This window comes from Allomuricauda sp. TY007, assembly GCF_010468565.1.
Taxonomy (GTDB): domain Bacteria; phylum Bacteroidota; class Bacteroidia; order Flavobacteriales; family Flavobacteriaceae; genus Flagellimonas.
Window position 1 is genome coordinate 1 of the sequence record NZ_WUEG01000003.1, and the last position, 57,671, is coordinate 57,671.

Annotated in this window: 54 protein-coding genes, 1 tRNA gene and 1 pseudogene (1 of these 56 running past the window's edge); 37 read left to right on the forward strand and 19 right to left on the reverse strand. The window is 40.3% G+C overall.

What is annotated here, in order from left to right:
• Nucleotides 1-134: 134 nt before the first annotated feature.
• The 6 genes and pseudogenes from GO009_RS03410 to GO009_RS03435 all read left to right on the forward strand — a co-directional run.
• Nucleotides 135-362 (forward strand): annotated as a pseudogene (locus GO009_RS03410) (subclass B1 metallo-beta-lactamase); the annotation flags it as partial.
• A gap of 333 nt (nt 363-695) precedes the next feature.
• A complete protein-coding gene (locus GO009_RS03415) occupies nt 696-1,205 on the forward strand; it encodes an AraC family transcriptional regulator (protein ID WP_163624819.1) in 510 nt (169 codons plus the stop codon).
• 440 nt (nt 1,206-1,645) lie between these two features.
• Nucleotides 1,646-4,819, forward strand: a complete 3,174-nt coding sequence (locus GO009_RS03420; RefSeq protein WP_163624820.1) for a SusC/RagA family TonB-linked outer membrane protein — start codon at nt 1,646-1,648, stop codon at nt 4,817-4,819.
• A 12-nt stretch (nt 4,820-4,831) separates the two neighbouring features.
• Nucleotides 4,832-6,259: a SusD/RagB family nutrient-binding outer membrane lipoprotein gene (locus GO009_RS03425; RefSeq protein WP_163624821.1), complete on the forward strand. Its 1,428-nt coding sequence runs from the start codon at nt 4,832-4,834 to the stop codon at nt 6,257-6,259.
• Nucleotides 6,260-6,285: 26 nt separating this feature from the next.
• Nucleotides 6,286-7,128, forward strand: coding sequence for a hypothetical protein (locus GO009_RS03430; protein ID WP_163624822.1), 843 nt, complete (start codon nt 6,286-6,288; stop codon nt 7,126-7,128).
• A 177-nt stretch (nt 7,129-7,305) separates the two neighbouring features.
• A complete protein-coding gene (locus tag GO009_RS03435; RefSeq protein ID WP_163624823.1) occupies nt 7,306-7,887 on the forward strand; it encodes a hypothetical protein in 582 nt (193 codons plus the stop codon).
• 66 nt (nt 7,888-7,953) lie between these two features.
• On the opposite strand, the gene GO009_RS03440 is transcribed toward GO009_RS03435, so the two are convergent.
• The 7 genes from GO009_RS03440 to GO009_RS03470 all read right to left on the reverse strand — a co-directional run bounded on the left by GO009_RS03440 (nt 7,954) and on the right by GO009_RS03470 (nt 15,728).
• Nucleotides 7,954-10,074 (reverse strand): SurA N-terminal domain-containing protein, encoded by a 2,121-nt coding sequence (locus GO009_RS03440; RefSeq protein WP_163624824.1) that lies wholly within the window; start codon nt 10,072-10,074, stop codon nt 7,954-7,956.
• Between the two features lie 84 nt (nt 10,075-10,158).
• Nucleotides 10,159-11,448 carry a hemolysin family protein gene (locus GO009_RS03445; protein ID WP_163624825.1) on the reverse strand — a complete coding sequence of 430 codons (1,290 nt, stop codon included), beginning with the start codon at nt 11,446-11,448 and terminating at the stop codon, nt 10,159-10,161.
• 2 nt (nt 11,449-11,450) lie between these two features.
• On the reverse strand, nt 11,451-11,654 hold the full coding sequence (locus tag GO009_RS03450; RefSeq protein ID WP_163624826.1) for a hypothetical protein: 204 nt from the start codon (nt 11,652-11,654) through the stop codon (nt 11,451-11,453).
• A 1-nt stretch (nt 11,655) separates the two neighbouring features.
• Nucleotides 11,656-12,258, reverse strand: coding sequence for an LPS export ABC transporter periplasmic protein LptC (lptC, locus tag GO009_RS03455; RefSeq protein ID WP_163624827.1), 603 nt, complete (start codon nt 12,256-12,258; stop codon nt 11,656-11,658).
• 1 nt (nt 12,259) lies between these two features.
• Nucleotides 12,260-13,630: a tetratricopeptide repeat protein gene (locus GO009_RS03460; protein WP_163624828.1), complete on the reverse strand. Its 1,371-nt coding sequence runs from the start codon at nt 13,628-13,630 to the stop codon at nt 12,260-12,262.
• 103 nt (nt 13,631-13,733) lie between these two features.
• The gene (locus tag GO009_RS03465) at nt 13,734-14,999 is read right to left on the reverse strand and encodes a hypothetical protein (RefSeq protein ID WP_163624829.1); all 1,266 of its coding nucleotides are present in this window, start codon (nt 14,997-14,999) and stop codon (nt 13,734-13,736) included.
• Nucleotides 15,000-15,728 carry a type III pantothenate kinase gene (locus tag GO009_RS03470; protein WP_163624830.1) on the reverse strand — a complete coding sequence of 243 codons (729 nt, stop codon included), beginning with the start codon at nt 15,726-15,728 and terminating at the stop codon, nt 15,000-15,002.
• 102 nt (nt 15,729-15,830) lie between these two features.
• On the opposite strand from GO009_RS03470, the gene GO009_RS03475 reads away from it, so the two are divergent.
• Nucleotides 15,831-15,903: transfer RNA gene (locus GO009_RS03475), tRNA-Phe, on the forward strand.
• Between the two features lie 44 nt (nt 15,904-15,947).
• Here GO009_RS03475 and GO009_RS03480 read toward each other — a convergent pair.
• From GO009_RS03480 to GO009_RS03495, 4 genes are all read right to left on the reverse strand, one after another.
• Nucleotides 15,948-16,250, reverse strand: coding sequence for a type II toxin-antitoxin system RelE/ParE family toxin (locus tag GO009_RS03480; protein WP_163624831.1), 303 nt, complete (start codon nt 16,248-16,250; stop codon nt 15,948-15,950).
• A complete protein-coding gene (locus tag GO009_RS03485) occupies nt 16,247-16,489 on the reverse strand; it encodes a type II toxin-antitoxin system ParD family antitoxin (protein ID WP_163624832.1) in 243 nt (80 codons plus the stop codon). Before GO009_RS03485 ends, GO009_RS03480 begins: the two co-directional genes overlap by 4 nt.
• 221 nt (nt 16,490-16,710) lie before the next feature.
• On the reverse strand, nt 16,711-16,944 hold the full coding sequence (locus tag GO009_RS03490; RefSeq protein WP_239057375.1) for a helix-turn-helix domain-containing protein: 234 nt from the start codon (nt 16,942-16,944) through the stop codon (nt 16,711-16,713).
• Between the two features lie 46 nt (nt 16,945-16,990).
• Nucleotides 16,991-17,233, reverse strand: a complete 243-nt coding sequence (locus GO009_RS03495; protein ID WP_163624833.1) for a helix-turn-helix domain-containing protein — start codon at nt 17,231-17,233, stop codon at nt 16,991-16,993.
• Between the two features lie 79 nt (nt 17,234-17,312).
• Between GO009_RS03495 and GO009_RS03500 the strand changes: the two genes are divergently transcribed.
• Nucleotides 17,313-17,783, forward strand: a complete 471-nt coding sequence (locus GO009_RS03500; protein ID WP_163624834.1) for a hypothetical protein — start codon at nt 17,313-17,315, stop codon at nt 17,781-17,783.
• Nucleotides 17,784-17,797: 14 nt separating this feature from the next.
• On the opposite strand, the gene GO009_RS03505 is transcribed toward GO009_RS03500, so the two are convergent.
• Complete coding sequence (locus GO009_RS03505; protein ID WP_163624835.1) at nt 17,798-18,835, reverse strand: AraC family transcriptional regulator; 1,038 nt, start codon at nt 18,833-18,835, stop codon at nt 17,798-17,800.
• 198 nt (nt 18,836-19,033) lie between these two features.
• Between GO009_RS03505 and GO009_RS03510 the strand changes: the two genes are divergently transcribed.
• From GO009_RS03510 to GO009_RS03535, 6 genes are all read left to right on the forward strand, one after another.
• Entirely contained in the window at nt 19,034-19,729 is a 696-nt protein-coding gene (locus GO009_RS03510; RefSeq protein WP_163624836.1) for an SOS response-associated peptidase, read from the forward strand.
• Nucleotides 19,730-19,899: 170 nt separating this feature from the next.
• Nucleotides 19,900-20,061 (forward strand): DUF1328 family protein, encoded by a 162-nt coding sequence (locus tag GO009_RS03515; RefSeq protein ID WP_014032233.1) that lies wholly within the window; start codon nt 19,900-19,902, stop codon nt 20,059-20,061.
• Between the two features lie 44 nt (nt 20,062-20,105).
• Complete coding sequence (locus GO009_RS03520; RefSeq protein ID WP_163624837.1) at nt 20,106-20,348, forward strand: hypothetical protein; 243 nt, start codon at nt 20,106-20,108, stop codon at nt 20,346-20,348.
• A 138-nt stretch (nt 20,349-20,486) separates the two neighbouring features.
• On the forward strand, nt 20,487-21,908 hold the full coding sequence (gene cls, locus GO009_RS03525; protein ID WP_163624838.1) for a cardiolipin synthase: 1,422 nt from the start codon (nt 20,487-20,489) through the stop codon (nt 21,906-21,908).
• 93 nt (nt 21,909-22,001) lie between these two features.
• Nucleotides 22,002-22,466 carry a hypothetical protein gene (locus GO009_RS03530; protein WP_163624839.1) on the forward strand — a complete coding sequence of 155 codons (465 nt, stop codon included), beginning with the start codon at nt 22,002-22,004 and terminating at the stop codon, nt 22,464-22,466.
• A gap of 62 nt (nt 22,467-22,528) precedes the next feature.
• Entirely contained in the window at nt 22,529-23,161 is a 633-nt protein-coding gene (locus GO009_RS03535; protein WP_163624840.1) for a hypothetical protein, read from the forward strand.
• On the opposite strand, the gene GO009_RS03540 is transcribed toward GO009_RS03535, so the two are convergent.
• Both GO009_RS03540 and GO009_RS03545 read right to left on the reverse strand, forming a co-directional pair.
• Nucleotides 23,156-24,679 (reverse strand): GH3 auxin-responsive promoter family protein, encoded by a 1,524-nt coding sequence (locus tag GO009_RS03540; protein ID WP_163624841.1) that lies wholly within the window; start codon nt 24,677-24,679, stop codon nt 23,156-23,158. The genes GO009_RS03535 and GO009_RS03540 overlap by 6 nt on opposite strands.
• A gap of 83 nt (nt 24,680-24,762) precedes the next feature.
• Nucleotides 24,763-25,059 carry a hypothetical protein gene (locus GO009_RS03545; protein ID WP_163624842.1) on the reverse strand — a complete coding sequence of 99 codons (297 nt, stop codon included), beginning with the start codon at nt 25,057-25,059 and terminating at the stop codon, nt 24,763-24,765.
• A 295-nt stretch (nt 25,060-25,354) separates the two neighbouring features.
• Between GO009_RS03545 and GO009_RS03550 the strand changes: the two genes are divergently transcribed.
• The 5 genes from GO009_RS03550 (at nt 25,355) to arsM (ending at nt 30,991) form a co-directional block, all read left to right on the forward strand.
• Nucleotides 25,355-25,582, forward strand: a complete 228-nt coding sequence (locus GO009_RS03550) for a hypothetical protein (protein WP_014032240.1) — start codon at nt 25,355-25,357, stop codon at nt 25,580-25,582.
• An 804-nt stretch (nt 25,583-26,386) separates the two neighbouring features.
• On the forward strand, nt 26,387-28,405 hold the full coding sequence (locus tag GO009_RS03555) for a response regulator (RefSeq protein ID WP_163624843.1): 2,019 nt from the start codon (nt 26,387-26,389) through the stop codon (nt 28,403-28,405).
• 197 nt (nt 28,406-28,602) lie between these two features.
• A complete protein-coding gene (locus GO009_RS03560) occupies nt 28,603-29,217 on the forward strand; it encodes a TIGR04282 family arsenosugar biosynthesis glycosyltransferase (protein WP_163624844.1) in 615 nt (204 codons plus the stop codon).
• Nucleotides 29,214-30,029 carry a purine-nucleoside phosphorylase gene (locus tag GO009_RS03565; RefSeq protein WP_163624845.1) on the forward strand — a complete coding sequence of 272 codons (816 nt, stop codon included), beginning with the start codon at nt 29,214-29,216 and terminating at the stop codon, nt 30,027-30,029. The genes GO009_RS03560 and GO009_RS03565 overlap by 4 nt, the downstream gene beginning before the upstream one ends.
• Nucleotides 30,026-30,991 carry an arsenosugar biosynthesis arsenite methyltransferase ArsM gene (gene arsM / locus GO009_RS03570; protein ID WP_163624846.1) on the forward strand — a complete coding sequence of 322 codons (966 nt, stop codon included), beginning with the start codon at nt 30,026-30,028 and terminating at the stop codon, nt 30,989-30,991. Before GO009_RS03565 ends, arsM begins: the two co-directional genes overlap by 4 nt.
• A gap of 153 nt (nt 30,992-31,144) precedes the next feature.
• On the opposite strand, the gene GO009_RS03575 is transcribed toward arsM, so the two are convergent.
• The 3 genes from GO009_RS03575 to GO009_RS03585 form a co-directional block, all read right to left on the reverse strand.
• Nucleotides 31,145-32,161 carry an N-acetylmuramoyl-L-alanine amidase gene (locus GO009_RS03575; RefSeq protein ID WP_163624847.1) on the reverse strand — a complete coding sequence of 339 codons (1,017 nt, stop codon included), beginning with the start codon at nt 32,159-32,161 and terminating at the stop codon, nt 31,145-31,147.
• A 1-nt stretch (nt 32,162) separates the two neighbouring features.
• A complete protein-coding gene (locus tag GO009_RS03580) occupies nt 32,163-33,095 on the reverse strand; it encodes an N-acetylmuramoyl-L-alanine amidase (protein WP_163624848.1) in 933 nt (310 codons plus the stop codon).
• Nucleotides 33,096-33,194: 99 nt separating this feature from the next.
• Nucleotides 33,195-34,208, reverse strand: a complete 1,014-nt coding sequence (locus GO009_RS03585; RefSeq protein WP_163624849.1) for a glycoside hydrolase — start codon at nt 34,206-34,208, stop codon at nt 33,195-33,197.
• A 128-nt stretch (nt 34,209-34,336) separates the two neighbouring features.
• On the opposite strand from GO009_RS03585, the gene GO009_RS03590 reads away from it, so the two are divergent.
• The 18 genes from GO009_RS03590 to GO009_RS03675 all read left to right on the forward strand — a co-directional run bounded on the left by GO009_RS03590 (nt 34,337) and on the right by GO009_RS03675 (nt 55,887).
• Nucleotides 34,337-35,686, forward strand: a complete 1,350-nt coding sequence (locus GO009_RS03590; RefSeq protein WP_163624850.1) for an NAD(P)/FAD-dependent oxidoreductase — start codon at nt 34,337-34,339, stop codon at nt 35,684-35,686.
• A 9-nt stretch (nt 35,687-35,695) separates the two neighbouring features.
• The gene (locus GO009_RS03595; RefSeq protein WP_163624851.1) at nt 35,696-37,300 is read left to right on the forward strand and encodes a 4Fe-4S dicluster domain-containing protein; all 1,605 of its coding nucleotides are present in this window, start codon (nt 35,696-35,698) and stop codon (nt 37,298-37,300) included.
• A gap of 78 nt (nt 37,301-37,378) precedes the next feature.
• A complete protein-coding gene (locus GO009_RS03600) occupies nt 37,379-38,068 on the forward strand; it encodes a glycosyltransferase family 2 protein (RefSeq protein WP_163624852.1) in 690 nt (229 codons plus the stop codon).
• The gene (locus tag GO009_RS03605; RefSeq protein WP_163624853.1) at nt 38,068-39,552 is read left to right on the forward strand and encodes a cellulose synthase family protein; all 1,485 of its coding nucleotides are present in this window, start codon (nt 38,068-38,070) and stop codon (nt 39,550-39,552) included. The genes GO009_RS03600 and GO009_RS03605 overlap by 1 nt, the downstream gene beginning before the upstream one ends.
• 9 nt (nt 39,553-39,561) lie before the next feature.
• Nucleotides 39,562-40,914: a polyprenol phosphomannose-dependent alpha 1,6 mannosyltransferase MptB gene (gene mptB / locus GO009_RS03610; protein ID WP_163624854.1), complete on the forward strand. Its 1,353-nt coding sequence runs from the start codon at nt 39,562-39,564 to the stop codon at nt 40,912-40,914.
• A gap of 220 nt (nt 40,915-41,134) precedes the next feature.
• A complete protein-coding gene (locus tag GO009_RS03615; RefSeq protein WP_163624855.1) occupies nt 41,135-41,749 on the forward strand; it encodes a GNAT family N-acetyltransferase in 615 nt (204 codons plus the stop codon).
• Nucleotides 41,750-41,823: 74 nt separating this feature from the next.
• Nucleotides 41,824-43,011 carry an argininosuccinate synthase gene (gene argG / locus GO009_RS03620; protein WP_163624856.1) on the forward strand — a complete coding sequence of 396 codons (1,188 nt, stop codon included), beginning with the start codon at nt 41,824-41,826 and terminating at the stop codon, nt 43,009-43,011.
• Nucleotides 43,008-43,982, forward strand: coding sequence for an N-acetyl-gamma-glutamyl-phosphate reductase (argC, locus tag GO009_RS03625; RefSeq protein WP_163624857.1), 975 nt, complete (start codon nt 43,008-43,010; stop codon nt 43,980-43,982). Before argG ends, argC begins: the two co-directional genes overlap by 4 nt.
• Nucleotides 43,983-44,091: 109 nt before the next feature.
• Nucleotides 44,092-44,886, forward strand: coding sequence for a pyrroline-5-carboxylate reductase (proC, locus tag GO009_RS03630; RefSeq protein WP_163624858.1), 795 nt, complete (start codon nt 44,092-44,094; stop codon nt 44,884-44,886).
• A 2-nt stretch (nt 44,887-44,888) separates the two neighbouring features.
• Entirely contained in the window at nt 44,889-46,016 is a 1,128-nt protein-coding gene (locus GO009_RS03635; protein WP_163624859.1) for an aspartate aminotransferase family protein, read from the forward strand.
• On the forward strand, nt 46,013-46,951 hold the full coding sequence (locus GO009_RS03640; protein WP_163624860.1) for an acetylornithine carbamoyltransferase: 939 nt from the start codon (nt 46,013-46,015) through the stop codon (nt 46,949-46,951). The genes GO009_RS03635 and GO009_RS03640 overlap by 4 nt, the downstream gene beginning before the upstream one ends.
• On the forward strand, nt 46,948-47,694 hold the full coding sequence (locus GO009_RS03645) for an SDR family NAD(P)-dependent oxidoreductase (RefSeq protein WP_163624861.1): 747 nt from the start codon (nt 46,948-46,950) through the stop codon (nt 47,692-47,694). The genes GO009_RS03640 and GO009_RS03645 overlap by 4 nt, the downstream gene beginning before the upstream one ends.
• Nucleotide 47,695: 1 nt before the next feature.
• Nucleotides 47,696-48,475 carry an acetylglutamate kinase gene (gene argB / locus GO009_RS03650; RefSeq protein WP_163624862.1) on the forward strand — a complete coding sequence of 260 codons (780 nt, stop codon included), beginning with the start codon at nt 47,696-47,698 and terminating at the stop codon, nt 48,473-48,475.
• Nucleotides 48,472-49,542, forward strand: coding sequence for a M20 family metallo-hydrolase (locus GO009_RS03655; RefSeq protein ID WP_203532310.1), 1,071 nt, complete (start codon nt 48,472-48,474; stop codon nt 49,540-49,542). The genes argB and GO009_RS03655 overlap by 4 nt, the downstream gene beginning before the upstream one ends.
• A 94-nt stretch (nt 49,543-49,636) precedes the next feature.
• Nucleotides 49,637-50,923 (forward strand): argininosuccinate lyase, encoded by a 1,287-nt coding sequence (gene argH, locus GO009_RS03660; protein WP_163624863.1) that lies wholly within the window; start codon nt 49,637-49,639, stop codon nt 50,921-50,923.
• 151 nt (nt 50,924-51,074) lie between these two features.
• Nucleotides 51,075-52,565, forward strand: coding sequence for a hypothetical protein (locus GO009_RS03665; protein ID WP_163624864.1), 1,491 nt, complete (start codon nt 51,075-51,077; stop codon nt 52,563-52,565).
• 210 nt (nt 52,566-52,775) lie between these two features.
• Entirely contained in the window at nt 52,776-53,513 is a 738-nt protein-coding gene (locus GO009_RS03670; protein WP_163624865.1) for a hypothetical protein, read from the forward strand.
• Nucleotides 53,514-53,697: 184 nt separating this feature from the next.
• Nucleotides 53,698-55,887 (forward strand): DUF5916 domain-containing protein, encoded by a 2,190-nt coding sequence (locus GO009_RS03675; protein ID WP_163624866.1) that lies wholly within the window; start codon nt 53,698-53,700, stop codon nt 55,885-55,887.
• Between the two features lie 141 nt (nt 55,888-56,028).
• Here the strand turns inward: GO009_RS03675 and GO009_RS03680 are convergent, their stop codons facing one another.
• Nucleotides 56,029-56,868 carry a pseudouridine synthase gene (locus GO009_RS03680; protein WP_203532312.1) on the reverse strand — a complete coding sequence of 280 codons (840 nt, stop codon included), beginning with the start codon at nt 56,866-56,868 and terminating at the stop codon, nt 56,029-56,031.
• Nucleotides 56,869-56,928: 60 nt separating this feature from the next.
• On the reverse strand, nt 56,929-57,671 hold the 3' portion of the coding sequence (locus GO009_RS03685; RefSeq protein ID WP_163624868.1) for a geranylgeranylglycerol-phosphate geranylgeranyltransferase. It continues 163 nt past the right edge of the window; the window shows 743 of its 906 coding nt (coding positions 164-906); the start codon falls outside the window, past its right edge — the gene reads right to left on this strand; it ends in the stop codon at nt 56,929-56,931.

A 57,671-nucleotide genomic window follows, 5' to 3' on the forward strand; every position in this document is an offset into this window, starting at 1 on the left:
AGGGAGGCCACAAAGAAGTGGTCCATGCCCATCAGGAACTGGGGCATCATTTTAAACCAGTTCCTAACGATCTATGAAAAAAGGGTCAGACTCTAATAAAGTCCAACCCCCGTTATTTTCAACTTACACACTTATTGGGATAGTGTCACTTCCCTAGTGAAAAGATTATGTTTGGTGGCTGCCTGATTAAATCCATTGGTGCCGGAAAAGGTAATTTGGAAGATGCCAATGTTATGGAGTGGCCCAAAACAGTTTCCAAAATAAAGTCCAAATATCCCAATACCTCCATCATTGTTCCCGGTCATGGAAATTATGGGGATGGCGGTCTTCTTGATTATACAATTGCATTATTTAAGGATTGATCAGATGTAGCACAATCCATGAAAACTACCCATTGATGAATCCAGATGGGGCATTCATCAATTACACCATCAATATATCTTTCTTTTTTCGCACCTTGCAGAAAGAAGACTTAGGCTAGCTTAAAAAATCTTCCCAAAAAGAAAGGTATTATGTCACTTTTTTGGGAAAATGTATTATTATTTTTTGTTGTTTCTGGACTCCTAATGTCATTTGTTTTACTATCTAAAAAGAGAATTTATTTTAATAAGAACAACCTATTGATACTTTTTTTGTTCTTATTCTCCTATAACACTGTCTTATCCTTATATAGTTGGATACAACCAGATTACAAATTGAACGACTTACTCTTATATGCCCTATTCATCCCTTTGCTTCTATATGGCATTCTAATCTATCTGCTCATTATGTGTCCAGATATTTTAAAAGGACAAAAGCAGTCCAACATTTCTCAAGACCAAAAAAACGTAAAATATGAAAAAACAGGGCTTTCCGAGACATTTTCTTTAGAATTGAAGAGCAAATTGGAACATTTAATGGATACTGAAAAGCTCTATCTACAACACGAAATTAAGCTGGACACTATAGCGGACCTACTTAACATATCAAGACATCATGCCTCGCAAGTCATCAATGAAAATTTTAACATGAGCTTCTATGATTTTATAAATGCCTATAGAATTGAAGAAGCCAAAAATAAACTATGCTCTGGTTTTGAAAATTCATCCGAATCCATTTCGGATATCGCATACCAATGTGGCTTTAACAATCGGGTTTCATTTTACAAAGCCTTTAAAAAGATAACCCATATCACCCCAAAAGAATTTATCCAAAAGGCTGCATAATCAAATGAACTACCTCAGCGCAGAAGCTAGCTTTGTCGACGTACCAGATATCGGAAGCCCACCTGCGACCGACAGGTAAGACCCCTTCGCCACAAAAACCAATACTGGAGTCTATTGATATTCCTTTGCAGTATACCGTGACCATATCTGTACGCTACACTCGGGGCTGAGACTCAGATGAATTTTAATGGTTAAAAACCTTCAACTGTTAATGTTAATCTTCTTCGGCAAATGCGTAAAGGTTAATAAGCGCTTACAATCTGCACGATCACTTTCATTTTTTTTGTGCTGCATTCCACAAGGTGGAGGCTCTAAGTCTTACTTCTTACCGAATTTTTAGTTTTCATTGTTTCGGAAGATTTTTTGAATTAGCCTACAAACAAGATTTACCCTCCCCTTGCCTGGATGCAATAACTAACTCTAAATTAATTTTTATGATAATGAAAAATTATTGGATGATGCTAGTGTTTTTTCTCTCTGTTTTTACAGGAGCACTCGCACAAGAAAAGAATGTTTCTGGTACCGTTACCGGCCAAGACGGATTACCTCTTCCAGGCGTGTCGATAATAGTTGTTGGCACAACTAATGGCACACAAACAGATTTTGATGGAAATTATTCCATTACGGCAAATACGGGGCAGGTGCTTCGTTTTAGCTACATTGGTCAAAAAACAGTGGAAAGAACCATAGGAGCTTCTTCCACCATCAATGTACAAATGGAAGAAGATGCCCAGGCCTTGGAAGAGGTGGTTGTTACGGCGTTGGGGATTGCTAGGGAGGAGAAAGCACTTGGATATGCTTCGCAACAACTTGATACCGAAAAGATAGCGGATGTTCCTACCACCAATGTGGTCAATGCACTAAGTGGTAAGGTTTCTGGGGTAAACATCACTCAATCTTCGGGTGACATCGGTGCTTCCTCTCGTATAACCATTCGCGGTATTTCCACCATTTTTGGAAACTCTCAACCATTGATTGTAGTCGATGGAGCTGTTATTGACAACAACACTTATACGGGAGGTAACTCAGGCACGGACGTTCCCAATGGTCTCGCCGACATTAATCCTCAAGATATTGAAACCATCAATGTGTTAAAAGGAGGGGCTGCCACAGCACTTTATGGAATGAGGGGTACCAATGGCGTAGTAGTGGTCACGACTAAATCTGGTAAAAAAGGAAAAGCATTAGGTATAAGTATTCATAGTTCAGTAACATTTTCGAAACCATACATCTTCCCTGATTACCAAAACAAATATGGACAGGGACACAGTTCTTCTTACTTTGAATTCGTCGATGGTTTCGGTTATGATCAAGGAGCAAATGGCGGTGATGGTGGTACAGATGAAAGTTGGGGACCTGCACTTGATTCAGGTTTTGAATTTATCCAATACGCCTCAATCATAGAAAACCCCAACAATCCACAACCTAAACCTTGGGTTTCCAATCCTGACAGCGTTATCGACGATTTCTATGAAACAGGTATGATGACCGACAATACCGTATCTCTTTCAGGAGGTTCCGAGAATGCCTCTTATAGGTTGTCTTTAGGTTTAGTAGATGGCACTGGCATCATATACAATACTGATCTTAGAAAATATAATATTTCTGGTAGTGTCGACTTTGACTTGAGTGATAAATGGTCTGCTGGTTTTAGCGCTAGGTATATCAAAAGCACTTCTGAAAACCGTAATGCAGTTGGTTATGGGGAAGTCGACAATCAAATAGGGCAATTAGTTTGGGGAGCACGTCAAGTGGATTGGTCGGAATTAAAGGATTGGAGAAACCTGCCCATGATAGAGACCAATGTTCCCAATAGACCAACACCTCTAAACTGGAATTTGAGATATAACAACAACCCATTTTGGGCCTTGGATAACAATCTACACCCTTGGGAAAGAAACAGATGGATTGGAACAGCAAAAGTCGCATACCGTTTTACAGAAGGGCTAACCCTTAATATGACCACGGGAATTGATTTGTTCAATGATATAAGAGAAACTCAACGCTTGTTTGGTACTGTTGACTTCAGAAATGGATACTATCAAATAACCGAAAGAAACAGGTACGAGGTAAATAGTCAAGCGTTGTTATCCTATAACACTGCTCTTGACACAAAAGAAAAACTCAAACTATCAATGAGTTTGGGAAGCAGTGTAATGTTAAACAACTACAGGTTGTTTAGAGGTACTGCTGAAAATCTGGTGATTGACAAATTATTCAATCTTTCGAATTCGGCCGCCCCACCAGAACTTATAGACGACAGTGAAGTCCAAAAAATAAACAGTGTTTTTGGCACAACAGACATAAGCTATAACGATTATTTATTTTTAAGCTTTACTGGACGTAACGATTGGGCCAGTGTTCTACCCATTAAAAACAACAGTATTTTTTATCCTTCGGCATCCTTGAGTGCCTTGGTGCATAGCATGGGTAACTTTAACCCTTCCGGTATATCTTTCTTGAAACTAAGGGGATCATGGGCACAAACTGGAAGTGCGGGCCCTCTGAACCCATACAGCGTAAGCCCTACTTATGGCTTATCGGCAAACCCGCTAAATGGTCAAACACCAACAGCCTTCCTGCCCAACACTCTATGGAATCCTAACATTACTGCTCAAACAGAAACAGCTATAGAAGCTGGTATAGATGCACGTTTCTTCAACAATAGACTTCGGTTGGATGTTACCTATTATGACAAGAAAAATGAAGATGTCATCATGCCCTTGTCTATTTCCAGTTCATCAGGATATTCAAGCGTATGGAAAAATGCAGCGACAATTACAAATAAAGGTATAGAAGTAGTTTTCGGCGCAGACATAATACAGAATTCCAATGATGGCTTTAATTTAGGTATAGACATAAACTACGCTAAAAACGACAACTTGGTAACCGATATTGAGGGTGAGGGCGTTATAAATCTAGACTATGGAAATATTTGGAATGTCTATACCCAAGCAAGAAATGACAAACCCATTGGTACCATTTACGGGCCCTCATTCGAAAGAGCACCCAATGGAGATATTTTATATAGTGATGGTCTACCAGTTCAAGGAGACTCCAAAGTATTAGGAAATTCACAGCCCGATTGGGTTGGGGGTCTAGGAATAAACGCTTCCTTTAAAGGCTTTAGACTGCGTACTCTTTTTGATATGAAGTATGGTGGTGAAGTTTACTCACAAACCAATACATGGGGGATGCTTTCCGGTGTTTTGGAAGAAACCCTTGTAGGTAGAGAGACTGGTGTTATAGGACAAGGTAGTATGGAAGACGGAAATGGCAACTATGTACCCAACAATGTGGTAGTAAATGCCCAAAACTACTACAGTACCGCTTTCAGTCAGAATATTGCAGAATCTTCTGTTTTCGATGCTTCTTTCGTAAAATGGAGAGAATTGTCCTTAAGTTATGCACTTCCTTCCAGACTGTTCAAAAATATGGCGGTACAATCTATAGACATTGGAGTGACCGCAAGAAACTTAGCATTATTATACAGAAAAGCACCACATATTGATCCAGAAACAGCATTTGGTGTAAATGTGGGACAACAAGGTTTGGAGTATGCTCAAACCCCTTCTGCACGTACCATTGGTATGACTCTTAATGTAAAATTCTAATTTAAAAAGACCATGAAAAATATATATAATTCTTTCGCTTTTCTTTTCACCCTAAGTCTTGGGTTAGCTCTTATAGGTTGTGATAGAGATTTCGAGGAAATCAATACAGATCCAGACGAGCCCACTGTGATTTCGGTAGATTTACAACTGGGCTTCATAGAGAGAGCTCTTATCAATGAACTTTATGATATTTTTACCGCTGGCGAATGCGCTTCAACTTGGCCTCAGCATATTTCCAAACCCATATATAATGATGCCGATAGATATTTTCCAAGACTAGGGGCCATTAACACTTTTTGGAACACACTCTACTTGAATGTAATTTCCGAAGCAGATGAAATGTACCTTTTGGCAGAAGAAGCAAACAACCAAGCGGTTCAAGGTACCGCCTTGACCCTAAAAGCCATTGCACTTCAAACCCTGACTGATGCATTCGGTAATATTCCGGCTAGTGAAGCGAATTTAGCAACCAATGGAAATTACAATCCTAAATATGATACCCAACAAGAGGTTTACACCCAAATATTTGAACTACTGGATGAGGCTATTGCCAAATTTAAATCTGGTGAAGGGGCTATCAACTCTGATCAGGATTTAATTTATGGAGGAGATGTATCTAAGTGGGTGAAATTTGCAACTTCAGTTAAATTCAGAGCCTTAATGAGGGTCTCTGAAACATCTCTTTTCAGTACAGCCGAATTACAATCTTTAATAGACTCCGGGGATTTGATTACCAATTCGTCCGACAATGCCTTTATCCAATTTTCCAGTATAACAGCACCCAACATAAATCCACATTATGGTACAGTCTTAAATGGGCGCGAAGCAGAATGGTGCATGGGAGAGGCTTTGGTTGATTTTATGTTGGCAGAAAATGACCCTCGTTTGGCAGTATATGCCAATCCAAATGATGCCAATGAATATAGAGGTAAACCGGCAGGGTATATAAATCCCGGACTAAATGGTTATGGAGCTGGAACGGTTTCAGAAATCGGTGATGCATTCATGGCTGCGGATGCACCTTTGTACTTCATCACTGCTGCTCAAGTAAACCTTTTACTTGCTGAAGTTGCAGAAGTACATGGTATGGGTGGTGATCCAGAAGCGTATTTTAATGCTGGAGTTGCCGCTTCATTGGAACAAAATGGTTTAGATCCAGCAAGTTATACTCCCGCATACAATGGGTATCAATCAATTGCTGAACAATTATGGGTGGGAACTTTTTTACAAGGATATGAGACATGGGCCGAATGGAGAAGATCTGACATTCCTTCAAACCTAACTTTGGCGGTAGATCCTCAACCAGGCGTAAACAGTATTCCTACGAGATACACTTACACTAACGATGAAGTAGCGTTGAACGGATCCAATGTCAGCGAAGCAGTTGCAGATCAAGGAAGCGATGCCCTTACCACCAAGGTTTGGTGGGATGTAAACTAATCATTTAAACTTAAAGACAAAATATTATGAAACGTATAAAACTTTTATGGTTAGCTCTTATACTTGTTAGTATATTATCTGGGTGTGACTCAGAAGAAGAAGCTCAAGTATTACAAGAAAGAGATACTGCTGGTGTTATTATAGACATTAGTGGATCGGGAAGCGTACAAGGAATTCCATTAACCCCTGAGAATTTGGAAAACTCCATAGTAGACTTTAGTGTAAATACTATTGAAATGAACGTGGAGAAAGTTTCTGGTATTGAAACAGATATATCCAAGTTCGAAATTGTCAAGCGATTTAATGGCGGAGCTGAAATAAGTGTGGGCTCATTTGAATCGGTTCCATTTACTTTCAGTTTAACATCATTAAATGAATTTATAGAAGAAACAGGAGTTTCTGCCGAAGAATTAAGGATAGGAGACGTATTTACCTTTACTGTTAAAGTTCATCAAAATGATGGCGATATTTACCAATATTCTAATCAAAGTTTTAATTTGACAGTAAATTGTTTTGCCGATTTATCTGGTGCGTACACGGTTAGCAACTCCGTTTGTGGAGCTGGGTCCACTGGTACCATTCCAACAATTAACATATCTCAAACACCTGATGGAAATTGGTATTTAGAAACAGCTGATGGAGGGTTACTGCAATATTGTACCAGCAACACTGCTTTGGTGAACGATGGTACCATATCTGTAGTTTGCGGCGAAGTGTTGCCAACAAGTAACCTAGCTTTTTGTCCTGATTATGGCATCGGTTGTATTACAGGAGGCACTTGGGACCAAGAAAACGGTATCTTGGAACTTAAACTCAATGATGATTTTTTTGAAAATGGTGAATATACCGCCACGTATATAAGACAGTAAAATAATTGATAAATTAATGAAGAGGGGCTTAATATTAAGCTCCTCTTTCGTTTCACATATCTATTTATCACTCTTTAAAGGGCATCCATCCATCCAAACTGGCCATCCGTCAATTGGGACCCAAAAAATCCATCCATAGCCTTTAAGTTTGAACATATTCATCAAACTTAAGGAAAGATGTCCCGAATTTGTAAAAACATAGTTAGCAAGTTCTTGGTTGCGATTTTTCTTCTATCTGTCTCTTCTTCATTCTGCCAAGATGATATAAAAGCAACCCTTAGGTTAGACAATTTTTTAAATGAAAGTTGTAAAACCAATTATACCGAAATTACTTCAGAGGCGGTTAAAAATATCCTGAAATATAATGTGTTCTACATCACTCAAGAGACCAAAAATATTTATGGTGAAAAGGAAAAGCAGGTCAATGAGTTTATTGTAATAGACAATGGAAATCAAGTAAAACCTTTTGAACGTATTAAAACCAATACCGACCTACCTGAGCTCACAAGCTATATTCGAGAAGATTTTATCCTTAACAAAGAATCTGCGCTGCATTTCCAAACACTTTTGGATTACATCTACCCTATTGCAGAATGGAAACCCGATAAAAGAGAGTTCTTTTTCAAAAATGGCAAATGGTATTTTCTCCGTGATGCCTACTTCCGCACCAAACAAGGTTTTGAAATTACAGTTGATTCCAAAGGAAAAATCACCCATATCTGCTATAAGATGAAATGGGATGAAGCTGAAAGCAAATAATAATGTAATCAACAAAAAACGCCTCCCGTTCGGGAGGCGTTTTTTATTATCTCATATCGCTAAATCCTAGTAGAACGTAGCTCTTTTATCTTCAATCTCAGCTTTATCCTTTAAAGCGTTGTAAACGGCACCATTGACCCTTGCGGCTGCACTTGTCTGTAGGTTTTGGGCATATGTGCTGTAGTTTTCTACATCTGGAGCTTCAGTTTTGTTGGTAACCTTGATCATGTACACTCCTGTGTTTCCTTCAATCAAATCGGAAGTCTGGTCTTTATCCATGGCAAACGCTGTTCCGACCACTAAAGGCTCCCTACCAGCTCCAGGCAAGGTTGGTGACGACAATGTTACGGCAGAGGCTGTACTTTGGCTTACATTGTTGTCCGAAGCAATGGCATCCATGGTTTTTCCTTTGTTTGCTGCTATGATTTGTTTTGCCTTTAGTTCTTTTCTAATAGCTGGCAATGCTGTTGCTGAGGCATCCTCGGGGGCCATAAGTCCTTTTTTGTACATTTTGGTCAACTGTACCACGGCATAACCGTTGTTTACATTAAATCGTTTAATATCCCCTACACTGGTATCCTCGTTAAAGGCCCATTGTACAATGCTTCGCTGTGAACCAAGACCTGGAAGGTTCTCTTCCATTTCCTTGATTTTGTTTACTGGACGAACTGTATAGCTGCTCTCTTTAGCAATATCGCCAAAGTTTTCCGGTTCTGCATCCATAACGGCCATTTCGTACTTGGTCGCATCGGTAAACAAAGTGTTGATGGTCGCTTCTGACGGTTCAATTTCTCTTGCCAAAGTAGCTACTTGAACCACATCTTGTTTGTCATCCACCTTAATGATATGGTATCCGAATTGTGTTTCGACCAAACCTATGGTTCCTGTTGGATTTCCAAAGCAGAAATCGTTGAACTCATCTGCCATTACTCCTTCTTGGAAATACCCTAGATCTCCTCCACGTGGCGCAGAAGGGCCATCTGAGTTGTCTCTCGCCAAAGCAGTAAATACAGCGTCTTCCTTTCTGGCCTCTGCCAATAATCTTTTTGCTTCGGCCTCTGCTTCTTCTTTGGTTCTTGTAATGGATGGGTTCGCGCGCTCGGCTCCTTCCCATGTTATAAGAATATGGCTTGCTTTTACGGTTCCATTTTCTTTTCTGTCCATTACCTTGGATACTTTGTAAAAATCCCCATCCTTGTATGGTCCGTATACTTCTCCAACACTCATCGCCATCAATGTATCGGCCACTACAGATGGAAGGTCCTTTTTAGCTTTGTAAATGGTATCGAATTTGGCATCGGAATGTCTGTCCAGAAACGCGGCCATATCATTGGTATTTCTAAAACCAAGTATGGTATCGTTGGTATCCGTTGCCTCTGAATATTCCACAGAATTATCAAGCAAAGCGGTAATCTCTTCTTTTACATTATTTTCATCTTCTGCAGATGGTTTTTCTTCAAAATACACAAATCGGATATCACGTGCCTTATCTTGCTCGAACATTGCTTTGTGGTCGTTGATATAGGATTGGATATCACTTTTGGAAATTTCGATTGTACTATCAGCAATGGAAGTGTAAGGAATACGAACGTATTGCAAATCCACTTTATCGTTGGCCATATCATAGTTCATCTCTCCTTCGGCAAGTGTAGCAGTAACCCCTCCTTTTACCAAGTTGAAGTACATACGTTCCTTGGCCGCTTGTATTATGGATTCCTCGTCTTGCAACCAGGCATCATAACGCAAAGGGTCGTTTGCTTTCCAATCGGCAATGGCACTTTTAAAGACTTGTTCGTTAAATACTCCGTTTTCGTCTTGAAAATCTGGAATTTGGGCGTAACCCGAAGTTCTCACAAATTCAATGATCTGGTCGCTTTCCACATCAATCCCCAATTCTTCGAACTGTTGGTTCAAAATGGTCTTTCTTACCTCTTGGTCATAAATCATGTTCACCAACTGGGTTGAAGTAACATTGGGACCATATCTTCTGGAAGCGGTTTCTACCTGAGCTCTGAACTCATCGATGGGAATATTTTCTCCATTTACCTCTGCAACCGTGGAGCCTACTTTTCCACCAGAAAAATTGTCGCTACTGAATACTCCCGATATTACAAATGCGAACAACGCCAAACCAATAATCAGAATAAGAACTGTTGTCCGTTTTCTAATATTCTCTAATATTGCCATTTTACTGCTTGTTTTCTTTAAATTCAGTGGGCGAAAATACCACTTTCTTTTCAAATAGGAAAGCTAAAAAAGGAACGGAAATTATTAATCTTCAGTATGAACGCGCACACTTACCAGATCTATTTTGGTGGTAGATACCTCCAAAATTTTGAAGGTGAAGTTGCCGATGGTCACTTCAGAATCCTGTTCGGGAATTTCACCAGTCTTATTTACGATCAATCCTCCCAAAGTTTCATATTCTTCTCCTTCGGGCAGCTCCAATTTATAGTTTTCGTTAATGTAATCCACCTCCATACGGGCCGAAAATTTATACTCGGTCTCACCTATTTGTTCTTCGTAAAGATCGGTGGAATCGTGTTCATCTTCAATCTCCCCAAAAAGCTCCTCGATAATGTCCTCGACCGTTAAAATACCCGATGTTCCTCCATATTCGTCCAAAACCACCGCCATACTTTTGCGTTTTTTGGTAAGCACATTCAATATGTCCTGAATGAGCATGGTCTCAGGAACAAATTCCACTGGAAGAAGAATACTTTTGATGGTCTTGGGCTTTTTGAACAGCTCGTAGGAGTGAACATAACCGATTATTTCGTCAATGCTGTCTTTATAGATCAGAATTTTTGAATAACCTGTTTCAGAGAATAGTTTGGCAAGGTTTTTTGGTGTCTCGCTGATTTCTACCGCGGTAATCTCGGTACGGGGCACCATTACTTCTCTCGCTTTTACAGTTGAAAATTCCAAGGCATTCTGGAAAATCTGAATCTCGGAATCCACATCGTCTTCTTCCTCAACGGTTTCCATTTGCTCGTTGATATAATCTCCCAATTCCAGTTTAGTGAAGGATAGTTGCACCTCATCACCTTCGGTCTTAAAAAATACCTTCAGGATAAAATCGGATACTTTGATCACAAACCAAGATATGATGGAGAACAAGAGGTAAAAGAAATAGGCAGGTATTGCTAAAATCTTAATCAGTGCATTGGAATATATCTGAAAAAAAACTTTGGGCAAAAATTCTGCTGTCACAAGAATCAACAAGGTTGAGATGACCGTTTGGGAAAGCAAACTAAAATCCGTCAACAAAGCATTTAGGAACTGATAATTTGTCGGCAACAAATTTTGGAACCAATCCATAAGCACTTCTCCCATAAAAAGCCCGTATACAACCAGTGCAATGTTATTGCCTATAAGCATGGTGGCAATAAATTTTGAGGGTTTATCGGTAAGCAGGGTAAGTACCTTGGCCAAGAAACCTTCTTGCTTTTTCTCTATTTCAATATGAATTTTATTGGCTGAAACGAAGGCAATCTCCATTCCTGAGAAAAATGCCGAAAACAGCAGGGAAAGAACTATAATAATAAGGGAGGAGTCCAATGTTATTGTTGATTATCCTTTTTTCGTTGTTCAAAGCGTTTCCGATATCTTCTTCTGAAAACGAACATGGCAATGGAAACCACTGCAAAGAAGATAAATATGTAGGTCTCCTTTGGGTTTACGCTCCAAAGTGCAACAATCTTATAAATGGAAATGACCGCTACGGCCAAGTATAGATATTCTGTGTATCGCAAAATTTTGATCATCCTATTCTTCTTCTTTAATCGTCATTAATCCGTAGGTCTTATGTGCCTTGAAAAAAGTGAAATCCTTATTAAAATCCATTCCTTCACCGTCCATTACGGTTCCATCTTCAGGATTGGTGTATTTAAATGCGGCTTCAGTAAAGATCCAATTGTTCTTTCTGTCAAAGTACAACTGGTCTGTCTCCAGTTTTTTGCCATCGTGGCTCTCAATCACCACATTTCCTTGCAAATCTATCAAATTGGTCTGTGAATATACAATACCATAATCGGCCACGATAACACTTTTTTGGTTTTTTTCATCGTAAAAATCAACCTGAAGTCCTTTTGGAAAGGTACGGAATTTAAACCTTTGGTTATCAAAATCCTCGGACAATGGGCTTTTAAGCACGGCCACTACCCTAGAACTGGCAGAGTCTTGGGTGCTCATAGCCTCAACCGTCTCCGTATAGGTTAAAGTAAAATTTTGTGCCACACCTTGCGGAAACAAAGGTTTGACGGCTTCCTCGCCCACCCTTTCGTAATCGTCACCACAGGACATAAAAAGGATTGCCACGGTAAAAACCGTGGCAAAGCTCTTTAAAATATGTTGTAATTTCTGTTTCACCTTATAGATTAGGTACGGTAACGCTACCTCCTACCCAACAGCTAAAAGAAATGCTTTGACCGGCTTTTCCTGAGCTGAAAATCATCTCTTTGGATGGTGCCTTGGCAGCATAGCTGGCCGCAGTTTGATTTGCACGACTGCTCAAAGCAGGGTCTACCCTACCGGCTTTTCTGGCCATATCGGCAGCTTTCCAATAAATTGCTCTTTTTTCGAACGGAGTACTACCGCAGGCGTTCGCACTTGTTGCATAAAGGTTGGCAATCAACAAATAGGCTTTACCGTTGGCCGGGTTTGCATCTATTGCTTTAAGTGCATAGCTTCTTGCTTGTGATTTGCTACTATTTCTTACTGTGGTGGCAATTTTATATAGAATATCGGATTTTTTATAGGAATCTGTTTCCAACTCCACTGCTTTGTTAAAGTCAGCAAGGGCTCCGTTCATATCTCCAGACTTTTGTTTTAGCACCCCACCGTACATGTATGCATCTGCGGATGGATCCAAAGCCAATTGGGCCTCGAACAATTTTCTGAACATGGGGTCGTCGGTACATTCTTTGGAGAACATTCTTCCTACGGCACGTTTTACCCACTTAACATCGGTTTTCTTTTCATCAAAGCTTTTTTCGTAAAGCGGGATAAGATTATCACAATCGGCAAGTGCCCCCAATTTGGAATCTACACTGCTTGCAACTTTACCATAAGACTCGGAATTAACTGTTGCTACTCTAAGCGCTCTTTTTTCCTTAGATGTCAATGTACCCAAAGAATCTTTTGGAAGAAGTTTGGTTACCACATCGGTCAACTGTTTGTTTTCCTCTTCTATTTTTCCAGTAACATCATCGTAAGTATTGAATACATCCTGAAGGTCTTTTTTACCGGCACCGTGCAAATCTACAAGGCTAGAGAAATATAGGTACAAAGCTCTTGGGTTCTTGAAATTGGCTTGATCTTCCTGGAAGGCTTTGTCCAACATATTGAACAACTCTTCATCTGAAGCCATTTTGTTTTCGTACATCAAAAGTGCCTTGTCTATCGCTACACCGGCTTTACTGTATTTTGTTGGGAAATATTTTAGGCTATTATCGTACAGGTCCAACAAATCTTGAATATAGCCATCTTTTTCGGCTCCTGTTGAACTCTCAACTTTGGCCTTCAGAATTCTTTCTCCATAGGAGAAATTGGCCTTGTTGATATCCGGACAGCTTTCGTAAACCATTTTCCATGGTTCGTAAGCAGCATCATAATTTTTAACCTTTACGTGTTCTGCATAAATAGATAGATTGGTCATGCACTCGGGGTTCTGTGCTTGTGCCATACTTAATCCCGTCAACATGGTGACCATTATCATTGTTAAGTAGTGTCTCTTTTTCATCTTACTAGTTTTAAAGGTGTTAAAGTACAAATTTTCATTAAAAAATCCTCTTACAGGACCTTCTATGGGTGGTTATTTATCAAATTTTTAAAAAAATGGCTTATCAATTTATTTTTCTCTGCTGAAACCATCTATCGTTTAACGATAAGCCTACATTGATTTTAAAATAACTTTCTTCAATTAAGTTTTGATCGGTAGTTCCACGTCTTCCCAATTCAAAACCTACATTAAGATTGGAAAAGTTTGCTCCTACGGGTAATCCTAGTCCAAAAGTTATGCCAAAGTTGTTTATTTCTTTGTTGTTCACCGTCATACCACTTACATCATACCGTAATCCAGCTCTATAGGTGACCCGCTTAAAGTAACCTGAAAGCGAACGGTAATCGGGCACCCAATATCCTCCAAATGCGTAGGTGCTGGCATCGTTATATGTTACGTTGTCCAAACCCAGGAAAGTATTGTCGAAATCACTCATCTGTTGAAAACTGTACTCCGCTCCCAAAAACCATTTTTTGTCCTCCCCAAAACCAAGGCCAACCGTTGTTCGCGTAGGTATCTTTAATTCGGTGTTCCGAAGGTTGGAGGCATCTAGGTTTACATCCACTACCTCTATATTGCTTCCGCTTGAAAGCGAAAAGGATCCAAGCGTTTGTGTGTTTTTTGACACCAGATTACCTTGGGTGTTTACCAAAACCGAGGTGTAAAGTGTGTACTTATCTTTTATTGTAGGTGTATAGTTTAGGGCATATTTAAAATCGTAACCGTTTATTTTAGATTCACGATTGTCCAAGGTTCCGAACTGCACTCCTTCTACACTCTGGATTCTTTCGTATTCCAAAGTTCCAAAATTGAAGTTGGCGGTAACACCCAAACTAAGATTTTTGATGGGCTCAAACCCAATGGAGGCATACAATCGGTTAAGCCCTCCTTCTCCCGTAAAAAAATTGACCACTTCCTGATCTTGACTGTTTTCGGAGGAGGAATTTAAACTGTAGCCAACAGATGAATAAGGCATTAAACCAAAACCGAAACCTACATTTCTTGCCAAAGGAAAACCAATGGAAAGGTAATCCAGGTTGGTCACCGATGTATTTTGCTCTTCCGTCCAGTTCTTTAGTCGGTATTCTTTATGGGACAATCCCGCTGTGTATGCGGTTAGCCTAAGCTTGGAGTACGCCGCAGGATTGGATAGGTTTACATGGATACTGTCACCATACATACTTATGCCGCCCATCATTTGGTTGTCCACGGACCCGTTGTCCCGATGGTCGCCAATTCCGAAATAAGAATATGGCGAAATAGTTCCATTTTGTGCGAACAAGCCATGGGCAGTCACGCAGAAAAAAGCGATCAGAATTTTTTTAATCATTCAGTTTGTATTGTATTCCAGCAGGCAATTTAGCCCCTCCAAGAGAAATTTGGAGTTCGCAAATATGGTGTTTTTTAGCCTTTTGGCAAAAAAATGGGAGTCTCCGCCTGTTAAAATAACTGTTAAATCTTGAAAACGAGATTGATATTGGCCAATTACCCCGTCTACTTCTTGCGCCACACCGTTAATTACACCACTGTGCATGCACGATTCCGTAGAGTTGCCAATAAAGTCCAACAGTTCACCTGGGCCAAGCAAAGGAAGTCCTGCCGTTTGGTTGTGCATGGCATTGTACCTCATCCTAATGCCCGGCGATATGGCTCCGCCTACATATTCTCCCGCATTGTTTACCATATCGTAGGTTATACAGGTGCCGGCATCTATTACCAAGGTATTTCCGCGCGGATTTTGGTAAAATGCAGCTGTGGCCAAGGCCAACCTGTCCACCCCCAAGGTGTTTGGAGTGGCATAACTGTTTTTAAAAGGGACTTTGGACTCACTTGTGAGCACGTGTACCTTGCAAAAAAGGGCCACGACATCCCTTTCCTTTCGGTCCAATTTGCCTACAGATGACAGTATGGCGTTGTTGATCTGCGGATATTTCTCGAACAGCTCTTTAATTTTTGACAGGAACAGGCCAGATTCAAAGCTATGGTCGTAGATTATCCTTCTATTCTCAAAAACAGCATATTTGATCAGGGTATTACCTATGTCGATAACCAAATTCATATAGCAAAGATCGGGAATTGGAAAAAATCAGGACCTTTTTTTCGGGTTTTTGTTTGTATATCCTAATTTTGAAATTATATTTGCACCCGCTTAATAAAGCTTGGTACCTTAGCTCAGTTGGTAGAGCAACGGACTGAAAATCCGTGTGTCCCTGGTTCGATTCCTGGAGGTACCACGAAGTGGCAACTACAAAAAGCCCGTCCGCATTGGATGGGCTTTTTATTTGAAATGCTTTTTTGTATCCATGCGTTGGTGTAAAATTCTAACAATCTCTACCATACCATTTTCCACTTTTCGATAAAAAATAAGATGTGATTTTATTTTAGTAACACGATAATTTTTTCGAGTTTGTTCCGCTGATTTTCCACTCATAAAGTGATCGGCAATGAATTCAATTTCTGCAATTATTAAGTCATAATATCTGTCCGCTTGCTCTTTCGACCATTTATTTAAAGTGTAAACCCAAATGTTGTTTAAATCCTTAATCGCTTCATGACTTATTCGATATTGGTTTTTACTCATAAGTGTTTGCGATGTAATTCTTCCAGATTTTGTTTTGGGTCAAAATTTTCTACAAATCCACTTTGCTCTCCAATTTCGAGAGCTTTAATAAGTTCTCTTTCTTTCTTTTCTTCTCTTTCCAAAAGTCTTAAAGCTGAGCGAATAACTTCACTTACCGAACCATATCTTCCCGATTTTACTTCTTCTTTTATGAATTCCTCAAAATGATCTCCGAGTGATATTGATGTGTTTTTTCCCATTATTCATGATATTTAAACCAAATGTACCAAATCTTGGTAACGCATCAAAATTGAACACAACTATCTAGCTATGATTTCGTTGTAGTTATAAACTTTTATTTTGTAGGTTTTCTTTCAATTACAGCTAACTTGTTTATAGAAACGTAAAATACACCTCTACACACCCAAATTAAGAGTAAAGTTGATATTGTTATTTACTTTAGTGAAAAGACGATGGTACCCTATTCATCAAATCCTTCTGCAAAAAATTCAGTGATGCTTAAATTAAAATAAGTGGAAATTCTCTTGATTGTACTGAATTTCGGGTCCCATTTGCCAGTTTCTATGCGTCCAAAATGGATTCCAGTGTCATTGTAGGCATCTTCTTGGGTAAGATTTCGGGTTTCTCTCAACCCCTTAATCCGACCGGCTAGGTCCTTCAAAAAATCAACATTTTGGTCGTCGTTGTCCATCATATGGCAGCATTGTTAAGTCAATAGTATCGAATGTGCCTTATGTCAATCAATCATCAAAAGACAACAACTCCGAAGTAGTTATTCCAAAAGCATCAGCAATTCTCTTGAGCATAGAAATTTTCATCTCTTGCTTGCCCAACTCATATTTCCGTAAGTTCTGAGCGTCTATTCCAGCTTTGAAAGCAATTTCTTCAATACTCAAATCATTTTCAACCCTTAATGCTCTGAGGTGTTTCCCGAATTCAATACAAAAGGCGGGGATTTCCTTTTTTCGTTCGCGCTTTGACATATTTCAAAAATGCATACAAGAAGTTTTATTCAACGAATTGTATTCAACAGGTTATTTACAACCTTTTTATTATTTTTGAATGAAAAGAATCCAACAATCTACTATGCCAACACGTCCCATTTCATCCACATTTACCAACCACCTCCACCAAACTTCCCCTGCCCCCTTGCAAATCACTTTTGCAACCCTTACTATCCGCAACCACCAAAACGGGCAGTTCCTTAACCGGGTGCAACGCCCCCAGAGCTGTATCATCCTCCAGAAATTGCCACAAACGGGCCTGGCCGAAATAACGGTACTGGATAATCTGGTGTTTAGTTTTTCCTTTCAATTCCACATTCCTGGTACCAAGGAGTTCCATAATATTGAAATGTTGTCCCTGCCCCGACCTTTGGATCGCGGCAGGCTGTTTGTGGATAAAGAAAAATTGGTGCTATCCTTTAGGATAGATGCCCCAGACCCTTCGCTTAGGGTAGAGGTTACGCATACCTACCAAGGCGTTTGTGGCCTAAAAGAGCTCTGTACACCCGTTTCCGGACAATCGGTGTAGCTGCAAAACCATGGCTAGCCCTCCACTTGGGCGCTCTTTTTACTATTTTTAAATTCACTGGGGCTTATACCATAACGTTCCTTAAAAATCTTGGAAAAATAACTCCTGCTGGTAAACCCAATGGAGTATACCACCTCGGAAATGTTCATTTCGGTGGTTGTAATATAATCGCGGGCCAATTCCAGCCTTGCATGCCTTATATATTCCGTTACCGTTTTATTGTACAACAACTTAAACCCTTCTTGGAGCTTTGCTTGGGTAAGGCCTGTTTCGGCAGAAATGTCTTCCAACGAAAAATCCTTGGCAATGTTTTTCTCTATTTTTTTGGCATAGCTGCGTATCGTTTTCAGCTCCCTTTTTAATAAGCTGGTCTGGGGCCTTTTGTTCATCACCTCTTTGTTATGCTGCATCATGTGCATGGATAGAATTTGATAAACATAGCCCTCGATCATCATAATGCGGATCATTCCCTTTGCCTTGATCTTTTTTATAGCGGATATCACCTCGGCTATTTTCAAATTGTAAGAACCGTAGTAAGCAAACACTTTTTCCTGGTCAGTATCCAAAAATACTTTGTACAACTGTTTGTTGAGTTCTTCTCCCTGGTTTAGCCTTTTGCGCAAGAACGGCTTTCTACGCACCTGTATTACGGTTTGGGAAACCTTCACGTCCTTGGGAAAATACCTGTCCGTAATCCCACCATCCCGATTGGTAAGGATAACGGACTGGAATTGCTCCATGATCTTGATCTTATCTTCCGGCTGGTACCCGAATTTATGTCCGCAATACCCCTCCAGGCAATAATAAAAATTGATGGGGTTAAAATTTGAAGTGTCCACCTCAATCAATACCTCATCAAAAAAAGTAATGTCCAGTTCCAATAAACTTACCCCCCAATCGAAGGTAATGAAACGGATACTCCCCTTTGCCTTATCGTTGGAAACACTCAAAGTGTACTGCCCCCATCGTTCTTCTATCTTCCCTCCAATCACATTTTTTATTTGCTCCACCGATTCGGCGGTATCTTGGGCGTCAACCTTGATTTTTACCATTGGAATATTATACTGCTGTTTGTTTAATTAATGCGTTTTTATCTTATAAAGATAGTCTTTGTTGTTACTTGGACAACCATGGGCACCCACCTACGTCCACTTTTATAAAAAGTTTATCAAAAGCATCACAATAAAATTTGTTTGAGTCAACCTTATCACCAACTTAATGCTTATTTGTGGATAAGATTCCAGATAATTATGATTTACAAACTTTCAAATGAAGCAGGGAGAGAAGAGATAGAAAAAGAGTTTGGAATCCCGTTCAGATATCCAAATTTATACCTGCCAAACCCCATTATCAATGGTTTTCATGAAACAAACTTATGCGTGGTGACCATGGAAAACCCCAATAAAATATCGTTTGCCATTTGGGGACTTATGCCCCAAGACTTTAAAGAAGATTGGCAAATATTTCAGGACAAGACCAATACATTGAATGTACAGATGGATGAGCTGCAAAGCATTGGCTGGATGCAGGATTCCTATAAAAAGAGGCGTTGTTTGATCATTGCAACCGGTTTTTATACCCATCTTTTGGAAAATGGCAACACATGCAGCTACTATATTTACCAGGCATCCGAAAAACCTTTTTACTTGGCAGGCACATATAACAGGCTAAACGATGGTTTTTTGTGCGCTGCGTTAACTGTGGGCAAAACGGACCCTTTCGTTTCCAGTTACCACAACATTAGCAACCTCGCACCTGTTATTCTCCCCAAAGAACAGGCTTACGATTGGCTTAGCACAGATTCCGACACAAAAAAACTGGAAGAAATTATCCAAAATCCCAAAAAGATAAAATTGAAGGCCAAACGCCTGTCCAACGAGTTTTTTCTAAAAAATTTGAGCTCAAACACCCTATTGGGACCATTATTTGTTGGTCTGCAACATTGAAAAACAAATCCACAACCTTCTCACAAAAAGATTTTTACACCAAAAAGCCCAAAATGTTCCTTTTGAGTCAACAATAACACGAAAAGCGGCAAGCCACGGACCAAAAGCAAGCTACATTTGTAATGTACTGATTAACAATTGATCAGGCATTAACTTAAAACACTACTATTATGTTACGTTGGACAGTCACCTTTATCATATTGGCCATTATTGCCGGTATATTCGGGTTTGGTGGAATTGCAGCAGGAGCGGCAAGTATAGCTAAAATCCTTTTCTTCATATTTATTGTATTGTTTATTATTTCGTTGATAACAGGAAGAAAAAAATTGTAGAAACACACACTATTTAAAAATCATTAACCTAAAAAAGAGAACCCATGAGAAAATCAATAAGTTTATTTACAATGCTAATTGCAATGGCACTTACCTTGAGTATAACCAGTTGCAGAGAAACAAAAGAAGATAAGGCCGAAGAGGCCATTGAAGATGTGAAAGATGGAGTGGAAGATGCTGCCGATGATGTGGAAGATGCCGCAGAAGATGTTGGGGACGACATTGAGGATGCTGCCGATGACGTGGAAGATGAAGTAGAAGATGCCACAGACGACAGTCCACAATAATTTTCACACTATAATACCACATAACTCTGGCAAGTTTTTGCCAGAGTTTTTTATTGCCCTCCCCCCTAATTCTCTCCCCAAAGTGTTGATAAACCAATATTCGTTCATACCTTAGAAAAAATAAACACCACCATTTTTTTGAAGACCGTCATTACCATTCTATATGTTCTGACCTCCGTTTGGGCCATCGGGGCCATAATTTATCACGGAAGAAGGCCGTCTCGCTCCATAAGCTGGGCACTTGCCATTATAACTTTGCCCATTTTGGGAGCAGTTCTCTATTATCTGTTTGGGATGAATCGCAGAAAGTTTAAATTCTTCAACACAAAAGAATTTGAAAAAAGGAACAAATACACTCCCCCTAAAATTTCTGCCCAAGAAAAATTCCTGACCCATTTTGATGCAGATATTCGAAAAGAAAGACTCAACCGATTAATAAAAGCCAACTCCAACACCACTGCAAAAACAGGGAACAAAATAATACCTCTTCAAGATGGCGAGGAAACCTTTAATGTACTTTTCAAAGCCATGGAAGAGGCCAAAAACTTTATCCATGTACAGTACTATATTTTGGAAAGAGGCACCCTTTTGGACAAAATGTTGGAACTTTTTGAAAGAAAAATCAAAGAAGGTGTAGAGGTTAGGATTATTTACGATTTCTTGGGCAGCTACCAATTAAGGGGGCGACCCAGGAAAAAGTTTCAGGATGTTGGGGTAAAAATCTATCCCATAATGCCGATCCGACTTAAAAACCTACTGTTTTCGCTCAATTTTAGGAACCATCGAAAAATTGTGATCATAGACAACAAAGTGGCTTTTACCGGGGGTGTCAATGTTTCCGATAAATACATTAAACGAGAAAACGAACTGGGCAAATGGAAAGACACCCACTTAAAACTCGAAGGGCCCATTGTAAACGATCTACATCTGATTTTCCTTAAAGATTACTTTTTTGCAAGCAACAAAGAGGATTTTCATATCGCAGACTACCTATCCGAGCAACAAACGGCAGGCGATGTTCGTGCACAAGTGGTGGCAGGGGGGCCAGATTCCAAGCATCCGACCATTATGCAACAATATATTGGCATGATGAACCAAGCCAAAAATTCCATTTGCATAGCAAATCCATATTTTGTGCCAGGGGAGGCTTTTTTACAAAGTTTGAAAATTACCGCAATGGAGGGTGTAAACATCTCCCTTTTGGTGCCCAAAAAATCAGATTCCAAAGCAGCTAAGTTTGCCATGTTCTCCCATTTTGAAGAATTGCTTCAGGTTGGCGTAAAAATATATCTTCGAGAAGATTTCTCCCATAGCAAAATAATGATTGTCGACGATGATCTGGTGTCCATCGGATCTGGAAATTTTGATATCCGAAGCTTTGAACTCAACTACGAGACCAACATCCTTATTTATAACAAGGAAATTAACACCGAAATGACAGCAGAGTTTCAAAAAATATGTGACAAATCAGAACCCGTTACCTTGGAGCGCTTTAAGAACAGGACCATTTGGTTCAGATTTTTGGAAGGATTGTTCAAATTCTTCAAACCGCTGTTATAAGCCCATCTCAATTCTTATTTGAATCAATCATTGATTCAATAGAGATAAGTCAACCCCAGTACAAAACTATCTTTGTATCAAAATAAAACAATCATGAAGAATCTATTTTTAATACTATTTTTAATTGGAGCAACAACCGTAAGTGCCCAGAGCATATCAAAAAACGCATTGGGTATAAGAGTAGGCGACAACGACGGATTTGGAGGGGAAATCTCCTATCAACGCTATCTTAAGGAAAACAACAGATTGGAGTTTGACCTTGGTTGGAGGGATTCTAACAACGTGGATGCATTTAAATTGGTAGGTCTTTATCAATGGGTAATGCCAATTGACGGAGGTTTTAACTGGTATGTTGGTGCCGGTGGCGGTGTAGGGTCTTTTGATGCAGGCGATAACGATGGTGTTTTTGCCCTTGTTGCGGGTGACATTGGTATTGAGTATGATTTTGAAATCCCATTGCTCATTTCGCTGGATATGAGACCTGAACTAGGTTTTAACGACAATTATTCCGATGACCTCGACTTGGATATAGCACTTGGACTCCGATATCAGTTTTAAACAACATATAATCACATGTATAAGGGCAAATCATGATTTGCCCTTTTTTTAACCCTTTAACCTTGAAAAGAAAACTAAAGCTACTTTTTCTACTACCCATAGCCGTATTTTTAGTTATCGTTATTTTGAAAGAACCCAAAAACACAATCCCCAACAGTATAAAGCAAGAGGTTGAAATTGCATTGCAGCATTTTCCAGAACTTAAGGGCATTCCCATTAAATTCAAGTTTAAAAAAAGCATTAAAAAATCGGTGATGCAGGCCCAACCCACATGGAGCGGCCTACTTAAGTCCAAAAACAAGCGCAGTTATGTAATTTTGATCAGTGAAAGGTTTAAACTATCCGGAGAAGAGTTTAAAACGGCAGATATACCCAAAGATGTTTTAATTGGATGGATAGGCCACGAACTCGGCCATGTTATGGACTACCAACAGCGGGGCAACCTTAACCTTATTGGTTTTGGGATTCGCTATGTGCTTTTGAAGGAATTTGTTAGAAAAGCGGAACGTGCTGCGGATTCGTTTGCAGTATCTCGGGGTATGTCCAATTATATTTTGAAGACCAAACGGTTTATTCTTAACCATTCCCAAATTGATGAAACCTACAAAACAAGGATAAAGCAATATTACCTCTCTCCTGATGAAATTATGGAAATGGTAAAGGAGCAGGACTCCATCAAAAACAACCTCTTATGATTGTTGGGCTACAAAATCCTCCCATTCCTTAAAGCGATCCTCGCCCATTACCCGTTCCATTTTTACCTGACCGCCCTTTTTCTTGTTTGCCCCGTTCCAATCGGCGAACATTTGTTGGGGCACAAAATTCACTTTTACGCCTTCCAAAGCTTTGCTTCGGGCCACTTTATAGTTTTTATTGGCTTCTTTTAGGTAGTTGTCCAAAACAGTTGCTGTTTTTTCTTCATCCAAACTTTTATCGGACCCCAAATACCAAGAGTGGTAAAATCCGTCATCAAAACGTTTGGCGCAAAGGGTATATTCGGGAATCTTGATATTCAGTTCTTCTTCCAAATGTTTCACGGCATCATTCAACTTGTTTACCGAAAGTTGAGAACCTACGGTATTCAAAAAAAACTTGGTACGCCCGGTAATTTTTATTTCAGCACGTTCCACATCGGTAAAGGCAATGGTGTCGCCAATAATGTACCGCCATGCTCCAGATACGGTGGATATGATCAGAACGTAATCCACATCTTCTTCCACCTCATCCAACGCAATAGAGGGTGCATCATCCGTTAGGGAGCCATCTTGATTCACATATTGCGGGTTAAACGGTACAAACTCAAAATAGATACCATTATCTGTTATGAGTTTCATCGCCGAGGTCCCCGGTCTATTTTGACAGGCAAAAAATCCTTCGGAAGCCAAATAGGTATCAATAATTTGTATGGGATGATCCAACAAAGCATTAAAACTTTTTTCGTAAGGATCAAAAGCTACCCCTCCGGAGGTGTAGGCCTGTAAATTGGGCCATATCTCGTGAATGTTGTCCACATTATGATAATCTATAACCTTTTTGAGCATTAGCTCCATCCAAGAAGGAATTCCACTAAGCGCACCAATATCCCAATTTTTGGCATTTTTGGCTATGGAGAGGACACGCTCGTCCCAATCGTCTATTTTGGCGATTTCATCTCCGGGTTTATAGTATTTTTTAAACCAAAACGGAATGTTACTGGCACTTATTCCGCTAATTTCACCCTCCTTTTTACCATCGCGCTCCTGTAGGTTGGTGGAACTCCCCAACATCATGATTTCCTTCTCGAAAAAATCCGCAGGCATATCAAAATTGCTCATGGCAAACACTTGGTGCCTGCCTGCCCGGGTAATGGAATCCAACATATCTTTGGTAACGGGTATTCTTTTGGGTTTTTTTCCCGTGGTACCGGATGATAGTGCAAAAAAATCAGGACTGCCCGGCCAGGTAATGTCAGCTTCGCCCTCAATGGTCTTGTTCCACCATTCCTCGGTGATCTTGTTGTAATCATGATAAGGTACGGCTTCGGAAAACGCCTTTTGGGGGTCATCGGATTTTAAAATGGAAGCAAAATTATAGTGCTGTCCAAACTGCGTATCCTTGGCCTTGTCCAACAATTCTTCCAAAACTTTTTGCTGTTCCTCGACCGGGCTTGTTTCCTTGCTTAGAGCATCTCGAGCTTCGATAACGCCTTTTATAATGTTTCCTATGATTGCCATATTGGGTAAATTATTGAATCAAATTTACCTACATAGCTGCAATCCGATTTACTCAATCCATTTTTAGATTGACTTAAATGATCTTAAAGGTTGATTGCTGCAAGTAAAGGAGAGTGTACCTCTGTAATTTTATTGGCAACGGGCTGTTCCAAGTTGTTGGCAATTTTGGAAAAAAGAGGCTCTGGAGTTTCTTTGTGAACGCAAACATGCCCACTGGATGAATTGATCTCAATTACGACCAAGGAAAGATAATCCATAAGGTGTTCTGCCTCATTGATCAGGATTCTTACAACTTGCAACCGCACAGCATATTCCAAATTAACAATATGTCCGTGGCTCAACTTGCTTTTGCCCGCTACATTTTTCCAGATAATTTTCAAGCCTAGTTTTTATACAAAAATAGTCCAAATAATATTTACCTTACATTTAAGATACATTAATTTAACATTGAAAAATAACTTGTCCCAGAATTGACTTGCAATAGAAGATGGACAGATTATCAACCAGATAGAAGTGATATCAACCCAATTCCGTTATTTTTTAGATTTCACTAGGACTTATTGGATTCAACTTCTTAATCTTTTCATAAATATGAAAATCAAATGGTTCCATAGGCAAAAAATATCAAACTAACTCTTATATTTAGCCGATTACGAATAATTTTAAAAACAAAAAATGACCCACGAGTTACTAGAAAAGGCGGAAGAGTTTGAAAAAAGGCCCATGAGCCACATGTCTACCAGCGATAGGGTTAAGGCCTCAAGGGAAGCAAAGAGCTTGATTCTTTCCATTAACGAGATCTACAAGAAAACCAAGGATTCCAAATTAATGGAAACCATGAAGAACATTACAGCTAAGAAGCGTAAAATAGAAAAACGACTTAAAGGTTCTCCTTTGGTTTAATTACTAAAATTATATTCTTTTTGTGGAAGGGTATTTGTACTTCCAAAAACAAATATCCTTCCCAAAATCCTTTTGGTTCCCCAATTCTTCCCACATCATAAATGTTTGTTTTTCAGCAAATAACCCTTTGTTTGCTTGGTCGACCATATCCCATATAAAAACACTTTTCCCATTTACATAAGTTTTGCGACCAATTATGTCCTAATTACTACAACCAATAAAAATATGGATTGTAGGTGTGTGTGTTTTAGATAATTTAGGTGTGTAGTTTTAACTCAACCAAATAAACACTCAGAAAAATGAACACTCTAGAAGCAAAACTAGGATACCTTTTTTGGTACGTTGTAATTGCACTATCCGTTTACTCTCTCTTAAGCAGCATTTATCTATACATTAATTAAGCTATACTAAACACTAGCGCATCAATCAAAATACCCAATATAGTTAGTAATGTGTCTTCATGGGGCTCCTGTTCAGGTGCCCTTTTTTATTTCTCCTTAAAAAATTATAAAACCTACCATCCTTCAATATTAAAAATTGGGAGGAAATAATCTACGGTTTATTGGCTATGCTATTGCAATAATTGTGTGTTAATTTTTTAAATAAGAAGTACTTGAATACAATTTTTTTGTTCAAATATTGTTGACATCTTGGATGTTTGTTGTATTTTCTTACTCTTCGTGTGTCAAAATTGAAGAGAGGGAATTTCAACGGTTTCAACCTACAACCTTTGTTCCAATTTGGAATGAATGATGTTTTCTTATGCCAAGGTTTACTATGTTTTTAAGATCACCAAAAAAAGAATTGATATTACCCATCGCTGTATTTGTGGTTTTTATAACCATAGTTTTAGTGCTATGGAACAATTCGATCAACACACAAAAATCATCTTTCATACGCGAAATCCAGACCACGGGCAACCTACGGGCCAATGAATTTATATCCATTGTTGAATACGACATTAAATCACTGGAAAACTTAAAACAGCGAATAGAAATGACAGATGGGGCATATTTTCAGTACTGGGAGAAAGATGCAAGCCTTATTTTGGAGCAAAATCCATCTTATAAATTTATTGAGTGGTTGGACAGTTTAATGGTAATAAGGATGATAGTGCCCTTGGAGAAAAACAAACCCGCCATTGGCCTAGATTTATCCAAGCATCCAAGATATGCAGAATGGAAAGGACATGTAAAAGACTCATCCACCAATATTTCCTCATGGACAGAGTTGCACCAAGGTGGCAAGGCTTTTTTGGTTGATGCACCCGTATATTTTAATGGGGCATTTAGAGGTTCTGTTACCGCTGGAATGGATTTTACGGCCCCTTTTAACGAATTGTTCGCAGAACTGGACGAATATGCCATTCAAGTGCAAGACGAAAAAGGAACCGTCTTCTACTCCAAAAACAATACCAACACAAGCGAGATCGGAAAAGAATTCATTTTTACCACTAGTTTTGAGATTGATGCCCTGGACGGACAAAAATGGACGTTCTCCTTAATGCCCTCACATTTAAATTTTTTGGCAGAAAGAAGAAAAATAACCTATGTATACTTAACTTTTGGGCTTTTACTATCACTTCTTTCCAGTGGCCTCATCTATTTTTATCTATCCTCAAGAGAGAAAAACAAGCACCTGTACGACGCAAATATGAAACTAAGGGAACTCAACACTTCCCTAAAAAAAGAACAGGTAAGGGCAGAAAAATCATCAAGGGCAAAAACAGAGTTCATTTCCAATATGAGCCATGAAATTAGAACCCCCTTAAACGCCATTATAGGATTTATACAAGTTTTAAAATTGTCCGAAATACAAAGCTCACTGCAAGAATATCTTTCCCTTATGGACATCTCCTCAAAAAAGTTGCTCCTTTTGGTGAACGATATTCTAGAAATAGATAAAATCGAATCAGGTAAAACCACTTTTAGAAAAGATGTTTTTTCGCCATTGGAAGAATTAAAAAACATCATTCGAATATATCGTCGCACCGCCGAAGAAAAAGGATTACATTTAGGTTTGGATGCCGTTGTTGACAGTAACATTGAAGTGGAAGGTGATGTTGGAAAGTATGGGCAAATCATCACGAACATTTTAAGAAACTCCTTAAAATTCACAGAGAAAGGAGGAATTACAATCTTTTATAAAGAAAGAATTATCAAAAACAACCTATCCATTGACATCACCATAAAAGATACTGGGATAGGAATTCCAAAAAACAAATTAAAAACCATTTTTGACCGCTTTACCCAAGTAGATGCAGGAAAAGCCAAGCAGCACGAAGGCAGTGGCCTTGGACTGTATATTACATATAAGCTTGTGGAACTTTTAAAAGGAAAAATTGATGTGGCCAGTCAAGAAAGCATGGGCACAAAATTCCACCTACACCTTAAATTCCCTTTGTACGAAACCAAAAATAAAAGTAGCAGCAATAATACTGAACCCATCGATTTAAGTGGCTGCAAAATACTTATTGTGGATGACAATAGAGTGAATGTTATGGTCCTAAAAAAAACCTTGGAGAATTTAGGGGTGCACTCAGATTCGGTTTCCAATGGACTAGAAGCCGTAGAAGCGGTAAAAAAGAGCGATTACAATTTGGTGTTTATGGATATCCACATGCCAAAAATGGACGGCCTAACAGCAACAAAAAAAATCAGAAAGTTCAACAAGAACATTGGCATAATAGGATTGTCTGCAGATGTGACAAAGGAAGCCATCGACGAAGCCAAAGGAGTTGGCATGGACGACTATTTCACAAAACCTATCTCCTTTGACAAGCTACGCAAACATTTGCCCAACTATCTGGTTAAAATATCCTAGAGATTGATTCTTACCTTTACATTATCAAAATTCAAATAATACGTATTGCTTAATGTCCCGTATCTTTATGGTGGTATATTTGAATGGGCAAACCGGTGTATCCAACTCAAAATGGAAAAGATAAATCCCATTGTAAGTATTGAATTGCCGTTTTGACCAATACCGTGTATTTGTACACTACTATAAAAGCAAAGTCATTGAGCAAAAACCTACTTTTAATCCTGACCCGAAACCCCGAACTAGGCAAGTGCAAGACCCGCTTGGCAGCCAAGGTAGGCGACAAAACGGCTTTGGATATTTACAATTTTTTGTTGGACAAAACCGTATCGTTTACCAAGGATTTAAAAGTTGAAAAATGGGTGTATTATTCCGAAGAGGTTTGGGAAAATGATATATGGGACAACAAGGTGTATCAAAAAAAGCTTCAGAAAGGAAAAGATTTGGGTGAACGGATGATGAACGCCTTTAAGGAAGGATTCCTAGCCGGTTTTGAAAATATCATCGTTATTGGAAGCGATATGTTCCACCTAAACCAGTCCGATTTGGAAGAGGCTTTCTCAAAATTCAAAGATCACAACTATGTTGTGGGGCCTGCAGAAGATGGTGGATATTACCTTTTGGGCATGAAATCTTTGAGAGAAGAATTGTTCCAAAACAAAACTTGGGGCACAAATACCGTCCTTGCCGATACCTTATCCGATATAAAAGACGAAAAAGTTGCTCTTTTAGAAGAAAAAAACGATGTGGACCATTATGAGGACATCAAAGATATTGAGGCCTTTGAGCCATTTTTAAAACATATAAGAAAATGACACAGAAACAGATTGATGAATCCGTTGAATACTTAAAAAAACGAGGGTTTGAAACTCCGGAAATAGGCATTGTTTTGGGAACCGGTCTAGGGCAGCTCATAGATAGCATTGAAGATCCCATCGAAGCCCATTACAACCACATACCCTATTTTCCTTTAGCAACGGTCGAGTTCCACACAGGCAAACTGATCTACGGAACCATAGAGGGTAAAAAAGCAGTGGTAATGCAAGGACGCTTCCATTTGTACGAAGGCTACGATTTTTTGGATATTACCTACCCCATTAGAGTGATGCACCAGTTAGGCATAAAAAATCTATTTGTCTCCAATGCCGCGGGAGCCATTAACCTCGACTTTAAAAAAGGGGACATTATGTTGATAGAAGATCATATCAACCTACAAGGAGGTTCGCCATTGGCTTTTAAAAATGTTGCAGAATTTGGGGATAGGTTTGTAGATATGAGCGAACCTTACGATCCAGAAATGCGCAAAAAAGTGGAAACCATAGCTGCACGCGAGAATATTTCTTTAAAAAAAGGGGTATATGCCTCGGTGGTAGGACCTCAACTGGAAACCAAAGCCGAATACCGTATGCTCAAAATTATGGGTGCCGATGCCGTGGGCATGAGCACCGTTCCCGAAGTAATTGTTGCCAATCATTTACGACTACCCATTGTAGCGGTATCCGTTTTGACCGATGAATGTGATCCAAATAACTTGGAACCTGTTGATGTTCAGGAAATTTTAAAGATTGCAGGGCAAACGGAACCTAAAATGATTAAATTATTCAAAGAACTGATCAAAGAACTATGAGCTATTTAGACGCCACCCAAGACCTATACAAAGATGCTGCATTGACCCCCGATGTTGGGCTTTGCTGCACCACCAATCCCATTTGGCAATTCCCGGGATTGTCCATTCCCAAAATCATGCAGGAGATGAACTATGGTTGTGGCAGCACGGTTTCCGCGCAGGATTTGGTAAACAACCCCAAGATTCTCTACGTAGGCGTCGGTGGTGGAATGGAACTATTGCAGTTCTCTTATTTTTCCAGACAAAAAGGTGGTGTAGTTGGTGTGGATTCCGTGGATGAAATGCTGGAAGCCTCCCGAAAAAATTTCAAAATAGCAGAAGAAGAAAACGATTGGTTCAATAGTGAGTTTGTCAACTTGGTAAAAGGAGATGCCCTACATCTTCCCGTAGCGGATGAAAGTATTGATGTGGCCGCCCAAAACTGTCTCTTCAATATTTTTAAAATTGAAGATTTGAAGAAAGCCGTTTCCGAAATGTACCGTGTTCTGAAACCGCACGGCAGATTGGTAATGAGCGACCCCATTTGCGAACAGCCCATGAGTGATGAACTCCGCAACGATGACAGGTTAAGAGCGCAATGCTTGAGCGGGAGTATCCCATTGAAAGATTACGTAAAAGTATTGACCGATGCCGGGTTTGGAACCATTGAAATAAGAGGAAAAAGATCGTACAGGGTGTTATCGCCCAATCATTATCCTACGGATGAACTCATCCATATCGAATCCATTGAGATTGCTGCCATAAAAGACCCCATGCCCGAAGATGGCCCTTGCATGTTTACAGGAAAAACCGCCATCTATTATGGAAACGAAGAGTTTTTTGATGACAAAAAAGGACACGTGCTACAACAAAACCAACCCTTGGCAGTTTGCGACAAAACGGCTGCAGCTTTGGCCAATGCCTCTGATGAAATCCATGTTAGTGAAAGTACTTGGCATTACAACGGGGGTGGGTGCTGCTAGTCAAATATCCGTTTTAATGCCATAAAGGTGTTTTTGGCGTCATGCTGAACTTGTTTCAGCATCTCACCCTACTGAATGTAAGCATCTTTATGTGACCCTGAAACAAGCTCAGGGTGACGTTGTCAGTATTATGAAACAGCGAATATTCAAAATTTATTTAGAAGAAAATGTTTTAGAAGATTCATAATCCAACAGAATTCCCTCGGAAATCCACTTGGCCAGTGCCTGTCGGTTATCAGGGTTTAGGATTCTACGTTGGTCCCTTTTGTTTCTGATATTGCCAATTTCGATGTAGGCCATGGCAGGAAGCGTGTTTTTAACCACGTACAAACTGCTGCGCTCCATAAAAGTGCCATTGTACAATCGGTTAGGCTGGAATTTCTTATATTTCCTAAGAAAAGTTCGGTGGATGCTTTCCGCCAGTTTTTTCCCATTGGTGCTTTTTTCATGATGGTAAAAGAACACATCAATATTGGTGCCTTCTCCCCTACTATCCACATGGGTGACCAATAAGCGTTGATATTTCCCTGAATTCTTCGCATACAGGTCATTGACAGCTTTGGTGCGTTGTTTTAAACGTTCTAACTGGTCCAACGGAATAGTTTGGGACTGCACAGTTTCATCCGTATCCAATTCTAGAACTCTATTATCTCGAATACCATCATTTTCATCTTGTACAATAATGTGCACTTCTGCCCCATGGGATATCAGCTCGCGGGCCAACCGTAATGTTACATCATAGGCGTATTCGTCCTCCGAAATCATTTTCCCGCGATACTTTTCCACGGCTCCCGGGTCCGGACCACCATGTCCCGAAATCAAATAATAGACCGTATTGTCCAAGCGTTTACTGGCTGTATCAACTTTTTTGAAATCATCGCCAAAAATAGGATAGGTAATCCCCTCTGCTTCCACTTCAACCGTATTTGCCGCCAAAGTATCAGGTAAAATGTAGTGCTTGCCCAAAATCAAGGATTCATCTTCTCCCAAATCCTCATGGTTGATTTCCACAAAATCATTGTAATACTTCGTTGGACTGACTCCGTGCCTTCTCAATAGCGTATATATCCCATCTCCTTCCAGGGCCATTACTTTAGGATATTCCTCCTGAGCGAAAATCGCCCCTTGAAGCAAAGTGACAAGCAAAAAGGTTAACTGAAAAAGTTTCATTTTAATTCTGGAATTCTAAATCAACATAATCATTAATAATGCCATTGCTGATCAGATTGGCAAACTCTTTTTTGTTCGGTTTGATTGATATCTTACTTTTTGAAGTGTTGGTCGCGTTCTCTATAGTTAGCAGACTAATCGCCGGAAGTATGTTACGAGCAAGGTACAGACTGTTCTGGTCCTCAAAAATCAAGCTAGCTTCGTCAATAGTTATATTGGAAACACTGTTCTCCTTAAATACATGCTGAATATTTTCCGCGAAGCGCTGACCTTGGGCACTTTTATTATAATGGTAAACGGCTACATCCATATTGCCAGACCCCGACACATTTTCAGCCCGGATGAACAACACCCGTTGGTATTTGCCTGCGTTCTGTATATATCTTTTGTTGATGACTTTGATATAATCGCCAGTGGTATTTTCGGTAGATTCACGTTGGGTTTCCAAATTTCCCATGATCTCATCCCCCATAACATAAACTTGAGCTCCGTTTACCACTAATTCGCCAGCGATGCGCTGTGCAACATCTTTTACAAACCCTTTATCCGTGTCAGAGTTATTTTCTGCAATCAAATAGTATACGGCGTCCTTGAGTCTATCACTTTTAAGCGACATTTGAGCCAATTCCTTATCAAAAATAGGTTCCTCAGCATCTTTTACCACTTCTACCAGTACCCCTTTCTTTTTAAAAGAATCATCCGCATAAGGTATTTTGTAATCCTCGCCCAATTTTAAAGCAGTCCCTTCGGTTATTTTATCGGAATTCAGTTCTAAAAATTCTCCGTAGTGTTTGGCAGGGTCCAATCCTTGTTTACGAAGCAAGGAAAAAATACCATCCCCTTGTTCTGCCACCACATTGTAGAAGTCGCTTTTTTGTGCAAAAATGAATGTACAGGCCCATACCCAAAAAAGAAGGGTCAATCTTGATTTCATTACTGTATGTTTTTGGGTGGGATGTGCTACAAATATGGTGAAAAAACACTAAGGTTGGTTACGATTTAAGATAAAAATTCCCACAAAATAATCAACAAACTATGAACTTGATCTCTTCACTTGGGCATATTGTCTTCTAATTACCGATTCCGCAGGTTTGTTTTGCGGGGTAAAACGGTTGTCCTCGTGGCCTCCAACTTGATCGTGCTGCATAAACCATTTCCAGACAAAACCTCCGGCAAACCAATCTTCGTTCCAGAACTCATCAAAAAGTACCTGCGTGGCATCTGCCTGTGCCTTAAGATTCACGTTCATCTCGTTACGATCCACCAACCATGGCTTTTTGCCCGTAAAATCCATGCTGCGATACCCAAATTCCGTGAATAAAATGGGCCTGTCCTCTTGTTTTGCGAGTTCGCGCATTTTGGTCTTCCAAGGCTGCCAACCCTCTGTAAGTGTTTCAATTGTGGGATTCTGTTTTTCGCACAAGGGAAAATAGGCGTTCACACCAATATAATCCAATTCCGACCAAAACGGCGTCTTTGCATATTCGTCCCAATTGGCAGCATAAGTAATCTTGCCCGTGTAGACCTCCCTTACTTTTTGAATAAGATCGTTCCAAAATTCAGGTCGCTCGTTCACAAAAGTCTTTAGCTCTGTCCCGATACAAAATATATCGCTTTGGGTTTCTTCGGCCATTTGCGCATATAATAAAATGAACTTTTCATAAGATGCCTCCAACTTTTTCCAATCTTCTTCCGTAGGCATCTTCATATTGCCCGTAAATTCACCTCTGTGAATCCATATTTGAGGTTTCACCATGACCATCACACCATTTTGATGCAATTTTTGAATATACTGCCGGGCTCCTTCCCTTCGTTCTCCATACCATTGGCGTTCAGAATCAAAGACTAACTCCGGTGAATCCAAATCCCGAATAAAACCAAAAGGCATAATGGCGGCATAATTGGCTTGCACATCAAGAACAGGATCAATATGATGTTGTGCCACTTCCTCTCTGGACGAGACAAAACTGACACCATTTACCTTGTCAAACTTGCTACTGGCACAAGAGGCCAAAACAAGTACCCATGAAAAAATCAACTTCTTCATAATGATGATAGACCCTTCTAAAATAATAATTTTAAAACAGCTATAAGCTGCTAAATTCTTATTAATTTTCATTTCACTGTTAAGTTCTTTCCGCAAAACTCGACACATAAAACAATCAAACCCAACCCATGGAACACATTGTCATCATCGGAAATGGAATTGCAGGCGTTACCGCCGCTAGGCACATCCGAAAACTTTCCGACAAAAAAATCACTGTTATTTCGGCCGAATCCAAGTATTTTTTTTCGAGGACAGCTTTGATGTATGTGTACATGGGCCACATGAAGTTTGAACATACCCAACCCTACGAAAACCACTTCTGGAAGAAAAACAGAATCGAGTTGGTACAAGGTTATGTTACTAAAGTAAATACTGAAGAAAAATCGCTTCAAATTGATGGGGCACCAGATCTCAACTACGATAAACTTATTATTGCCACTGGATCAAAACCCAACAAATTTGGATGGCCCGGACAAGATCTGGATGGTGTTCAAGGACTGTATTCCAAACAAGACCTGGAATTGTTGGAAGAAAATGCGCCCAACAACAAGGTGTGCAAACGTGCCGTGATCGTAGGTGGCGGGCTAATTGGCATTGAATTGACCGAAATGCTGCGCACTCGCGATATTCCCGTTACTTTTTTGGTCCGTGAAAGCAGTTTTTGGAACGGAGTGCTGCCTCAAGGTGAATCCGAAATGATCAATGAGCACATACGCGAACATCATATTGATTTGCGTTTGGGTGCTTCGTTAAAAGAAATCAAACCAGACGAAAATGGAAAGGTAAAATCCATTGTGGTCGAAGAAACCGGGGAAGAAATTGAATGTAATTTAGTTGGATTGACGGCGGGCGTTACTCCAAACATTGATTTCCTCAAAGATTCTGGAATTGAATTAGGCCGTGGTGTAAAAGTGAATCGGTTTTTGGAGACCAACATTGAAGATGTGTACGCCATTGGCGATTGTGCGGAACAGCACAAAGCTATTGGAAACCGACGCCCTATTGAAGCCGTTTGGTACACAGGCCGTATGATGGGCGAAACCCTTGCCCAGACCATCTGCGGCAACCGAATGGAATACAAACCAGGGCATTGGTTCAACTCTGCCAAGTTCCTGGATATTGAATATCAAACCTATGGTTGGGTATTTTCAGAGCAAAGAAAAAAAGAAAATGAAGCGCATTTTCATTGGCGACATCCCAACCAAAAAATCTGTATCACGATAGCTTTTGATAAAGATTCCGAAACCGTATTGGGCATCAACACTTTCGGGATTCGTTTACGCCACGAAATTTTTGATGGATGGCTCAGTGAAAAAAGAACAGTTGATTTTGTAATGGAACACCTCAGAGATGCCAATTTTGACCCTGAATTTTATAAAAATTTTGAATCTGATATTGTTGCAAAATACAATTCCGATTTTGGAAAATCCATCATCCTGAAAAAGAAAAACCTAAAACGCATTTTCAAGATTGCTTAAGCTATAATTATGAATACCTATAATAAAAGTATGGCCTTAACGGGCGAACCACCAAAAAGTTTGAGTATTGGCCAAAAACTTGCCGTTCTTTTGGGATTATCAGGACTGGGCATTTTGCTTTTGGCCGTTTTAAATGTCGGCTTTCCTAACAAAACCTTGTGGTTAACCCTGTCCTTATCTGCCATCAGCATTGGAATCATTTGGTTTTCATGGAATGCCTATTCCAATAAACTTCCTGGCATTAAAAATGATGGGGTTTGGTTCAAGTCCATTTCCAGCCGAGGTTTATGGGGCTGGGTTGCCGGTTTGGCATTGACGGGCTTCTATATCGTACTCTATTTTTATCCAGAATATCTCGGTTTGGTGAGCGAGGGCGACAATAAAGGTGTTATAGGCCTTTTTGACCCGCTCAGCAAATTTTTGAACGGCGGACCTGCAAGCCAATGGTTTGTATATGGAACTCTTTACACTGTTGCTATTTTGGTTTTCGGCATCAAGTTCCTTTGGAAATATCGCCATAATCGATACGAAAAATTGCGGACGCTGAGCGTAATGTTCTTTCAAACAGGTTTTGCCTTTATCATACCGGAACTAATGGCCCGCTTGAACGGCCACAAAATTTTGAATGGTGGAAGTTTACCTTATTATGACCTCAAAAATATTTGGCCCCTCAACTATTATAATTTTGAAGGATATCGCATCAAAATGTTTTTAAGTTCCGGAGATATTGGTTTTGCCCTATTGATCTTCGGAATTCTCTCCATTTTTGTGATAACCCCCATCCTAACCTATAAATATGGTAAAAGATGGTACTGTTCTTGGGTCTGCGGATGTGGAGGGTTGGCAGAAACCGCTGGTGACTCCTTTAGGCAATTGAGCGACAAATCCACATTTGCCTGGAAAGTGGAACGTTGGGTAGTACACAGCGTAGTGGTATTCGTAACTCTGATGACAACTGCAGTCATTTATTCCTATTTGGGAACGGATACAAGCAAATACTGGTTGACCAAAAGCTCGTTTTTGATTGGGGTTGCCGTATTACTGACATTGGTGTTTGGTTGGGCCATGATTTTTAAACGAGATCAGCTTCAAAAAGATGCACGGTACGGAGCCATTGGTTACTTTGTAATCATCATAGCACTTATCGGATTTCACTTTTTCAGTGGGGAAGGCGAAGTTTTCCTTTTCAAGTCGGGAACACTTCGTAAATCATATTCTTTTTTAATCGGCAGTATATTTTCAGGGGTTATTGGAACAGGCTTCTACCCCATCTTCGGAAGCAGGGTCTGGTGCCGATTTGGTTGTCCTATGGCCGCCATCCTCGGTTTTCAGCAAAAATTGTTCTCCCGATTCAGGATTACAACCAATGGTGGACAATGCATTTCATGTGGAAACTGTTCTACCTATTGCGAAATGGGCATCGATGTACGCGCCTATGCCCAAAAAGGAGAGAACATTGTAAGGGCCAGTTGTGTTGGCTGCGGTATTTGCTCGGCTGTTTGTCCAAGAGGCGTCCTCAAATTGGAAAATGGCCCTTTGGAGGGTAGAATAGATAGCAACCAAGTATTACTGGGTAACGATGTAGACCTGATGACATTGGTGAACAAAAAGTAAATTATCCTTCTTATTGAAAGTGAAATCCAAGGAAAATTTTAAGTTTGCCTACCACTAACTAAAATTGATTCCCAGCCAATGGCGGATATCAAAGTTATTATCCCAGCAATCAACGAAGCAGATTCCATTGGTTTGGTGGTCTCGGAAATTCCCAGCCACGTATCCGAAATTGTGGTCGTTGACAATGGTTCCGAAGATGAAACCGTTGCAAATGCAACAAAAGCAGGGGCAACCGTAATTACGGAAAACCGCAAGGGCTATGGGTTTGCCTGTTTAAAGGGATTAAATTACATATCCGAACGATCCAAAACACCCGACATTATCGTATTTATCGACGGAGATTATTCTGATTATCCAGAGGAATTGGATAAGATTGTCGCCCCAATTTTGGAAAATGACATCGATTTTGTGGTCGGAGCGCGAAAAAAATCACTTCGCGAACCGGGATCAATGACCCCACAGCAGGTTTTTGGGAACAAATTGGCCACATTCCTAATGCGATTGTTTTTTAGGTCGAAATTTACGGATTTGGGACCTTTCAGGGCGATAAAATATGAAAAGCTCAAAGAATTAAAAATGCAGGACACCACTTACGGATGGACGGTGGAAATGCAATTAAAAGTTTTAAGAAAAAAAATGTCATATATCGAAGTACCAGTACGTTACAAACGAAGAATTGGCGTGTCAAAAGTATCAGGTACGGTAAAAGGTACTATATTTGCTGGCATAAAAATATTGGGTTGGATCTTTAAATACAGTTTAAAATAATGGGACTCGCTATCGCTTACATCATCATTGCTATTTATAGTTTCGCCTTACTTTTAATTTTCTTCTATAGCCTTGCGCAGTTGAATCTCTTGATCAACTATCTCGGTTACAAAAAGCGAAACGAAGAAGCCCCAAAATTCAACCTTCTCGATCCCAAAGAAATTCCATTCGTTACCATTCAACTTCCTATCTACAACGAGGAATATGTAATGGAGCGTTTATTGGACAACATTGCCAAAATAGAATACCCTAAAAGCAAACTGGAAATCCAGGTATTGGACGATTCCACCGATGATTCTGTGACTGAAACAGCTCAAAGAGTGCAGGAACTTCAGGAATCTGGATTGGACATTCAGCACATCCGAAGGGAAAACAGACAAGGATTTAAAGCCGGTGCCCTAAAAGAAGGGCTCGAAATCGCCAAAGGGGATTTCATTGCCATTTTTGATGCCGACTTCCTTCCCGAAGCCGATTGGCTCAAAAAAACAGTCCCCTACTTTAAAGATGAAGAAATCGGTGTGGTACAGACCCGCTGGGGGCATATCAACAGAGATTATTCCACTTTGACCCGCATTCAGGCCTTTGCTTTGGATGCCCACTTTACCTTGGAACAAGTTGGAAGAAACTCCAAAGGGCACTTCATCAACTTTAACGGTACAGCAGGTATCTGGAGAAAGCAATGCATTCTTGATGCTGGAAACTGGGAAGGCGATACCCTTACCGAAGATTTGGATTTGAGCTACCGCGCCCAATTGAAAAACTGGAAGTTCAAGTATTTGGAAGATGTGGAAACACCTGCCGAGCTTCCTGTAGTAATAAGTGCCGCACGCTCACAACAGTTCCGTTGGAACAAAGGTGGCGCCGAAAACTTTAGAAAAACCGTATTAAGCGTTATTACGGCCAAAAACATACCGTTCAAAACTAAGTTCCATGGCGTAATGCACCTATTGAACAGTTCCATGTTCCTTTGTGTATTTATCGTGGCCTTATTGAGTATTCCCATGCTCTACATCAAAAATACGTATGGCCATTTAGGTTGGGTGTTCGAGGTAACCAGCTTTTTCATACTAAGTACCATTATATTATTTGTGTGCTATTGGTTTACCTACAAGAGTATTCAGGGCAGTAGTTTTGACAACTTTGTGGACTACATCAAACTCTTCTTCACCTTCTTCTCAGTGGCATTGGGCTTTTCTTTGCACAATACCGTGGCTGTTTTGGAAGGACATTTGGGTAAACGAAGTGAATTTGTACGGACTCCAAAATTCAACATCAACAGTATTAAGGATACCTGGAAGGGCAACAAATATTTGACCAACAAATTATCGCCCAACATGATCTTGGAGTTTGCCTTGATGATTTATTTCCTTTTCGGAATGTACAGCGCCATACCATTGAACGACTACGGATTGTTCCCTTTCCACCTCATGTTGTTCCTAGGTTTTGGGTTTGTATTCTTTAAATCCTTAACTTCCAAGGCATAAACCACCACCATGCAATCTTATTGGCGACTGCACAGATACCCGATACTATTTGCTGTAGCCTGTATGTTATTCTACTGGAGTTTTGCTTACAACTTGGTCCGTACCGATTTTGTAAAGCTGTTCATGCTATTTGGAGCTCTATTTTTTCTATGCTACAAACTCATACAGTTCGAAAAATGGAACTTTAAGTTACTTCTGGTCATTGGAATCCTCTTTCGATTGGTTTTCCTAATTGCAGAACCTAATCTCTCACAAGATTTCTACCGCTTCATTTGGGATGGCGAACTCATCAAAAACGGCATCAATCCATATTTGTACACCCCCGACCAAATTATGGAAAAGGGTATGGTGTCATTTCCCAGCATGAATGAGCTCCATGAAGGTATGAGCACCCTTAACGCTAGGCACTACAGCAACTATCCGCCAGTTAACCAAGTTCTGTTTGCACTCGCATCAATTTTAGGTGGAGGAAGTGTGATGGGTTCCATGATTGCCATGCGTTTGACAGTAATCGCAGCAGACTTGGGCGTACTTTATTTTGGAAGAAAGCTATTGCAAAACCTCAACAAGGCCAACCATTTGGCCTTTTGGTATTTTTTGAACCCACTGGTCATCATTGAACTCACAGGCAACCTTCATTTTGAAGGTGTAATGCTCTTCTTCTTTGTATGGGCCTTGTATCTTATCTCAAAAAGCAAATGGATTTGGGCAACACCCCTTTATGCCATTTCCATAATGGTAAAACTGATGCCACTGATGTTCCTGCCACTTTTTATTAAATACTTCGGATTTAAAAAGAGTGCTGCTTTTTACACTTTGATACTTTTGGGTTGTGCTGCCCTGCTACTCCCGTTTTACTCCCCAGTTTTCATCGATAATTATTCCGATACCGTTGGGCTTTGGTTCTCCAATTTTGAGTTCAATGCCAGCATATACAATGTGGTAAAAAAGATTGCCGTAACCTATTACGATGCCAAACCTTGGGAGTTAATAGATTCCTATGGCTCTTTAATTCAAAAAGTGGTTGTTATTTTCGTATTACTGCTTGCCTTCCTTCGAAAAAACCAAAAACTGGAAAGCGTCATCACATCCATGATGCTTGCATTGGCCTGCTATTATTTCCTCTCCAGCACCGTGCATCCTTGGTATGTAGTGTTTCTTTTGGGCATTGCCATATTTACCGATTACAGGTTTCCACTGGTATGGTCCTGTACCATCATTTTAAGTTATTATGCCTACTCCAACCCCGACTACAAGGAGAATTTGTGGTTGTTAGCCATTGAATACATTTTGGTAATTGGCTTTTTTATTTACGAAATGATAGGTAGTAGGCCAAAAAAGTTATATTTCCTCAAAAAGTAATCGCAACTTTAGTACAGTTCGAATTAATTTGTACTTTAGCTCCAGAATGAAAGGACAACTGTACATATTATCTACTTTGAGCATCGCTGCTCCCATCAGTCCGTTTACTCCCCGCCGTCGTCGCCCGTAAGGGTGCAACATAACTATTGGAAATAGGTGAGTCCATTTCCGCAAAACTTCCAAATACATTTTTTCAATTTTTACAGAATAATCGCTTGCAATGGAAATTATTGTTGCTAACGAATCACATTTTAAATACGCACAGGTCATTAGTGATACCATTACCGAATCGGCCAAAGTTCGAGGTACAGGTATTGCCAGACGTACGCCCGAGTACATCATAAAACGCCTCCAAAACGGAAACGCCATTATTGCCTTGGATGGGGATAAGTTTGCTGGTTTTTGCTATATCGAGGTCTGGGGAAACAAGGACTTTGTAGCCAACTCTGGTTTGATCGTGCATCCCGATTACAGAAATCAAGGACTCGCCAAGAAAATAAAAAAAGCGGTTTTTGATCTATCACGAAAAAAATTCCCCGATGCCAAGATTTTTGGCATCACTACGGGCCTTGCCGTAATGAAAATGAATTACGAGCTGGGCTACAAACCCGTTACCTTTTCCGAACTTACGGATGACCCCGAATTCTGGAAAGGCTGTCAGACCTGTAAGAATTTTGATATTCTAACACGTACCGACAGAAAAATGTGCCTCTGCACTGGAATGCTGCACGACCCAAAAGCTCAAAAACAGCAACCCGAAAAAATAAACAAAAAGGCTTTTAAAAGATTAAAAAGCATAAAAGAGAGCCTTTTTCTTAAAAAGAAAGACAAATAAATCGTCAGTTCGAGCGAGAATAAAACCAGTACATCTCGACTACGCTCGATGTGACAACATAAAGAATCAAAAAAATGGAAAAATTAGTTATAGCCTATAGTGGCGGATTGGATACTTCATACTGTGCCAAATACCTATCGCAAGAAGAAGGTTTTGAAGTGCATGCCGTAAGCGTGAACACGGGAGGCTTCAGCAAAGCTGAAATCGAAGAGATTGAGGAAAAGGCCCTTGCTTTGGGTGCCACTTCCTACACATCCATCGATGCCGTTTTCACGTTTTACGACAAAGTGGTGAAATACCTCATCTTCGGCAATGTACTTCGAAACAATACCTACCCACTTTCCGTGAGTGCGGAAAGGATTGTTCAGGCGATCGAGATAGTGAACCACGCCAAAAAAATCGGTGCCAAGTACATAGCCCATGGAAGTACGGGTGCCGGGAATGATCAGGTCAGATTTGATATGATTTTTCAAATATTGGCCCCTGAAATCAAAATCATAACTCCAATCAGGGATAAAAAATTGGCCAGGGAAGAGGAGATAGAATACCTTCAAAAAAACGGTATCGATTACTCCTGGGAAAAGGCCAAATATTCCGTAAACAGAGGCTTGTGGGGCACATCGGTTGGTGGTGATGAAACCTTGACCTCCAATCTATCCTTGCCCGAAAGTGCCTACCCGAGCCAGTTGGAGAAGGAATTGCCCAAAGAATTAAAATTGACCTTCAAAAATGGGGAATTGGTGGCTTTGGACGGTGAGACCGACACGCCAGTGGCCAATATCGAAAAATTGTCCGCCATAGCATCCAAATATGCCATTGGCAGGGATATTCACGTGGGCGACACCATTATCGGCATCAAGGGAAGAGTGGGTTTTGAAGCTGCGGCCCCATTGATTATTATAAAAGCGCACCATTTGTTGGAAAAACACACCTTGAGCAAATGGCAGCAATACCAAAAAGAGCAAATGGGCAATTTTTATGGGATGCTATTGCACGAAGGAAACTATCTGGACGAGGTAATGCGAAACATTGAAGCCTTTTTGAGCGACACCCAGAAACATGTTTCAGGCGATGTATTCGTGACTTTGCATCCGTACCGATTTGAATTGAACGGAATCACTTCCAAACACGATTTGATGAATGCTTCCTTTGGAAGTTATGGGGAAATGAACAAAGGTTGGACCGCAGATGAAGCCAAAGGATTTATCAAAATTTTGTCCAACTCAGGTAAAATAGCCAACCACGTAAACCAAGATTTATGATCAAAGTTGGAATCATAGGGGGTTCTGGGTATACGGGTGGTGAGCTAATCAGGCTCCTGCTCAACCATCCCAAAACCGAAATTGACTTTGTCTACAGCACCACAAGAGCGGGCAAACCCATTACTTCTGCCCATCAGGATTTGTTGGGGCAAACGGAATTAAAATTTTCTGGAGAGGTAAATCCGGATGTGGATGTGGTTTTCCTTTGTTTGGGACACGGAAATTCAACTTCATTCTTGAACGAGAACAAATTTTCAGTATCAACCAAAATCATAGACCTCAGCAACGATTTCAGGTTACAGTCCGATGCTGTTTTTAATGGCCAACGATTTATTTATGGACTTCCCGAATTGAACAAGTCCGCCATTCAATCGGCGGAGGCCATTGCCAATCCCGGTTGTTTTGCCACCGCGATTCAATTGGCGTTGTTGCCTTTGGCAAAAGCAGGTTTGTTGAGTGATGATGTTCATATCAACGCCGTTACTGGAAGCACTGGAGCAGGTGTTGGATTATCTGCCACTTCTCATTTTAGCTGGAGGAACAACAATGTATCGTGGTACAAGCCTTTTACCCACCAACATTTGGGAGAAATAGGTGAAAGCTTGAATTCCTTCGGAAAGTCTGTGGGAAAATTGATGTTCTTGCCCAATCGTGGCAACTTTACCCGAGGAATCTTGGCAACGGCCTACACCAAATATAATGGCGCCTTGGAAGAAGCTCAACAGTTGTACAACGATTTTTACAAAGACGCTGCATTCACCCACATGTCGGATGAAGAACTGCATCTAAAACAAGTAGTGAACACCAACCAGTGCCACATCCATTTGCACAAGCATGATGATTTGCTTTTGATTACATCTGCCATCGATAATTTAATAAAAGGTGCATCGGGACAGGCAGTACAAAATATGAACCTAATGTTCGGTTTCCCCGAAACCGAAGGTCTGTTGTTGAAGGCAGGCGTATTTTAAAATTACGAGGTCGAGCTGTCACATCGAGCGGAGTCGAGATGCGAGACCACACGCAAAAATTTTGAAACATCTCTCGACTGCGCTCGAGATGACAAAAACTTAAGAAACCATGAAAGTAGCCATCATAGGAGCAGGTAACTTGGGACTGGCCATTGCCAAAGGCATTTTGCACAGCAATGGAGCCACCACCATGTACCTAACCAAAAGAAACACCAAACCCATTCAGGAGTTTGAGAAATATGGAAATGTAACCGTTACTTCCGACAATCAGGAAGCGGTCAAAAATTCGGACATCCTGATTTTTGCGGTACAGCCAGGTCATTTTGCGTCCATATTACAGGAGACCAAAGACCTATTGACCGAGAAACATGTGGTCATCAGTACCATTACTGGTTTCCGCATTCCTAAAATTGAAGAGATTATAGGGGCGGACAAGTTTATCATCCGAAGTATGCCGAACACGGCCATTTCGGTAGGTAAATCCATGACCTGTATTTGCAGCAATGAACTCGGTAAAAAACGTGTGGATTTGGCCAAAGCGATTTTCAACAGAATGGGTCATACCATGGAAATCCCAGAAGAGCAAATGCAGGCTGCAACGGTTATTTGTGCGAGTGGAATTGCCTTTTGGATGCGATTGATTCGAGCCACGACCCAAGGAGCCATTCAATTGGGGTTTGATGCCAAAGAGGCCCAAGAACTGGCCATGCATACCTGCAACGGAGCCGCGAGTCTTTTGATTGAGTCCGGCAGCCATCCTGAAGAAGAAATTGACCGTGTGACCACACCAAAAGGATGCACCATTGAAGGTTTAAATGAAATGGAGCACCAAGGCTTGAGTTCATCATTGATCAGGGGAATTGTATCCTCGTTTGAAAAAATCAGTCAAATCAGAAAAGGATAAAAATGAAATTATTTGACGTATACCCACTATATGATGTGACTCCCGTAAAGGCTAAGGGTATTGAAGTTTGGGATGACAAAGGGCAGAAATATTTGGATTTTTATGGTGGTCATGCCGTAATTTCCATTGGCCATACCCATCCTCATTATGTAAAGCGCATCAAGGAACAACTGGATGAAATGGCATTTTATAGCAATTCAGTTCAAAATCCACTTCAGCAGCAATTGGCCCAAAAACTTGGAGAGCTATCCGGCTGTGAAGATTATGACCTTTTTATGTGCAACTCAGGGGCGGAAGCTAATGAGAATGCATTGAAAATGGCCTCCTTTCATACAGGAAAATCCAAAGTAATCGCATTTACCAATAGCTTTCACGGAAGAACCTCTGCTGCGGTCGCCGCTACGGACAATCCCAGCATAAATGCACCCATCAACAAGCAGCAAGAGGTCACTTTCTTGCCATTGAACGATTTTGATGCCTTTGAAAAAGCTATTGAAAGTGATGCTCATTGTGCCGTAATCATAGAAGCTATACAAGGTGTAGGAGGATTGGATGAACCAACGACCGAGTTCTTTCAATTCATCGCCAACAAATGCAAAGAACACCATGTTGTGCTCATTGCCGACGAAGTGCAGTCGGGCTACGGACGTAGCGGTAAATTTTTTGCTTTTCAACATCACGGTATCGAACCTGACATTATTTCCATTGCGAAAGGAATGGGGAACGGTTTCCCCGTTGGTGGCATACTGATTCATGAAAAATTTAAACCATCGTACGGACTTTTGGGTACCACCTTTGGTGGCAACCATTTGGCTTGTGCTGCCAGTCTTGCAGTTTTAGAGGTTTTGGAAAGTGAAAACCTGATAGAAAATGCATCGGAACTCGGAGCCTATTTTAGGGAAAAAGCTGCTGAGATACCAGAAATCAAAAAAGTAAAGGGGAGAGGATTAATGATTGGACTGGAGCTCGATTTTGAAGTTGCCGCCCTACGTAAAAAAATGATCGTGGAGCAGCACATGTTCACCGGCAGCGCAAAGAACAAAAAGCTATTGCGGTTCTTACCTGCATTGAATATCACAAAAGAGCACATAGACCTATTTTTTGAAGCGCTGAAAAAAGCATTACAATGAAGCATTATTTAACAGTTGACGATATAGAATCACTCCCCGATTGGGTAGATGAAGCAATAACCCTAAAAAAAGACCCCTATAAGTTTGAAGATTTGGGCAAACGGAAAACCATCTGCTTGTTGTTTTTCAACAATAGCCTCAGAACACGTTTGAGCACACAAAAAGCGGCCATGAATCTGGGAATGGAAGTAATGATCATGAATTTTGGCAATGAAGGCTGGGCACTGGAATACGGGGATGGAACCGTAATGGATCAAGGCACTTCGGAACATATTAAGGAAGCTGCGCAAGTGGTGTCCCAATATTCAGATATTGTTGCCATTAGAGCGTTTGCGGGATTAAAGGATAAGGAGAAAGATGAGGCCGAAGAAGTCATTAACGGATTTGCCAAATATGCCACAATTCCCGTGGTAAACATGGAAAGTTCGGTGGGTCACCCGCTTCAGGCATTGGCAGATGCCATAACTTTAAAGGAGAACGAAACAAAAAAGAGGCCTAAAGTGGTGCTTTCTTGGGCTCCACATCCCAAGGCACTGCCTCATGCCGTGGCCAATTCATTTACCCAAATGATGATGAAGCAGGATGCCGATTTTGTCATCACACATCCCGAAGGGTATGAACTAAATCCAGAGATAACCAAGGGGTGTACAATTGAGTATAATCAAGATGAAGCGTTGAAAGATGCCGATTTCGTCTACGTGAAAAACTGGAGCAGTTATTCCGATTATGGTAAAGTATTGAGCAAAGACACTAATTGGACGATTACAAAAGAAAAACTGGGAAATGCAAAGTTTATGCACTGTCTTCCCGTTCGAAGAAATATGATCGTTGAGGATGCTGTTTTGGACAGTGAACAATCTTTGGTGGTAGAGCAAGCCAAAAACAGGGTTTTTTCTGCACAAATCGTATTGAAAAAAATATTGGAAGACAAATGAAACTAAAGGATAAGGTTTGTATAGTGACTGGTGCCACAAGCGGAATGGGGAAATCCATTGCCAAAGGACTTTCTGCCGAAGGAGCTAGGTTGGTACTTTCTGGTAGAAACCAAGAAAGAGGAAAGGCTTTGGAAGAAGAATTGGACAATGCCGTATTCTTGGCAGGCGACATTACGGATCCATCCTATAACAAAAAATTGGTGGAAACGGCCTTGGAAGCCTACGGAAAACTGGATATCCTATCGTTGAATGCGGGCATTCTCGGCATTGGAAATGTTGAGAATCTTTCCATTGATTTATGGCGCAATACCATCGATACCAATTTAAGTTCCATCTTTTATCTTTGTAAATACGCCCTACCACACTTACAGAAACAACCGCAAGGCAATATCTTGATCAATGCATCGATTGCAGCTTTTAAGAGTTTTCCAAATCACCCTGCGTATTGTGCTTCCAAAGCTGCATCCGTAGCCTTGATGAAGCAAATAGCAGTCGATTATGCGCCTAAAATTAGAGTGAATGCTATTTGTCCCGGCCCTGTGGACACTCCCCTATTATGGGAGTCCGCCAAAGCTTTTGAGCAACCAGATACCGCTGTGGAAAATGCGAAAAGGACTACATTGTTAAAAAGGTTGGGCACGCCTGAAGATATTACTAAACTTGTACTTTTTTTAGTATCTGATGATAGTTCATGGATTACGGGAACTACAGTTACCATAGATGGAGGGATTATAAATACATAGCATGAAACAAAAATTATCCGTAGTTAAAATAGGCGGCAACCTCATTGAAGATTCCGAAGGATGCAAGCGAGTATTGGATTTGTTCTCTAAATTGGACGGAAACAAAATATTGGTCCACGGCGGAGGTAAAAAGGCCACGGAATTGGCCAATCAATTAGGTGTAGAATCCAAAATGGTAAATGGACGACGTATCACCAATTCCGAAACCCTCGATATCGCCTTAATGGTCTACGGAGGACTGTACAGTAAGAAAATAGTAGCCAAATTACAGGCTTTGGGAACCGATGCCATTGGAATGAGCGGGGCAGATGCCAATGCGATACGTGCCCACAAAAGACCTAAAAAAAATGTTGATTTCGGTTATGTGGGCGATGTGGATATGGTAAACACTTATGGTATTTTCAAATTGCTCCAAGCAGGTTTCACCCCTATTTTTTGTGCCCTTACCCACGATGGAAAAGGACAAATGTTGAATACCAACGCCGATACCATTGCGGCTGAATTGGCCATAGCCATGTCCGATCAATTTGAGACCACATTATATTATTGCTTCGAGAAAAAAGGAGTACTACAAGATGTTGGAGATGATAACTCAGTGATTCAGCACATCGACTCCAAGGGCTATGATGAGCTTTTGGCGTACGGAATTATAGCGGACGGCATGCTTCCCAAAATGCACAACTGCTTTTATGCCCTACGCAACCATGTTGCCAAAGTATGCGTGGGAAACACCAACATGCTCGAAGCAGATAATTCAGATTATACGACATTGACCTTATGAAAATAACCCAAGACATATTAACCGAAAAAGCCATTGAACTGCTGAAAAAGCTCATCAGCACACCCTCTTTTTCAGGTGAAGAAGATAAAACAGGGGATGCCATTGAAGCTTTTCTGCAAAGTTTTGGTGTAAAAACCCAAAGGCAGCACAACAACATTTATGCTTTCAACAAATATTTTGATGAAAATAAACCAACTTTGCTGCTCAACTCGCACCATGATACCGTTAAACCGAACAGTGCTTATACCAAAGACCCGTTTGATGCCCATGTTGAGGACGGTAAACTCTATGGACTAGGCAGCAATGATGCAGGCGGATGTTTGGTATCCTTATTGACCACATTTGTCCATTTTTATGCGAAAGAAGGTCTAAGTCATAACATCATTATGGCCGCTACGGGCGAGGAAGAGGATGCTGGAGAAAAAAGTATTAGAGCATTGCTCCCTATACTTCCAAAAATAGATGTGGCCATTGTGGGCGAACCCACTTTAATGGATTTGGCCATAGCCGAAAAAGGTTTAGTGGTCTTTGATGCCGTTGTGGAGGGAACCCCATCGCATGCGGCACATCCCAACGACAACAATGCCATATACAACACCATCGAAGTATTACAATGGCTCAAAGATTATTCCTTTGATAAGGTTTCCGATGCTTTAGGGGAGGTAAAACTGACCACGACCCAAATCAATGCCGGGAACCAGCATAACGTGGTACCTGGCCATGTGGATTTGGTTATCGATGTACGTGTGAACGATTGTTACAGCAATCAAGAAATTGCAGATATCCTTCAAAAAGAGGCACCATGCAAAATGACACCTCGCTCGTTACGTTTAAATTCATCTTCCATTGACCCAAATCATGATTTGGTGAAAAGTGGATTGGCCCTTGGCCGAAAAACCTATGGTTCCCCTACCTTGTCCGATCAGGCCGCTCTAAGCTGTCAATCCGTAAAATTGGGACCTGGCGATAGTACACGCTCCCATTCTGCAAACGAATTTATTTTCGTGAAAGAAATAGAAGAAGGAATAGATATTTACATCAAAACCCTAACGGGATTTTTACAATAAATCAAAAGAAATATGGGCCCTGGACGTAGTTGAAGGGCAATACATATCGAAATCATAAGATTCCCGTTTTCACGGGAATGACAAAACTGAAATTATGAAACTCTGGGACAAAGGATTCAGTACCGATAAAAAGATAGACCACTTTACCGTAGGCAACGACCGCGAACTGGATTTGGTATTGGCAAAGTATGATGTGATTGCCTCTAAGGCTCACGCTAAAATGCTGGGCAAAGTAGGGTTGATTTCCGAAGATGAGGCCAAAGATCTTGTAAAAGCTTTGGATGTCATCGCCAAGGACATTCAAAAAGGAAAGTTTACTATCGAAGATGATTTTGAGGACATGCACTCCAAAATCGAATTCATGTTGACGGAAAAATTGGGTGATACCGGTAAAAAAATCCATTCGGCCCGCTCCCGGAACGATCAAGTTTTGGTAGCCATGCAGTTGTACCTTAAAGATGAGCTTACCGAAATCAAAAATCAGGTAAAGGCTCTTTTTGACTTGCTGATGAATCTTGCGGACAAACACAAAAATGTCTTGCTGCCTGGGTACACCCATCTCCAGATTGCGATGCCTTCCTCTTTTGGATTGTGGTTTTCTGCCTATGCCGAGAGCTTGGTGGACGATATGTACTTTGTACAAGCAGCTTATAAAGTTGCTGACCAAAATCCCTTGGGAAGCGCAGCAGGTTACGGAAGCTCTTTCCCTATTGATAGAAGTTTCACAACAGAAGAAATGGAATTCGCTACCCAAAAATACAATGTGGTGGCCGCCCAAATGGGCCGTGGCAAGGTGGAAAAAGCAACAGCCTTTGGAATATCGAGCGTAGCCGCCACCCTATCTAAAATGGCCATGGACATTTGCCTGTACATGAGCCAGAATTTTGATTTTATCTCCTTCCCCAATGAACTCACCACGGGAAGCAGCATTATGCCGCACAAGAAAAACCCAGATGTGTTTGAATTGATCAGGGGCAAGTGCAATAAGATTCAAGCGGTGCCCAACCAATTGATCATGATAATGAACAATTTGCCCAGTGGCTATCACAGGGACCTTCAATTGGTAAAAGAAGTGATTGTACCCGCTTTACAGGACATGCATGCCTGTTTGGAGATGATGACCTTCAGTCTAAAGGAAATCAAGGTAAACAAATCCATTTTGGACGACCCCAAATATGATTACCTCTTTAGTGTGGACACCTTGAACGAACTTGTAAAAAGTGGTATACCTTTCCGCGATGCCTATAAAACTATGGGCAAGGCCATAGAAAATGGCAATTTTAAACCAAAACGCGACATTGACCATACCCATGAGGGCAGCTTGGGCAATTTATGTCTAGAGCAGATAAAAGAGAAAATGGAGAAAGTCTTTAATTTTTAAAGTACAGCTTACTTTTTTAATCTTGGCTCAAATCCGTCAATCCAAATGGGCCATTCGTCAATTGGGCATCAATAATCTCATTGGTTTATAAGAACTTGGGGGTGCTTCGTGCATTATGTATGAAAATACTCCAAGATAAACCTAAAAAACCATGAGAAAAGCCACCTTTTATTCTATAATCCTAATAATCACAATAATCAGTTGTGATAAATCAGAAACAAATGTAGAAATAGAAAAAGATACAAATCCCAAATCAGAAGAAACTGCCATACTCTCAATAAAATCAGAAAACAATACTATCAGTTCTTTAGAATTTGGAGAAGTAGTTGCATCTAATAATAAAACTTTATCAATTATTTTGAATAATACTGGTAATTCCACGCTAAGTATCACAGCAATATCATTCCCAGAGGGTTTCAATGGAAATTGGGTTTCGGGAGAAATCCCTTCAAATAGTCAAAAAACTATTGAAATAACATTTTCTCCAATGGAAATAGTGGAATATTCTGGTAATATTTCTATTACCAGCAATGCAACCAGTCCCATTTCATCTTTCTCGTTATCTGGAACAGGAATTAGTGACGAGTTTGAAGGCGATATAAGCCTTAATAGTAATGAAGAATTGGAAGAGTTTATCGCTAAAGGTTATAAAAGTATTTCAGGTAAACTATCAATGTCATCATCAAAAATTGAAAGTATTGAGCCCTTAAAAGAACTTTCAACTATTGGGTGGTTGGAATTATGGGGCACAAATTGTTCTTCCTTGAAAGGCCTAGAAAACATTTATCTCAAATTTGGAATTCAACTCGTACACAATCACAACCTAATTAATTTGGATTATTTTCCAAATTCAGATAACATAATTAGTGTGAACCTTTTTGAAAACGATAAGCTAGAAAGTATAAATGCCTTGTCCAAATTTACTTCATTCTCCTTTTTTCAAACAAAAGGTAATAAAAGTTTACAAAACTTAGATGGATTACAAAATATTACAAGTATCAGTTCTGACTTAAATATTAGAGAAAACGATTTAATAGAAAATCTAGACTCTTTGTCAAAGCTCCTCTATGTAGGTGGACATCTATGGATAAGTCGTAACGCATCTTTGTATAGTTATTGTGGATTAATCCCATTATTGTCATCTGATGGCCTTAAAGGGACTTTTATAATACCCAAATTAAATAGTTATAACCCCTATCCCGCCTCTGAAATTCTTGACAAATGTGAATTTGAGGTACCTGAAGGTGAATTCTATGGAGATATAATAATTGGGTCACAGAATGAATTGGACTATATTGCTACAAGAGAATATACCAAAATAACAGGAAATCTGAAATTAGTTGATGATACTAATGGCATTGAAAACTATGGCATAAAAGACTTATCTGGACTGAGCTCGCTTCAAAACATTACCGGTGACCTGGTAATAGTAGAGTCTTTTCTCGAAAACTTGAATGGACTTGAAAACTTAGAAACTGTCGGGGGGGATATTCGTATTGAGAGAAATCAACAATTATATGATTTTTGTGGTATTGTACCTTTAATACAATCAGGAAACTACATCACTCTCCAGTATGTTGTTACTGATAATCTTTACAATCCAACGGACACCGATCTACAATTAGGGAATTGTACACCTTAAATAAAAATAAGTTTAAAATCCCAAAAAGGGATATTGACCACACCCATGATAGGTTTTAAAAAGCATTGAAACTGCAAGACCGTTATTAAGTTACTCGGTTATTAGGAAGGTACCAATAATCTATAACTCAATAACTCTTATGACGATAGTATTTGTAGAGACTGAAAGTCTTGCGCTAAAGTGTATAGTTTCAACTAACGACTGTGACCAATGAACCCCTATATAGGCAATGATACTGGTTTGGAAAAAAATAAGAGGAGTCCGCATTTTGGACGCTATCGCCTATGTTTTAATCAAGTATACCCTTTTAGAGAACCATTATATAACAGGTTGGTAATTAAAATCAAAAATACTGTTGAAGCAAAAACAGTTTTTGACAACCTTCCACAGCACATCCAAATCATCCACTTTTTTAAGCAAAAAAATATACGGGAAAACAAATATTGGGATCTCGATTTTTTTGAAGATGACGATACGTTTTTGGTATTTGAAATGCTTTCCGATGTAATATATATTGCTCTGGAGAACATATATTATAGCGTGGTGGAATTGGCCCCTTTTATGGAGGATTGCCATTTTTTTGTCTTTTCCAATGGAGATGGAAACACACATTGGATCGATGAGTATTGTGTTAAAAACAATAAAGTCACTTTAAACAGAAGTTATACCGAAAGCGAAACACATACCGGGCGCTTGGATTTTTATATTAAAAAAGCAGAAGAAAATCCAAAGGACAACAACTTTTTAAAGTTCGTTTTGTTCCACCTTTATGATAGATTACATTCTTGGACAAAAGATTTGGAAAAGTATCCAACAAGAAACAGTGCCAACAACTCATCCCTAAAGGATTCCCACATACACTATTTGAATAAATTATACAGTATTGATCAAGATTGTAAAGATTTATATGCTTTGAACAAAAAATACAATTTCGATTCCATTGTATAATGTCACTTTTATAGTTTGCTTACAAATGTGTTGTTCAAGGAAGACTTTCCAAAGCATAGATTATTTGCGCACTTTATAAAAATTTACTTGGCAATATTATAATTTTCAATAATACAGACACCTCTGTTTTGATTCATTGTTAAAATTCAAGGTAAATTATTACATTTACCTTACTAAACAAGCAATGATCAACCGACACTTTTCAACCCCCGTTATCTTGGCTTTTACCATGCTCTTTTGTACGCTTTCGTTAGCCCAAAAGAAGAATGCCGATTACAAAATCCACCTATTCAAAACCAACGAAACCTTTACCATAGATGGTATTGGCAACGAAGCCACTTGGCAAAAGGCAGAAACTGCCAAGGACTTTTTTATGGTATTGCCCATGGACGATCGCAAGGCCACACAACCCTCGGAAGTAAAAATGGCTTATGATGACAAGCAACTTTACCTCTTGGCCACTTTTTTTAAAACGCCCGGCAATACCTATGTGGTAGAATCGCTCCGTAGGGACTTCTCTTTTGGCGGCAACGATAATTTTCTGTTGTTCATGGACCCTTTTAACAACCAGACCACGGGTTTCAGCTTTGGTGCCAACGCCTATGGGGCGCAGTGGGACGGCACCATGTCCAATGGGGGCAGCATAGACCTCAACTGGGATAGCAAATGGGTGTCCGAAGTACAGAATTATGAGGATAAATGGGTGGTGGAAATGGCCATTCCATTTAAATCCATCAGATACGAAAAAAACGTAACGGAATGGGGCGTTAATTTTTCCAGATTGGATTTGAGTACCAATGAAAAATCGAGCTGGACGCCCATCCCAAGACAGTTCCCTACTGCCTCTTTGGCCTATACCGGCACTATGGTCTGGGACAATCCGCCACCAAAACAGGGGCTCAACTACTCCATTATCCCCTACGTACTGGGCACTGTGGGCAATTCGAGCATAGAAGACATCAGTTATGATAACGAATTTAAAGTTGGGGGCGATGTAAAATTGGGGCTTACTTCCTCTTTGAATTTGGACCTGACCATCAACCCGGATTTTTCTCAGGTTGAAGCTGACCGACAAGTGGCCAATTTAACCAGGTTTGAGCTCTTTTTTCCAGAGAGACGGCAATTTTTCCTTGAAAATGCCGACCTCTTTGCCAGTTTTGGGTACGATGAAATCCGACCTTTCTTTTCACGCAGGATAGGACTGGGCGTCCCCATTATTGCAGGTGCCCGGGTAAGTGGAAACCTTAATAGAAACCTCCGTTTGGGCTTAATGGACATGCAAACCGAAAAAATGGACGAAACAGGTCTTCCCAGTCAAAACTTTGCGGTGCTTTCGCTGCAACAAAAGGTCTTTTCCCGATCCAATATTGGTTTGATGTTTGTAAACAAGGAATCCTTGGACTACGAAGCTATGGCTGACAGCCTAAAAACCGAATACACCAAATTCAATCGAAATTTAGGATTAGAGTACAACTTGGCATCTGCCGATAACAAGTACAACGGAAAGGTATTTATGCTCAAATCCTTTGGACCCGACCCCTCTTATAACGGTTTGGCACAAGGAGCTCATTTGGAATACAGCAGCCGAAATTGGAACTGGCGCGTGCAACAGGAGTATATTTCCTCAAATTTTACCTCCGAAGTGGGTTTTGTACCGCGAAACAATTATATCAAGCTGGAAGGTTCCGTAGGGTATCTGTTTTTGCCCGCAAGCGATAAAGTAGTGAGCCATGGTCCTCAATACACAGGTTTTTATTATTTCAACCCAAGCATGAAGTCTACGGATTATGTATCCATTCTAGGATACGCAGTCAACTTTTTGGACCGTAGCTCTTTGGGGGTAGATGTGTTTAACGAATACGTACAGCTTTTGGCCCCTTTCGACCCCACCAATACCGGCAAAGAGGAGTTGGCAGCCGGTACACAACACCACTGGAACGGGGCTTATATTTCATATAATTCACGTCCTAAAAGTTTGTTTACCTATAATTTCACTACGCGGTTGGGACGCTATTTTTCAAGTGGTTATCGTACCAATATAAATGCGGAATTAGGCTATCGTTTTCAACCCTACGTGAGCTTGGGTGCTAGACTTAGCTACAATAATCTGGATTTGCCCGAACCATGGTACACTACCGATTTTTGGCTTGTAGGCACTGAGGCCGACATTACTTTTACCAACAAACTGTTTTGGAACACGCTGTTTCAGTACAACGAACAAAACAAAAATTTTGGCATCAACTCCCGATTGCAATGGCGCTACGCCCCTGCCTCCGACCTGTTTTTGGTGTTTAACAACAACGAGCAACTATCGCCACTCGAAGGAAATTTATGGTCGTTGACGCTCAAGTTTACGTATTGGTTTAATCGGTGATTTAAATCCGTCAACACAAATAGGGTGTTCACTAGCTAGTTCAGAAGTGTTGAAATAGGTTAGATGACTTCACTTCTAGTGTTGAATTTGTTTTGGTAATCGGACAAGCATTTCCCTCTTGCCCTATAATCCCTAAAGGGATCACTTTATATTCTTCAAATTGATTACCTCCTGCTCGGTCAAATGTCTCCAATGGCCTCGTGGTAAATCTTTTTTGGTAAGCCCAGCAAAGATAACACGGTCCAGCTTGGTCACGTTATAGCCCAAATGCTCAAAAATACGGCGCACAATGCGGTTACGTCCGCTGTGAATCTCCACCCCTACTTCACGTTTTGGCGCTCCTTGAATGTAGCTTACACTATCCACGGTAATTGGGCCATCTTCCAATTCAAGACCAGCTTCAATTTTGTGGAGATCGGCCAAACTTAGATTATTGTCCAAATGCACATGGTAGATTTTACGCACGTTATGTTTGGGGTGGGTCAATTTTTTGGTGAGGTCTCCGTCGTTGGTGAACAGTAAAAGCCCAGTAGTATTTCTATCCAAACGACCCACGGGCAACAAACGATTGTTCGAAGCACTGGAAATCAGCTCCATAACGGTACGGCGTCCCTTTTCATCACTTGTTGTGGTAATGAAGTTCTTGGGCTTGTTCAGTAAAACATACTCCTTTTTTTCCAAACTGAGTCGTTTCCCATCAAAACGGACGTCATCGGAACGTTTTACCTTAAAACCCATCTCGGTAATCGTCTTTCCGTTTACCGTAACATTTCCAGCGGCAATATAGGTATCTGCTTCCCTTCGGGAACAAATGCCCGCATTGGCAATGTAGCGGTTCAACCGAATTTCATCGGGATTGGATGTTTTACGCGGTGCGTTCTGCTTTGGTCTTGAGGAAAAATTTTTGTTGAACGGTTTTTTTCTTTCGCCGCCCTTGAAGTTTTTTGAAGGCCTTCTGCCCTTGTTGTCTGATTTCGCCATCAGTCGATTTTTTTGCAAATGTACTCTTTTTAAGTTCCAAAAAACCTAAAGAACAAAGAATTACAAAATTCGGTTCAGCACCACATCCACATCGACCAAAAGAATACTGAAAACCCCTGCAACAATAATGAACTTGATAATATTGTGCAGCCAAACGTAGTGCTTTTTTCCCTTGGCTTTCCACAATAGAATCAAAAATAAAATCAGAAGGGCGATACAGGCCATAAAATAGAGGTACATATAGCCTACATCGAACGATTCGATGAGCAAGAGAGCGGGAAACAAAGTAAGGACAATAAGCAGAGAAATAATGGTTTTTGATACGTTTGGTCCATAAATAATGGGGATGGTTTTATAATTCTGGGCCATATCGCCAGCCATATTCTCCAAATCTTTGATCATTTCGCGGGCCAAAATCAACAAAAACAAGAAAACGGCGTGCACAAAAATCACCGTTTGAAAGTTCTGATAGTACACAAATACCACAAAAAATGGGGCAATGGCCAAAGTAGAAGATACCAAATTCCCCAAAAAAGGGATACGTTTTAGTTTGTGCGAGTAAATCCAAATACCAAAAATATAAGCAGAGAAAAACAGGACTGCCTTAAACGAAATATAGCTCGCGGCAAAAACAGCCAAAAAATTGAGGATAAAGTAGGTAGTCAGTTTAAAACGCTGGCTCACCAAACGGTCCAACATACTTTTGGTGGGCTTGTTGATCAAATCCTTCTCGGCATCGTAAAAATTATTGATGATATACCCGCTCGCAATGGTAAGTGCAGACGCGGTAACGATCAGGAATA

What these genes read in the sequence shown, in the direction of transcription:
- GO009_RS03420 (WP_163624820.1), top strand. Translation starts at nt 1,646, where the DNA reads ATGAAAAATTATTGGATGATGCTAGTGTTTTTTCTCTCTGTTTTTACA.
- GO009_RS03425 (WP_163624821.1), top strand. Translation starts at nt 4,832, where the DNA reads ATGAAAAATATATATAATTCTTTCGCTTTTCTTTTCACCCTAAGTCTT.
- GO009_RS03430 (WP_163624822.1), top strand. Translation starts at nt 6,286, where the DNA reads ATGAAACGTATAAAACTTTTATGGTTAGCTCTTATACTTGTTAGTATA.
- GO009_RS03435 (WP_163624823.1), top strand. Translation starts at nt 7,306, where the DNA reads ATGTCCCGAATTTGTAAAAACATAGTTAGCAAGTTCTTGGTTGCGATT.
- GO009_RS03440 (WP_163624824.1), bottom strand. Translation starts at nt 10,074, where the DNA reads ATGGCAATATTAGAGAATATTAGAAAACGGACAACAGTTCTTATTCTG.
- GO009_RS03450 (WP_163624826.1), bottom strand. Translation starts at nt 11,654, where the DNA reads ATGATCAAAATTTTGCGATACACAGAATATCTATACTTGGCCGTAGCG.
- GO009_RS03460 (WP_163624828.1), bottom strand. Translation starts at nt 13,630, where the DNA reads ATGAAAAAGAGACACTACTTAACAATGATAATGGTCACCATGTTGACG.
- GO009_RS03465 (WP_163624829.1), bottom strand. Translation starts at nt 14,999, where the DNA reads ATGATTAAAAAAATTCTGATCGCTTTTTTCTGCGTGACTGCCCATGGC.
- GO009_RS03470 (WP_163624830.1), bottom strand. Translation starts at nt 15,728, where the DNA reads ATGAATTTGGTTATCGACATAGGTAATACCCTGATCAAATATGCTGTT.
- GO009_RS03480 (WP_163624831.1), bottom strand. Translation starts at nt 16,250, where the DNA reads ATGAGTAAAAACCAATATCGAATAAGTCATGAAGCGATTAAGGATTTA.
- GO009_RS03485 (WP_163624832.1), bottom strand. Translation starts at nt 16,489, where the DNA reads ATGGGAAAAAACACATCAATATCACTCGGAGATCATTTTGAGGAATTC.
- GO009_RS03490 (WP_239057375.1), bottom strand. Translation starts at nt 16,944, where the DNA reads ATGATGGACAACGACGACCAAAATGTTGATTTTTTGAAGGACCTAGCC.
- GO009_RS03495 (WP_163624833.1), bottom strand. Translation starts at nt 17,233, where the DNA reads ATGTCAAAGCGCGAACGAAAAAAGGAAATCCCCGCCTTTTGTATTGAA.
- GO009_RS03500 (WP_163624834.1), top strand. Translation starts at nt 17,313, where the DNA reads ATGAAAAGAATCCAACAATCTACTATGCCAACACGTCCCATTTCATCC.
- GO009_RS03505 (WP_163624835.1), bottom strand. Translation starts at nt 18,835, where the DNA reads ATGGTAAAAATCAAGGTTGACGCCCAAGATACCGCCGAATCGGTGGAG.
- GO009_RS03510 (WP_163624836.1), top strand. Translation starts at nt 19,034, where the DNA reads ATGATTTACAAACTTTCAAATGAAGCAGGGAGAGAAGAGATAGAAAAA.
- GO009_RS03515 (WP_014032233.1), top strand. Translation starts at nt 19,900, where the DNA reads ATGTTACGTTGGACAGTCACCTTTATCATATTGGCCATTATTGCCGGT.
- GO009_RS03520 (WP_163624837.1), top strand. Translation starts at nt 20,106, where the DNA reads ATGAGAAAATCAATAAGTTTATTTACAATGCTAATTGCAATGGCACTT.
- GO009_RS03530 (WP_163624839.1), top strand. Translation starts at nt 22,002, where the DNA reads ATGAAGAATCTATTTTTAATACTATTTTTAATTGGAGCAACAACCGTA.
- GO009_RS03540 (WP_163624841.1), bottom strand. Translation starts at nt 24,679, where the DNA reads ATGGCAATCATAGGAAACATTATAAAAGGCGTTATCGAAGCTCGAGAT.
- GO009_RS03550 (WP_014032240.1), top strand. Translation starts at nt 25,355, where the DNA reads ATGACCCACGAGTTACTAGAAAAGGCGGAAGAGTTTGAAAAAAGGCCC.
- GO009_RS03565 (WP_163624845.1), top strand. Translation starts at nt 29,214, where the DNA reads ATGACACAGAAACAGATTGATGAATCCGTTGAATACTTAAAAAAACGA.
- arsM (WP_163624846.1), top strand. Translation starts at nt 30,026, where the DNA reads ATGAGCTATTTAGACGCCACCCAAGACCTATACAAAGATGCTGCATTG.
- GO009_RS03575 (WP_163624847.1), bottom strand. Translation starts at nt 32,161, where the DNA reads ATGAAACTTTTTCAGTTAACCTTTTTGCTTGTCACTTTGCTTCAAGGG.
- GO009_RS03580 (WP_163624848.1), bottom strand. Translation starts at nt 33,095, where the DNA reads ATGAAATCAAGATTGACCCTTCTTTTTTGGGTATGGGCCTGTACATTC.
- GO009_RS03585 (WP_163624849.1), bottom strand. Translation starts at nt 34,208, where the DNA reads ATGAAGAAGTTGATTTTTTCATGGGTACTTGTTTTGGCCTCTTGTGCC.
- GO009_RS03590 (WP_163624850.1), top strand. Translation starts at nt 34,337, where the DNA reads ATGGAACACATTGTCATCATCGGAAATGGAATTGCAGGCGTTACCGCC.
- GO009_RS03595 (WP_163624851.1), top strand. Translation starts at nt 35,696, where the DNA reads ATGAATACCTATAATAAAAGTATGGCCTTAACGGGCGAACCACCAAAA.
- GO009_RS03600 (WP_163624852.1), top strand. Translation starts at nt 37,379, where the DNA reads ATGGCGGATATCAAAGTTATTATCCCAGCAATCAACGAAGCAGATTCC.
- GO009_RS03605 (WP_163624853.1), top strand. Translation starts at nt 38,068, where the DNA reads ATGGGACTCGCTATCGCTTACATCATCATTGCTATTTATAGTTTCGCC.
- mptB (WP_163624854.1), top strand. Translation starts at nt 39,562, where the DNA reads ATGCAATCTTATTGGCGACTGCACAGATACCCGATACTATTTGCTGTA.
- GO009_RS03615 (WP_163624855.1), top strand. Translation starts at nt 41,135, where the DNA reads ATGGAAATTATTGTTGCTAACGAATCACATTTTAAATACGCACAGGTC.
- argG (WP_163624856.1), top strand. Translation starts at nt 41,824, where the DNA reads ATGGAAAAATTAGTTATAGCCTATAGTGGCGGATTGGATACTTCATAC.
- argC (WP_163624857.1), top strand. Translation starts at nt 43,008, where the DNA reads ATGATCAAAGTTGGAATCATAGGGGGTTCTGGGTATACGGGTGGTGAG.
- proC (WP_163624858.1), top strand. Translation starts at nt 44,092, where the DNA reads ATGAAAGTAGCCATCATAGGAGCAGGTAACTTGGGACTGGCCATTGCC.
- GO009_RS03635 (WP_163624859.1), top strand. Translation starts at nt 44,889, where the DNA reads ATGAAATTATTTGACGTATACCCACTATATGATGTGACTCCCGTAAAG.
- GO009_RS03640 (WP_163624860.1), top strand. Translation starts at nt 46,013, where the DNA reads ATGAAGCATTATTTAACAGTTGACGATATAGAATCACTCCCCGATTGG.
- GO009_RS03645 (WP_163624861.1), top strand. Translation starts at nt 46,948, where the DNA reads ATGAAACTAAAGGATAAGGTTTGTATAGTGACTGGTGCCACAAGCGGA.
- argB (WP_163624862.1), top strand. Translation starts at nt 47,696, where the DNA reads ATGAAACAAAAATTATCCGTAGTTAAAATAGGCGGCAACCTCATTGAA.
- GO009_RS03655 (WP_203532310.1), top strand. Translation starts at nt 48,472, where the DNA reads ATGAAAATAACCCAAGACATATTAACCGAAAAAGCCATTGAACTGCTG.
- argH (WP_163624863.1), top strand. Translation starts at nt 49,637, where the DNA reads ATGAAACTCTGGGACAAAGGATTCAGTACCGATAAAAAGATAGACCAC.
- GO009_RS03665 (WP_163624864.1), top strand. Translation starts at nt 51,075, where the DNA reads ATGAGAAAAGCCACCTTTTATTCTATAATCCTAATAATCACAATAATC.
- GO009_RS03670 (WP_163624865.1), top strand. Translation starts at nt 52,776, where the DNA reads ATGAACCCCTATATAGGCAATGATACTGGTTTGGAAAAAAATAAGAGG.
- GO009_RS03675 (WP_163624866.1), top strand. Translation starts at nt 53,698, where the DNA reads ATGATCAACCGACACTTTTCAACCCCCGTTATCTTGGCTTTTACCATG.
- GO009_RS03680 (WP_203532312.1), bottom strand. Translation starts at nt 56,868, where the DNA reads ATGGCGAAATCAGACAACAAGGGCAGAAGGCCTTCAAAAAACTTCAAG.